The sequence below is a fragment of the Desulfosoma sp. genome, assembly GCF_052743555.1.
This window is the reverse complement of record NZ_JBRAHS010000019.1, coordinates 1-50,636: the sequence shown is the minus strand read 5'-3', so window position 1 is coordinate 50,636 and position 50,636 is coordinate 1. Positions and strand designations below refer to the sequence as shown.

Genomic DNA, 50,636 nt, shown 5'->3' with positions numbered 1-50,636 from the left:
CTGGACCGGCAAGGTCATAGACTGGAGCATGCACAACGAAGCTTTCAAGGTGGAGATGTTCCGGTTCATCGACGTTTTTCCTTACCTCATTCGGCCTGAATCGGTGGCCAAACACCTTCAGGAATATTTTTGTCGTCCCGACCAGTGTTTTCCAGCGGCGCTGCAGTGGGGCCTTCGGCAACTGTCGCCCACATCCTTTGCGGCCAAGATGGTGGCCAAGAGTATGGCCAAGAACATTGAATCCATGGGAGCGCAATTCATTGCCGGGGCCACACCGCAGGAAGCTCTCGGGACCCTGGAAGGCCTTAGAGCTCAGGGTATGGCCTTTACGGTGGACCTTTTGGGCGAAGCGGTCGTGTCGCGCGCGGAAGAAGAGGTGTACCTGTCCAGGTACTTGGAGCTCCTTGATTTTCTAGGGCACGCCTCCTCCCGGTGGACTCCTCTGGGTGGAGACTCAGGAAGTTTGGACTGGGGATTTGCCCCCAAGGTCAACATTTCCTTGAAACCATCGGCCTTGTATTCGCAGATGAACCCCGTGGCCTTTGACTATGGTGTGGAGCGTGCCAAGGAACGTCTGCGTCCCATATTTCGCAAAGCCATGCAGTGGGGCGCTTTTGTGTGTCTGGATATGGAGCACACGGCCCTTAAGAACATGACCTTGGCCCTCTACAGGAGCCTATTGGAAGAGCCCGAATTCCGAGATTACCCGCGCACGGGCCTGGTCATTCAAGCCTACCTTCGAGACAGTGAGGAGGACTTGCGCTCCATTATCGGATGGGCCAGGAAGCGAGGGCGGCGTTGTACCGTGCGGCTTGTGAAAGGGGCCTATTGGGATGCGGAGGTGGTGTGGGCGAGGCAGAATCAGTGGCCGATTCCCGTTTTTACGTGCAAGCCTGAAACGGACGCCCAGTTTGAAAAGTTGGCCCGAATCCTTTTGGAAAACCATGACGTGGTGTCCTGCGCCTGTGCCTCCCACAACATTCGAAGCCTCGCTTACGTTTTGGAACTGTCCAAGGAGCTCAAAGTGCCTTCGGACCGTCTGGAATATCAGATCCTTTACGGCATGGCTGAACCGGTGCGCTCGGCACTCAAAAAGGCGGGACTTCCCTTGCGGCTTTACACCCCCATCGGCGAAATCATTCCCGGCATGGCTTATTTGGTGCGGCGCCTGCTGGAAAACACGAGCAATGAATCCTTCCTGCGGCTGAGCTTTTCCGAAGGCGTGTCTCGAGAGGATTTGCTTCGAAACCCCTTGGATGTCTTGGCCGAGAGGTCGCAGGAGGCTACGGCGACGGACTCGTCCATCGCGAAAGAAGCCGTGGCGCCGTTTGCCAATGAGCCGCCTTGGGACTGGACCCAAGCCCGGGTGCGTCGGGATTTACAGCAGGCCTTGGCCAAGGTGCGCAAGAGTTTCCCCGTTAAAGTTCCTTTGGTGGTGGGTGGTGTGAAGATCACGGGCGACAGCGTGTTTTCGTCGACCAATCCCAATGACACGCGGGAAGTGGTGGGCTTGGTGGCGTCGGCCGGCCGCCGTGAGGCCCAAGAGGCCATTCGAGCGGCCAAGGAGGCCTTTGAGTCCTGGCGGAACACGACGTCTCACGAGCGAGCAGCGTATCTGTTCAAAGCTGCCCAGATCGCGCGGTCTCATCGGTTTGAGCTGGCGGCGCTTCAGGTCTTTGAAGTGGGAAAGAGCTGGAAGGAAGCGGATGCGGATGTGTGTGAAGCCATCGACTTTCTGGAATACTACGGCCGTGAAATGATCCGCCTGGGAACACCTCGGCGCATGGGGCACGTGCCAGGAGAAATCAGCCACCTTTTCTATGAGCCTCGGGGGGTGACGGCTGTCATCGCTCCGTGGAACTTCCCTTTGGCCATTTCCACGGGCATGACATCGGCCGCTTTGGTCACGGGAAACACCGTGGTCTATAAACCGGCTTCCCAGTCCCCCGTGACCGGTTGGCGCATGGTGCGCCTGTTCGAAGAGGCGGGGTTGCCTTCTGGGGTGCTGAATTTTGTGCCTGGGCCCGGCTCGGTGGTCGGCGAGGTTTTGGTCACCCATGCGGATGTGGCTGCCATTGCCTTTACGGGCAGCAGAGACGTTGGCTTAAACATCCTTAGAAAGGCCCATGACACGTCGCCTTCCGCTCAAATGATCAAAAACGTGGTGGCAGAGCTGGGGGGCAAGAACGCCATCATCGTTGATGCGGACGCCGATTTGGACGAAGCCGTGGTGCATGTGCTCCATTCGGCCTTTGGTTATCAGGGCCAGAAGTGTTCCGCGTGTTCGCGGCTGATCGTTCTGGAAGAAAACTACGACAAGTTGCTCGCACGCCTGAAAGCGGCTGCGGAAAGCCTGGAACTGGGCCCTGTGGAGGACCCCAAAAACATGATGGGCGCCGTGATCGACGCCGGGGCCAAAGCAAAGATTCTGGAATACATCGAGATCGGCCGTTCCGAAGGGAAAGTGCTGCTGGAACGACACTTCGGCCACGCCAACGGCCATTATGTTCCGTTGGTCATCTTTACGGACATTCAGCCGCACCATCGCCTGGCTCAGGAAGAAATCTTCGGCCCGGTGCTGAGCATTCTCAAGGTGAGCTCCTTTGACGAGGCGTTGGATGTGGCCAACGGTACACCTTATGCCTTGACGGGCGCCGTTTTCAGCCGCAGTCCCGAAAACATTGACAAGGCCAAAAAAACCTTTCGTGTGGGTAACCTCTACATCAACCGGGGCTGCACGGGAGCCATCGTGGGACGGCATCCTTTTGGAGGGTTCAAAATGTCCGGCATCGGATCCAAAGCCGGCGGTCCGGATTATCTGCTGCAGTTCATGGTCCCGAGAAACGTGGTGGAAAACACGCTGCGGCGAGGGTTCGCACCGAAGGAAGAATGAGTGGGTTTCGTTCCGTTTAACGAAGCCCGCGCCATACGATGCCGAGGACGATACCCAGAACCACGCCCATGATCAGACCCAGCCAGGCCATGGGGCTCAGCGGCCCGCGAAAGCGTGGGAATCCTTTCGCCCCGTCGACGCCCTGTTTTTCCAGATTTTTGTCCGCTTCAAGGTGCACCAGGGTTGCTCCCCAAGATCCCAAAGCCGGCGGGGCGTCATGATAGGCGGTCACGCGAGGGTGCTTTGCCAGAAAGGACCGAACGCGGTGTCGCAGAACCCCCCTGCCCTTTCCGTGAATAATCAGGACACGGGCAAATCCCCTCGAACGGGCTTCCTCCAGATAGTCTTCCAGAAGAGGGATCACTTCCCGAGGGTCAAAGGTGTGAAGGTCCAACACAGGCTCGACCGGAATGGCCACCGCCTCATGCCAGGGGGTTCGTCCTGTGGCATCTTTTTCTACCTGCACATATTTCACCATCACTGCTCCTTCAACACGCATTGTCGCCTTGCGCCGCCGCTCAAAAAACATTCTCGGACGGGTTCCACAGGCTCATGTCGGCATCGCGTGCACGAAAGGGCGCTTTCACAAGATTCGGCATCGTGTCGGAGCGGGCCTTTGCTGATGCATATGGTCCTGAGGATTGACATGGCCCTGAAAGCGTCTTAGTTTGCGTCCGAAATTCAAGGCCAACAGATCTCTCGTTGTCCTGTGCCGTGTGAACAGCCTTGCCGACGGCCGCGGCCTTTTGATGAAGGAAGCTTATCATGAGTTCATTTATCCGCGTGACGTTTCAGCCGGAAAACACCACTGTTTCCGCCCAACCCGGTGACATGCTGTTGGATGTGGCCGGGCGAGCCGGAATCTACATCAACAGCCTCTGCGGTGGGCAAGGCGTGTGCGGCAAATGCCGCTTAAAGGTCGTCAAGGGGTCGGTGGACTTTTCCAGCAAGGGTGTGGGCTTTCTGGATCGCAAGGAAGTGGATGCTGGATATGTCCTGGCTTGCCAGACCAAGCTGCTCCATGACGATGTGGAGGTTTGGATTCCGCCGGAGTCCCGCCAAGAAGAAGAACAGATTCTCATGGTCGACCACATTGTCCACTATACGGCTCCCGAAATTCTTGAAGAGCGCGGCCCCTCCCCTTCCATTCCCTATTTTCATCCTTTGAGCGGCAAGATCTTTCTGGAACTTCCCGAACCGTCCCTCAAAGACAACCTGTCCGATTTGGAAAGAATCTATCGAGAACTTAACAGAAAATTTCCCGACGTCAAATGGGAGGCGGATTTCGGCTGCCTCAAAAACCTGGCAAGACTTCTTCGGGAGAACCATTGGCGGGTAACCGCACTGGCCCATATGTTGGACCCTCATTGCTATCATCTTCGAGCCCTGGAACCCGGGGACACCAGTCGGCGAAGTTTTGGGGTGGCCATCGATGTGGGCACCACCACCATAGTGACGCAGCTGGTGGACCTTCGCACCGGGCAGGTCACCGCCGTGGAAGCCAGCCATAACCAGCAGGCCCGTTACGGTGAGGATGTGATTTCTCGAATGGTTTTTGCCTGTGGTCACGGCGGCATCGACCCTCTGAAAAACGCGGTGGTCACCACCATTAATGCCATGGTTTCCTCACTGGTAGCCGCGGCAGGGATCACCTATAGCGACATCATCGCCTTTGTGGCGGCGGGAAACACCACGATGACTCATCTGTTACTGGGTCTGGAACCCTGCACCATCCGCCTGGAGCCGTATATTCCGACGGCGACGCGTTTTCCCTGGGTTCGAGCCGCCGATGTGGGTCTGATCGGTCATCCGGAAGCCGTGCTGCACTGTATGCCGTGCGTGAGCAGTTATGTGGGTGGCGACATTACGGCAGGGGTTTTGGCCTGCGGCATGAATGACAAGGTGGAGCTGAGCGCGCTCATTGACATCGGTACCAACGGAGAAATTGTCATTGGTAACAACGAATGGCTGGTGTGCTGTTCAGCCTCGGCCGGGCCGGCTTTCGAAGGCGGCGGCACCAAGTGCGGCATGCGGGCCACCAAGGGCGCGATTCAAAAGGTGAAGATTCACGGCCACAAGGTCACCTATGAGACGGTTGGGGGCTCGAAAGCCAAAGGGATTTGTGGTTCCGGCCTTATTGATCTGATGGCGGAGTTGGCTGCCGAAGGCATTATCGATCAGAGCGGCAAGTTCATTCGCCTGGATCATCCCCACGTGCAGGTGGTGGATGGAGTCCCCGAATTCGTGGTGGCCTTTCCCCATGAAAGCGAAACGGGCGAAGCTGTGGTCATGACCCAGGACGATATCGGCAACCTCATGAAAAGCAAAGCGGCTGTTCTGGCTGCCATGAAAATCCTGATGGAAAACTTAGGGATGGGCTTTGACGCTCTGGAACGCATCTATGTAGCCGGGGGGTTTGGTGCGCACTTGGATATCGAAAAATCCATTCGCATCGGCCTTCTTCCCGATGTCCCTTTGGATCGTGTGCAGTTTGTCGGCAACAGCTCGCTGGCCGGTGCGCGACAGTGCCTTCTTTCGACCCACGCATTTCGCAAGGCCGGGGCCATTGCTCGGCAGATGACCTATTTCGAACTGTCCGTGCATCCCGGTTTCATGAACGAATTCATTGCCGCCCTGTTTCTGCCTCATACGGATATGGATCTGTTTCCCTCGGTCACGAACTATTTGGCCGCGCGCAAAGCTTCCGCCGAAGCGGCAGCGTGAAGGCCGTTCAAGAGACGAAAGGAATTTTCTCATGACCTCGTGCAGATTCCATCCGGATCGAAGAGCTGTCGTTTGGTGTGAAAAGTTCGAATACGGTTACTGCCAAGAATGTGTGAATGCCTGCACGGCGTGCACGGACCCTGCCTTATACTGCAGGCACCGCACGGCGTGCATCATTTGGGAATTGTGTCGTCGGGAAATCAAAAGGCGGCGTCAACATGACGTTAATGCCGACGTCACCGGTGCCTAGCCCTGTTGCCCGCCCTTGGAAGAGCTGTCAGACGACCCTTTCGAAAATCCTCTCGGCACGGCGGCTCGATCCGTGCAAAGCCTTTAGCGGCTTGCGGGCACCTTGACGATGATGGGTTTTTCCTTTTCCACGCCGGCGATTTTTTCCGCCGCCTTCTGGGCTTCTGCCTGGGTGGTAAAGGGAGCGATGCGCACGGCATAGAGGGTTCCCAGCTTGGGGTGGCTGAAGGGACTGATCTGGGAAGAGAGCCCCATCTTTTTCAGTCGCCCTACGGCCCCTTGAGCATTTTCTTTCTTGGAATAGGCGCCGACTTGAACGGCATAGACCCATGAAGACGTGGATTCCTGCAAAGGGGACTGTTTTGGAGGCACGAAGGCCGTATTCTGTGGCGGGCTCACTGTTTTTAAGGACCCCGCGGGTGCCGAAGTGCTGCTGTCGGCTTTGGGCGCGGTATTTCCCACGACGGCCTGAGGGGGCGTTTCCGCGGATGGCGTTGGTTCTGAAGGCGTCGGCCCGGTCGAAGCTTTGGGCTTAGGCTCTGGCGCAGCCTGCTTGACGGTGCGTGCCGAGGGTTCGAGGGCCGGGGCCTTGTCCAGGCTCAAAACCTGAGGCTCCGGCACGGTGGTTTTGGGAATCTCTCGAAAAACTTTCGGCTTTCCGGCGTCCTGTTCGTCACCGATGGGCGGTTGCGCGTTTTGCCGCCAGATCAAAGTCAGCACCACTAAAAAGAGCACACCGATGGAAAGGGCGATGAAAATCCGCCCAAGCAATGGCTTGGGCAGACCACTCCTTTTGTGCTGGGCGCCGGGTTTGGGCACGAAAACATTTTTCTCTGACATGGAATCACCTCATGGAGCGGGCCTTGTCCATGGCCCTGGCCAGACCCGGCAGGGCTCCTTCGATGGTTGGATCGTCCACACAGTAGGCAAGGCGAAAGTATCCCGGCCCTCCAAAACCACTGCCGGGAACAGCAAGAATCTTTTCCTCCACCAGAAGCCGCACAAAGGCGACATCATCCTGGAGAGGGCTCTGGGGGAAAAGGTAAAAGGCCCCCGGAGGTTCAAAACAGCAATAGCCTGCGCGCTTCAGGCCGCTCAGCAGCTTATCCCGTTTCGCACGATAAACGGAAACGTCCACCGATTCTTCAAGGAGGTCGGGAAGGATCCATTGCATAAGGGCCGGGGCGTTGACGAAGCCCAAAATACGGTTGGCCAAAATGAGTGCGCCTTGCAGGGCCGCTTGATCCTCGGCCTGAGGATGGATGGCGATGTAACCGATACGCTCCCCCGGCAGGGACAAGTCCTTGGAAAAGGACGTGGCGATCAAGGCGTTCTCGTAATGCTGAAAGATGGACGGTGGTTTTTCCGCTGTGTAAACGATTTTTCGATAGGGCTCATCGGAGACGAGGAAAATAGGGCGCCCGGCCGCTCGACTCTTTCGGCGAAGCAAATCCCCCAGTTCCCTCAGCGCCTCCGCACCGTAGATCTGCCCCGTGGGATTGTTCGGGGAATTGATCAGGACCACCTTGGTCTTCAGCCCTACGGCGGCCTCCATAGCGTTGAGGTCCAGGGAAAAATCGGGTCCCGTGGGAACGGTTTTCAGAGTGCCGCCATGATTTTCCGCGTAAAAGCCGTATTCCACAAAGAACGGTGCCGGCACCACCACTTCGTCTCCGGGATCGAAAAGGGCTTTGAAAATCACATTGAGAGCGCCTGCGGCGCCGCAGGTCATGATTACATGGTCCGCGCGCAGCGGCGTGCCGTGTTCTCGAGCCAAATACGCCGCCAGTCTTTCCCGGGTTTGCGCCAACCCCGCGTTGGGCATGTAACTGTGCAGGGACGTCCCTCCATTGTGAATGATGCGAAGAAGAGCTTCTTTCACCGAAGGGGGCGGGGGCACGTTGGGATTGCCGAGGCTGAAATCAAAAACCTGGTCGGCTCCGTAGATCTGCTTCAGTCTTGCGCCTTCCTCAAACATCTTGCGAATCCACGAGGCTCGATCCATGTAGGTGCGCATCTGATGCGATATGCTCATGAAGTTCCCCTCCTGTGGATGCGATGCGAGCCCGCGGCCTGCAGCTTGAAGCTTGTCCGACACTGGTTTGGCCGCGGCTTTTCGGCTTGAGGTTGTCGGAGCGCGCACGGCGCGACAAGGATTCGCGGCGTGCGCCGCTCCGACAACAAGTGTTCTCGAGCGTGCTCCTAGCAGAATTGCGGAATTTCAGCAAGGATGCACTGGCGTTCATTTACGGGCTTTCAGGATTTTCCGGAAGCCTTTTCCGTTCCACGCGGTTCCGGAAAGGCATAGAGGCTTAGGGTTTCCCTTTCCCAACGAAAAACATCAATGGGTTTCCAATCCTTGGGCGAAAAGTGCGGGCCGTAGACCAGAAGGATACCGTTCCATCCTGAAAGTTTGTGTTCCAGTGCGGTCAAGGGTTGATCGGGATAGATGTAGAGGACGTCAAAGGGATAGAGTCGAAGATGTCGAAAATCCGCGCACAAAAAGGCGGTTCGGTGCGCGAGTCCTAAAGCTCGAGCGTTTTGCTGGGCTTCCGTGCACAGGGAGAGGTCCGCTTCGATACCCACGGCACGGCAAAAAAGGGCCGCGCAACACACCGCGACGCCGTCTCCACACCCAAGGTCTGCAAACCGATGATGCTTTTCCATCCGCACAGCGTCAAAGAAGACCAGAAGCGCCTGAGGCCGAGCCGTGGCCCAGGTCCCCAGCGGAGTCATTTTGTAAGCGCCACCTTTTTTTTCATATGCCCGATGGCGTTCTGAAAAGTGGTCGAGGAATCGCGTCCGAAGGTCGGGTTCATGGAGATCGCTCACTTTTCCCCCCGATGACGCTGCGCTCCTTGTAAATGCCTGCAGGGACCGAGGTGAGCGGAAAAACGAGGCATCTTTTTCCGAGAATTGTTCCGGGGTTGGTGACGGCGTTGCACCCGATCTCGGTGCCGTCTCCGATGATGGCTCCCAGTTTGCGTCGACCCGTGTCCATGAGGCCGCCCTCAGTCCAGATGCGAATAGCGTTGCCTTTGATCTTAAGGTTGGCCAGCTTGGTTCCGGCGCCAAGGTTCACATTCGTGCCCAGAATACTGTCTCCCACATAGGCAAAATGCCCGGCCTTGGCGCCGTTCAAAAAAATGCTTCCCTTGACTTCCGTCGTATGGCCCACCACACACCGATCTCCCACCAGGCAGGTGCCGCGAAGGTAGGCCCCTTGGCGGATTTCCGTGCTGGCGCCGATGATGGTCGGGCCCTTGATCAGGGCTCCCGGTTCCACCACCGTACCTTTTCCCAACTGCACGTTGGGGTCCATGAAGACAGAGCCGGCGTAAAGCACGGTGGCTTCCGTCGTTTCCTGGCCGCGCACGCGCACTCGGAATTTTCCCTTTGTCACGTCCCCACCAAGAATTTCAAATGCGTCATACCAAACGCGTTCTTCAAAGAGGACCACCGTCTGAGGCAGCGGAACGCCGTAGAAGCTGAGCCCGGTGATGGAGGAGGACAAGCGTTGTTCTAAATAGTCTCTGAGGTTTGACAGGGTTTCCCACACTGGTGCTCCGTCGGGAAAAACAGCCCGATGGGAAAACTCCTGTAGGTCAAAAAACGTGGAAGCTTCCAGTCTTTCCATGACTTATTCCTTCTCAGAGGCCAAGAGCCTGGAGTGCTCGATCTTGATGCATTTGTTCATAACCACCTGCATGCCGGCCTGTCGCGCTTTATCGGCAGCGTCATTATGACACAGCCCCAGCTGCATCCAGACCGCCTTGGCCCCCACGGCAATGGCTTCGTCCACGATGCCGGGAATGGCCTCGATATTTCGAAAGATGTCCACAATATCCACCGGCGCCGGCACTGATTTGAGATCCGGATAACAAGGTTCTCCCAGCACTTCCTTGTACTTGGGGTTGACCGGAATCATGGTGTACCCGTGTTCCTTCAGGTAACGGGCCACCTTATGGCTGTCCCGATCTTCCTTATGGGACACACCCACCACTGCAACGGTTCGCGCCCTTTTCAGAAGTTTTTTGATTTCGGGATCGGGCAGATTTTCACGGGGTATCTCACATTCCGCCATGGAGCATCTCCTTTTTTACCGAGTGTTATAAATACATTCTACAAGTCATCGAGAAACCACTCGTTTCGGCTGAGACAGTCACAACCGGTGGCGGTTACTCGAACCATGTTTTCCAAACGCACCCCTCCCAGACCCGTGACATAGATTCCCGGTTCCACGGTGAGCACCATGTTTTCTTGAAGCACCACGGATGTTTTTTTCCCGTACCCTGGTTTTTCATGAACGGCAAGCCCAATGCCGTGCCCGAGGCCGTGGCCGAACGCGGAGCCGTAACCCCCGCCATTGATGATGCGGCGAGCCACACCGTCCACTGCATGGGAATCCACACCGGCTCGAATAGCTTCCATGGCAGCCCGCTGCGCCTCCTGCACTATGCGGTAAATTTCCTTGAGCTTTTGAGGAACCTTAGGCCCAAGCCACGTGCGGGTCATGTCCGAACAATAGAGATTATACCGTGCCCCCAGGTCCACAATGACGGCGTCTTCTTCCCTGATGCGCCGATCCGTAGGGACTGCGTGCGGCAAAGCGCCGTTTGGGCCGGAAGCCACAATGGGCGGAAAAGCGACCCCCTCCGCTCCCGCTTCTCGAAGCCCTTTTTCAATGGCCCAGGCCACTTGCTTTTCCGTGCGCCCCGAACCTAGGTCCTGCCAAACCTGCGCAAAGACCGCTTCCGTGAGACGCAGGGCCTGGCGCATGGTTTCAATTTCCGACGCCGTCTTGATCATGCGCAATTTTTCCACCAGAGCTTCTTCGCCCCACAGTTCCCCTTGAGGGCACACATCCCTCAGGGCCTGTTCCAGTTGCCGAAACCGTTCCAGTGTCAGGTGGTGGGCTTCCACACCCAGACGGCGGGTACGGAATGAACGTAAAAGATCGGGCAGCACCTGGGTCCAGCCTTCTCGGTAGATGACCAGTTCGTAGCCCTGGGCCTCCGAAGCGGCCTGTTCTTCGTAACGAAAATCCGTGAGCAAGGCCTGGCGGTCCATGCCAATAAAAAGTTGGCCGGAACTCTCCGTCAGGTACATGTCCTCGGCGCGAAAGCCGCTGAGGTAGTAGCGATTTTCAGGCACTGTGATGAGCATGGTGTCCAGAGCGAGCGTTTCCATAGTGGTTCGAAGGGCGCGAAGGCGAGTGGCGAAAGGTTCTGGAATCATGATTTTCCTGTCTTTACATTTTTCTTAAAAACGAGTACATGGACAGGATCGCTCCCTGTTTGGGCATCGGTCCCTTTCGGTCACGGAGTCAAAGGGCGGGAAAGCCTTTTTTCCCTGGTATCTTGACTGAATCGTCAGGCTCCATTAAGCAAAATGGCCTACGAGTTTGTCCTCGAATGGTTTGTGGATAGCTGTGCACGCTGCGGCACTCGATGGCCTCGTGCGGCACTTCTGAACAGTGAAGCCGTGAGGGCATTCTCAGATGAGCTCCTATCGTGTTGACCCATTCCAGCCCCCGAAAGGCAAGGGGCACCAGAGGGTGCAACCGTGTATGCACGCATGCTTGTTTTACGTTTTCCTAAAGAGATTGTCGACAAGCCCATTGTCACCAATCTCGTACGCAATTACAACCTTTCCTTCAACATTCTCAAGGCGCAAATCTTTCCGCGTAAAGAAGGCCTCATGGTCATGGAACTGCGTGGCAACCGAAAAGACTACGAACGGGGCCTGCAGTACCTGAGAGATATCGGGGTCATTGTGGAATCCATTGCGCAAGGAATCCGCCGTGACGAGGAAAAGTGTTACCAATGCGGTGTATGTACGGCGGTGTGTCCCACGGGAGCGCTGCATATCAAAAGGCCCGAGATGGAGGTTTTGTTTGATTCCGAACGGTGCAGTGCCTGCGAGCTGTGCGTCAAGACATGCCCGGCGCGAGCGATGATCGTTCTTTTTGACCAGGAGATGAGCCTGGAGGTCTAAGTCTCCAGGAATGAAACCCAAGTCGGCGGCAGAAAGCCCACGTGCAGGAGGGTTCACCCCATGAACTACAGCGACACTGTAATGGACCACTTCATGAACCCGAGAAACGTCGGTGAAGTGGAACGTCCCGATGGCATCGGGCAAATCGGCAACGTGAACTGTGGTGACATCATGCGCATGACTATCAAGGTGGAAGGCAACCGCATCGCCGACGTCAAGTTCAAAACCTTTGGATGCGGTGCGGCCATTGCTGTTAGTTCCATGGTGACTGAGATGGCCAATGGAAAAACCCTGGAAGAAGCTGTTCGCATCAACCGCGATGAGGTGGCTCGAGCCCTTGGCGGACTTTCGGAAAAGAAGCTCCATTGCTCCAACCTCGGCACAGACGCCCTCAAGGCGGCCGTGAACGACTATTGGAGAAAAAAACGGGCACCCGGAAAAGGTGGTGCCATTGGAAGACGAGCACTTGGATCAGGAAGCAGAATCGGAGCATGCGCGTTGCTGTAGCCCTGAGCGGGGGGATGGACAGTCTGCGGGCCGCGTGGCTTCTTAAGGAAGCCGGCCATGAGGTTGTGGCCTTTCATATGCGGCTTCCCACCTTCGGCTCGGTGGATGCCTTCGAGGCTGACCCCCAAAGGGAATCCAACCTTTGGGCTCTGGCGCACAGGCTGGATATCCCTCTTTTTGTGGTGGACTGCCGCGAGATTTTTCTTCAGAAGGTCATCGATCCTTTTCTTCAAGCCTACGCCGAGGGGCTCACGCCGAATCCCTGCGTGGTGTGCAATCCTGGCATCAAATTCGGCTATCTTCTTCAGCAGGCTCTTAAAGCCGGCGCCGATAAATTGGCCACCGGCCACTATGTGCGTCTGGGGGTTCCTGAAAGGCCGGGGGGGCGCTATGCTCTGCTCAGCGGCCTGGATGCACGAAAGGATCAATCGTACTTTCTTTACGGGTTGCGCCAAGAGCAGTTGGCTTACGCTCTCTTCCCTCTCGGCAAGGAAACCAAGGAATCCACCCGCCTGTGGGCCCGCACGCACGGATTTGATCCCCTCATTCCCGAAGAAAGCCAGGAAATCTGTTTTATTGCGTCGGGGGACTATCGGCGCTTTGTGCAGGAGCATTGGCCGCAGGCCGCGCTCCATGCCGAAGGGCCCGTTCGAGACGCTTCGGGGGCCTATATTGGTCGCCATAAGGGCCTCTATCTTTACACGGTGGGACAGCGCCGCGGCATTAATATTCCATCCACGGCCCCCTATTACGTCCTGGCGCTGGATCCAAAAACCAACACTCTGTGGGTCGGTCGATCCCAGGATCTGTTGGCCTCGGAGGCTCTTGTGGCTCAAGTGAACTGGGTTTCCGTGGATCCACCGATGGAGCCCGTGCGCGCATTCGTGCGCCTTCGTCATCAGCATCGTCCTGCTCCGGCCTGGATCCATCCGCAGGCAAACGGCACGGTGTGTGTGCGCTTTGATGTGCCGCAACGGGCCGTGACGCCGGGTCAGGCCGCTGTCTTTTACGACGGAAACACCGTCCTGGGTGGCGGTGTGTTGCAGAAAAAGCCGATGGAGCCCTGAAGTTCATGCGTTTTGCTCTGGAGACCTTGGGCTGCAAGGTCAACCAATACGAAAGCTCGGCCTTTTTTGAAAGTCTGACCCGTGCCGGCTGGCAGCCCGTGCCCTTTTCCAACACGGCCGACCTCTACATTGTGCACAGTTGCGCCGTTACCAACAAAGCCTCCTACCAGACGCGGCAGCTGGTGCGCCGTGCCTTTCGCACCAACCCCGAGGCGAAACTTGTCGTCGTGGGCTGTGATGCGCAAATCCACTGGCACCGCTATGTCCAGGAACGACTGGCCACCCATATTGTGGGCACCCAAGAAAAGTTTCAATTGCTCCGCTGGTTGCAGATGCCGGGTTCATTGGACGCTCCGTGCGTCGCCGTCCACGACGCTCGAAGCTACGGCCCTCTGCAACCCCTTGCCGTGACCACCATGCTGGGTGATCGCAGCCGCGCTTTTCTTAAGATTCAGGATGGATGCGACGCCTTTTGTACGTATTGCCTAGTGCCCTTCAGCCGAGGCCGTAGCCGAAGCCTCGAACCCGCGGAAGTGCTGCGACAATTGGAACGGCTGATTGGCGCCGGCTACGGAGAAGTGGTCTTGACGGGAATTCATCTGGGCCAATGGGGCATGGACTTGGGTTTGGGGGGCCTGAGCGAACTTCTGAACGCCGTGGACAAAGTGCGGCATCCCGCAAGGATTCGCCTCACTTCTTTGGAATCCAAAGAAATCACCGAAGACCTTCTTCGAGCGCTCACCGCGTATTCCTGGATCTGCCCTCATTTTCACGTGCCGTTACAGAGCGGCGATCGAGAGATTCTTGGCGCCATGGGCCGGCCTTACGATCCCGAGCAATATGCCGACACGGTGCAGACCCTGCGCAAATTGTTTCCCCGTGCTGCTTTGGGAGCCGATGTCATTGTGGGGTTTCCCGGGGAGACAGACGCGCATTTTTCCCGCACGGTGCGGCTTCTGGAATCCTTGCCGGTGACTTACCTGCATGTGTTCCCCTACTCCCCGCGTCCCGGAACGCAAGCGGCTGGGATGAAGGGGCGAGCCGTGGGCCACGTTCTCAAGGCGCGCGCCCGCGTGGTGCGGGATCTTGGCCGGCGCAAGAAAAGGATCTTTCAGGACCGTTTTGTGGGGGCGGTGCTGGAGGTCCTGGTGGAAGCCGCTCTGCAATCCGATCTCTGGAAAGGCACCTCAGAAAACTACCTCACGGTCAACTTTTCGGCAAAACCCCCTGTGCCCTTGGGAAGTCTCGTGCGGGTTCGGGTGCATCGGTCCACCGATGCCGGCCTGTTCGGCATCGCCCTGGATTGAATAAAAAGCCCTCGCGCCCCGCCAGGGCGGCGGCGCACCGATTGAGATTAAAAAAGTCCCAGCTCCTTGTTTTCGTCGGTGCGGCCTTCACGGGTCCCGACAAAAACGCGGAAACCCACGAGCCGCGTTGTTGCCGAAACGGATCATGGACGTGGTCCCTTGGAAAAGCAAATCGCCCGCAAGGCGTCCTTTCGGGTGCCTTGCAGCGTGTTCGAGAACTCCTTTTCGTCCATTTCCGGTCTAGCAATCTCAGGTCGTTACGAAGCCTAAAATGGCCAAAATGGGCATTCTCGGACAGGCTCCTAGACCATGGACGTACTCCGGGGATCGAAGGGACGCGCTTCTGCGCGTCCGCAAATGGGCACACCGGTAAGAGCCGGTCTTTACGTTAGAGACGATCGAGTATGCCCTTTCTGGTCGAATGCGGCCTTTTGGCCCATGGAAATTGTTGAATCGTAAGTTAACAAAATTTTAATTATAACCATTGCCATCCTTGCAATTTCAATGAGTTGCAAGGCTCCATTGGCTCAAGATCAGCATTGTCGGACAGGCGCGAAGGCTTCTGTCTAAGAACACCTTCAGTAGGACCGGCGCAAGGAGCGATGCCTGAACGCGCCTTAAGAGGTTCCGACGAGATCAAGCCGAAAGGACGCGGCCAAACCTTTCCCATACCTCTTCTTTGCAGTTCCAGATCTCAACAGGGCGTGCGTGACGATTTTTTTCTCCGTCCCAAATGGCCCTCTCAGGCGGGTTCGAAGAGAAAGAAGCTCATGAGCCGCGCCTCGGGCGGGTTGTTGGGACTGAAGGCTTCCGTTTCTTCCTTGTACCTCCGGAGCAGCGCGTCCACGTAGATCCATGCCAAGCGTCGTTTTGTGGGGTCTTGGATTTGGGCGTGCACGAATGCTTGGAGCATGGTTTCCATGCGTTCGGGAGTGGCTCGGGCAAAGAGCCCAGGCCAATGGGCCAGGGGAATGGGTTTCAAGGTCCACTGTTCCGTCAGCAAGGCGGTGCCGGCGGCGGTAAAAAGCAAAACCCCCAAGGTCACCTCTTCCAAAACACGCACCTGGCCTTCGAGCCACAGTTTGCCTCGAAGGTCGTCTGCGGCAACCCCGACAGCGTCAAACAAGGGTCCGACCGATGCCACGACGTCGACCCAGGTTTTGGCGTCGTGCAGATCACGGCGATCCAGAATGAACACATCCGTGACGCGATACCGTTCGGCGCCCTGGATTCGAAAGACTTTTGGGGTTTTGTGCAATAGGGCCGCGACCCTGTCGGCCCATGGAGCGTCCAAGATGGTCTGTCCTAGCGGCCATCGGGCGATCCAGCCGTTGCGAAGCAGGGCTTTCAGCTTTTTTTGCACCCCGTAGACCTTGGCCTGAGCCACTCGAAAAAGGTGTTCCAGGTACACTTCTTGGACAACTCTGCGTGCGAGGGATTCGTTTCCCGAGCTCAGCAGATCCAGGCCCAGGTTCACCATGGCTGCCGCTTTTTCGGCCGCTTCGTGGAGATGGTGTGGAAGGTCGGGAGCGAGTCCGTCAGCCACCACGATCTTGTTGGCAAGGGCAGCCATTTCCCAACGCAGAGTGTCCACAAGGCGCGCATCGTCCACTTGTGTGAGCACCCGTTGCAGCAAGGTTCCTTCCGCCATGGGCATGAGGGCGAATCCCGGTGAGGAAGAACCCTCATCCTGCTCGGGCTCGCTCAAAAGAATTTTTTCAAAGGGGATACTTTGCAGGTCCAAAGGCCTGTAGATTTCCAGCGCATCGTAGTAGTCGGGAATGGCGCGGTCTTCCAAGCGACCGCGGTGAAAACGATAGGCCGCCTCTTCCATTTCAGGCTCCAGAGCCCACAGCAGATGGTCCATGAGTTCCTTGTAAAAACCGTAATGTGTCTCAAAGAGGTAGCTCAGGAGCTGACGGATGAGGTCCTCAAACTGAGGGTAGAATGTTTCCCAAAAGTATTGGTCGTCCAGAGTATTTTTGGGCAGAAAGTCCATGGCTTCCAAAGGATCGATCTCGTCGGGCCTTTGAGCCACGCGAATCCATTTCTTAAAGAGGGAAACCAGAAGTTCAAAATCCGCTGCATAGAACCAGGCCAGGAGGCGTCTGGGGTCCGCGCGAAACAGGCGATCCAGCCATTCCAATGCCGGGCCGGGCACGATGCGATCCTTACGCCACATTTCCAGATCAAAAACGTGGGTGATTTGATCCAGGGAGGCTACGGCCAGCAAGGGCAAGGCATCTTCCGCTCCGATTTCCTTAACAGTCAGGTAGAAGTCCTGGTCGGATAAGGCGGCCGCCACGGCCTCCGCGTCGGGCCTGGAAATAATGGTTTCCATACGTTCTTTGGCGGAAAGGGTCATGAGGTGCCGAGCCAGAAGGCGCGGCGGCCATTTGGTCCATCGTTTGGATTCCAGATCAATGACGTTTTTTGTCATGGTATCCCATCACATTCTGCATTTTGGGGATTGTCGCTCGGTGGCGATTCGGCACAGACTCTTATTCGCCCTCAGAGGGTAAAGTCAAGGCCTGGCAAAAGATCTCGCTTGCTTGCAAACTTCTCAATGCTTAGGGTATGGGCCGTAGGAGATGACAAAAGGACGACGAGACAAAGGAGTTCATCCATGTTGGTGATTGAAGACCTGGAAGTGGAAGTGGCCGGAAAGAAAATCCTCAAACATATCGACCTTGAGATCAAGCCGGGTGAAACCCATATCCTTTTCGGCCCCAACGGCTCGGGAAAGACGTCCCTGCTGATGACCATCATGGGCTACCCACAGTATAACGTCACGGGGGGCAAAATCTTTTTCAAGGGGGTGGACATTACGCACCTACCGATCAATGAGCGGGCCAAGTTGGGCATTGGTATGGCGTACCAAAGACCGCCAAGTATTCATGGGGTCAAGACCCATCAGATGGTCAAGATTTGCGCCGCGGATCGTGAAGTGAACGTGAAGGATTTGGCGCGCAAGGTGAATTTTGAGGACTTCTTGGATCGAGATGTGAACGTGGGGTTTTCTGGAGGAGAAATCAAGCGATCCGAACTTCTGCAGCTCATGGCGCAAGACCCGGACCTACTGCTCTTTGACGAACCGGAATCCGGCGTGGATATGGAAAACATCTCCCTGGTGGGCCATACCATCGCCAAGTTACTGCAAAAAGAATGCGCTCCCACGGACATTAAATCCATGCTGCAGGTGAAGCGTGAGCGCACCAAGATGGGATTGATTATTACCCACACAGGCTACATTTTGGAATACCTCATCGCGGACAAAGGCCAGGTGCTCTTTGACGGAGTGCTCAGTTGTTCCGACAATCCCCGTGAAATTCTGCAGTGTATCAGCGAAATGGGCTACGAGGAGTGTGTACGATGCACAATCGCGAGGAATTAAGACAAAGAGCCCTTCGGGCAGCGAACAAACCGGCGGCCATCGGAGCGGATATCGACCTGGGTCAGTTTGATCAAAGTCCGGTGGAACACCGCCCCATGGATAAAGACGATCTTCTGTCCCTCCCGGCCATTGAAAAGCAGCGGCTGCTTATGGCCGGCATCGATGTGACGGAATCGGAACGCAGCGGCACCTATATTCAGAAAGACACGTCTGTGGTGCGCTGCGGCACAAAACAGGCAGGGATTGAGGTTCTTCCCATCAAAAAGGCCTTGGAAAAATATGATTGGATTTGGGATTACTACTGGAAACTCGTGGCGGTGGATGCGGACAAATACACCGCCGCCGTGGAACTGAACCTTCATGACGGCTATGTGATTCGAGCGCTGCCGGGCGCCAAATCCATTTACCCCGTTCAGGCGTGTCTGTACCTCGACAAACAAAACTTTCAACAAAACGTGCACAATATCATCATCGCTGAAGAGGATTCCGAACTCCACATCATCACAGGATGCTCCACGTCGCCTCACATGACACGCGGCGCGCACTTGGGTATTTCGGAATTTTTCGTCAAAAAGAATGCCAAACTGAGCTTCACCATGATCCACAACTGGGCGGAAGACATGGCCGTGCGCCCCAGGTCCGTGGCCCGAGTGGAAGAAGGCGGATTGTTTCTCAACAATTATGTATGCATGAAGCCCGTGCGTTCCCTGCAAATGTACCCCACCACGCACCTCGTGGGCGACAATGCCACAGCTCGGTTCTATACCATCATTATGGGCAGCCCGGGATCGGAATACGATGTGGGGGGGCGCGTGTATTTGAAAAAACCGGGGACTCGTGCGGAAATCGTCGCTCGAACCATCAGCAACGGGGGAAAAATCACTGCTCGAGGGCACCTTATCGGAGAAGTGCCTGACATCAAGGCGCACTTGGAATGCAAGGGCTTAATCCTCAACGGCGGCATCATTCACGCCATTCCGGAGTTGGAAGGTCACGCGGACGGCGTGGAAATGAGCCATGAGGCAGCAGTGGGAAAAATCGCCGCTGAAGAGATCGCTTACCTCATGTCTCGAGGTCTCAGTGAAGACGAGGCCACCGCCACCATCGTTCGAGGATTTCTCAGCGTGGATATTCCAGGATTGCCGCCGCAGCTCAAGGCGGAAATCGATCGCGCGGTGGAACAAAGCGATAAAGACGTCATGTAGGGCTTTTTGAGAACTTGACCATGCGTTGCCCAGGAACGGAATGTGGTGGCGCTGTGCCCACTGAAAAACATTTACGCGCCTTGCGGCGCTCCTGCGGGAGGAAACGAAAACGGTCCCTAAAAGCCATCTTCGGACACGCTTCCCAGAAGGAGCCGATCCGGGGAAACGAAAGGCGAACCGGCAGGAGTCGGTCGCTTCGAGGCGGATTGGTCAGCGAACCTGTGGTATTGGAGCGACGTTATCTTGGGTGCTCGCCAATGTGTGCACGGCTGGGACGCGGTCTTTTCGTGGGGACAGGGGGGGCTCTGGAACGTAGGGGAAAGGTATTCCCGAACAGGCTATTCAGGGGGGAGACTCATGCAGCGAAGGACAATTTCATTGATTTGTGCCATGGCCTTAGCCCTTTTTTTGACGGCGGCACAACCCGTCAGCGCTGAGGGCCCGGCGTTTGATATAGCGCAGAGGGAAGCCCGGCTGCAGCCGGACGGTGGAATCATGCTGGCGGACGTGCTCATTGCCCGCCCCATCGGCATGGCCGCCTGTGCCGTAGGGCTTGTGGGAACGGTTCTGGCTTTGCCGTTCGCGACCTTTTCAGGCAATATCTATGCCGTGGCCGAAAGGCTTGTAGTCGAACCCTTTGTTTATACGTTCCAGCGGCCGGTGGGCCACTTTCCAGGAGAATTGCCATCGCGCTGAGTCCTTTTCAGCGGGTTTCTTGAGCGGGGCGTGGCGACCGTTATTTCTCGACGCCGCCTTTCAGCAAAGGGTTCCGGGACCCACAGGACCCGGAATGGATTCGTTTATTCGGCAATCACTTTGTGTAGATCAATCTGATAGCGCTTCATGCGGTTCCAGACCGTCACTCGACTGACGCCAAGGATACGAGCGGCTTCGGTCTGATTGCCTCCGGCGCGGCGCAGCGCCTCGATGAGTTCCTGGCGGCGGTCTGGATGCGGCGCTCGAGCGGCGCTGGATGTTTTCAACGCTATGATGTTGTTTAGAGCCGAGTTTGGCGCGCAAAGAACTTCATGGGGTTGTAGCACATGAGGGGGCAAGTGCTCGGGCCGAATGAGCCCGTCGTCGGTGACCACACAGGCATATTCCAGGGTGCTCTTGAGTTCTCGAACGTTTCCGGGCCAGCGGTAAGCCATGAGGGCGGCCATGGCTTGAGGGTGCACGCCGTGCACGTTCTTTCCCTTGCGACGCTGGTGTTCAAGAAAGAAGTCCACCAAAAGGGGCAGGTCTTCTATTCTCTCACGTAAAGGCGGTAGATGGATGGGTATGACGTTGATGCGAAAGAAGAAATCTTCTCGAAAAGTTCCTTCGCGGACCATTTTGGGCAAATCCCGGTTGGTCGCCGTGATGATCCGCACATCCACGCGAATGGGTCGGTGATCCCCTACCCGTTCCACCGTTTTGTTTTCCAACACACGCAACAGCTTGACCTGAATGGACAAGGGGACGTCCCCGATTTCGTCGAGAAAAATATCGCCGCCGTTGGCGGCCTCAAAACGTCCTTCTCGATGACTGGTGGCGCCTGTAAAGGCGCCTTTCACATGACCAAACAGCTCACTTTCCAAAAGGGACTCGTTGAGAGCGGCGCAATTGACTTGAATGTAGGGGCCTTCTCGGTGCGGGCCCAAATCGTGAATGGCTCGAGCGATGAGTTCCTTTCCTGTGCCGCTTTCCCCGTAGATGATCACAGGCGCATCACTTTGGGCCGCCTTTTCCGTAATATCGAAGACCTTCTGTATGGCGGGCGAGGTGCCGATGATACCTCGAAAACCCTTTTCACTGTCCAAAAGGCGGGAGAGGCGAACGATCTGTTGTTCTTTACGGTCCAATTCGGAAATGTCCGTGAGGGTTTCCACAGCGGCGATAATGTCGCCCTTGTCGCCCTTGAGCACGGCGGCATTTTTGAGCACGTGGACATAGCCGCCGTCCTTGCGCACCATCGCACAGCGCCTGTGGTGTATGGTGCCGAGGGTGAAAAGGTTGCACCAGAGAGCGCCGCCTTCACGGCGCACGCCTTCGCAGCTGTCGCAATGAAAGATGGTGCAGGACCGGCTGAGGAGCTCTTCTCGTTGGTAACCCGTCATGCGGCACAAGGCGTCATTGGCCAAGAGAATGGATCCGTCCGGGCCCACGACCATGAGGCCGTCGTTCATGGTGTTGACGATATCTTCGAGATGACGCCGAATGTCCGACATGGAGTGGTCTTTTCTCTTGTGGCGGCATGCCCGCGTCTTTGACATCAGACTCCCCCGCTCTTATAAACGATTTCCATTGGAGAACCAAGAGGGGATGCGTTCTTCATGCATTCTCGAGGAGAAATTTTTGTGAAACCGACGGCACAGGCGCGATCAAGGCTCCTTGGAAAGGCACCAAGACGGGTTCCTTTTCTGTAACAACCTGATCTGTTTTTGGACAAGGAGCATCCGAAGGGTGTCCCCCTCGGACAGAACACCTGTTTGGGGGCAAGCCTTGTACCAGAAAGGTCTCTTCCGGTCGAGGGCGCCTTCGGTAACGCCGTGCTGAGCTGACGGGAACCTGTGAACCGACGCCACGAGGGGCTCCTTGAGGCCTTGCTCCACTCAGCCTCATCCCCGACCGACCTTGCGCACCCAGCTGGAAAAACAGGCAAGACAGGGCGGTGCCAGAGATTCAGAAGTTAACAGGCGTTGATGTTAATTAACATACGTTCAATGCTTTTGAACACTTTCCTGGCAGGGGCTTTGGGATTCTGAAGACTCAGCGTCTTGAAAGCGCCCGAATGGTCTTGGAGGAAAGCCGAAGGAGGACTCAGGCAGGAATTTTGCACCAAAAAAAATTGACAGGGGACGTGCCGTGTCCATTCAGTGTGGTGGGATTTGGGGTTCCTAAACCCCATGAAGACCCCCAAAACAAAGGAGGAAGACCATGAAGATGTGTTTTGTCATTTCCATTGGGTTTGAGCGATCGGGGAGTGCGACGCGAGCCATGCAGTTTGCGAGTCTTGCGGCTGCCGAAGGGCATGAAGTTGAGGTGTTTTTGATTGACGATGCGATTCACTGGGCGCAGCTCGGCATGGCGGAAGGGATTCGTTCATCCACGGGAGAACACATGAAGGATCTTATCGACAGTCTCGTAGCTAAAAAGGCCCCTATTCACGTGTGCAAAGCGTGCGCGGACAGGCGGTTGATCTCTCCGGACGATCTCATTGAAGGCGCCGTGATCTCGCCGGCTCCCGTCTTGGTGAAAATGATGACTGATCCTGAGTACAGGGTTTTGACATTTTAAAGAGGTGCCATTCCCTCGATCCTCTCGAAGAACGAAGCAGGGCAGTCCGAGATTACCAGCGATGGTGAGGCGAACGGGCTACTCGAGGGGGAGGAGTGTGCCTGATGCTTGAAAGCCGTAATGCAGACGAATGCATCGCGCAGATGGCACCAGACACTGAAGAGCGGTTTGGGGCGCACTCAGGTTTTTCCGCCGGGGGTGGTCGAGTTCTTGCCGGAAACAGCGCCTAAGGAGGGGGTCGTTTTGGCCGCGCTGAGTGGCGCTTTGGGGTTTTTCTTTTTGGCGCCCGGAGTTGCCGTGGCACCGGACGGGCCGACGGTCTTAAGTTCCTTGGGGGATCCTTTGGAGGCGGCGGTCACGGTCTTCTTGCTGGAAACCGGATCGATTTGAACGTTCTTATGCTCTTTTTGGGCCGTGGACGACGCGGAAGCGGATTTCACGGCCGTGGAAGGAGATCTGGTGGCGATTTTGCGTTCTTTATTGGAAGATTCTGCCGTGACGAGCGCAGTGCTCTTGGATGAACCCTTTTCTTTTGGCGAGGTTTTGGATGCGAACGTCCGCATCTGTTGCGGCCCACGGATCGTCCTCGAGCTCTGGGACTCTGCTTTGGCTATCTGAAAGGGGCTGGATTTCCTGGTGTTTTGAAGCCGCCTTCCCCCACTGGCCTTAGGTGGGCCAAGGACCGCAACCGGTGCCGGTTTTGCGGATGTGGTTTTCAGAGTAGGCGTTGAGCCCTTTCTGGCGGTGTTTGTCCTGTGGAAGCCTGCCCTTGTGTCCGCTGCGGCGTCATGCGTGGGCGAGCCGATACCTAAAGAGGCGTAGCCTGCATTGAGCAGTTTGGCCGTTTCGGCCGCCCTTTCACCAGGGGTACGTGCACCAAGGACCACAGCCACCAGGCGGCGGCCATCGCGTAGCGCCGTGGCCGTAATGTTGTAGCCCGACGAACACACAAAACCTGTCTTTAACCCGTCGACGCCGGGGCAGGTGCCGAGCAACCGATTGGCATTGCGGTGCGTGGATCCAGCGTAAGTGTAGGCCTGCATGGAGTGGATGGGTAAAGTGTGGGAAAAGCGCTTTAAATAAGCTGCCGATAACAGGGCCATATCCCTGGCCGTCGTGTATTGGCCCTTGGCGGGAAGTCCATTGGGGTTCACGAAATGGGAATGGCGCATTCCTAGTTCGGCGGCCTTTCGGTTCATCAGGCGCACGAATTGGTCCGCACTGCCGGCCAAATGTTCTGCAACGGCTACGCAAGCGTCGTTGCCGGAAACGACCGCCATACCCTTGATCAGTTCCTCCACGGAAACCAGGTCCCCTGCACGAAGCCCCATTCGAGACCCGCCGGTCGACGCAGCCTCACGGCTCACTCGCACCTTTTCCCAGGGGGTGAGACGGCCCTGCTCAATGGCTTCGTGGACCACGTAAAGGGTCAACACCTTGGTGAGGGAAGCCGGGGCGATGGGCACGTCGGCGTTTTGCTCAAAGAGAACTTGACCGTCCGTGAGGTCCACCAGGATCGCCGAGCGCGCCCGAACCTGCATGGACACAGCGGCGCCCGCTTCAGTCAACCAGAGAACGCATGCCGCCATCACAAGAACCCTGAAGAGTTTTGCCCGAATCCGCGTGTTTTCACTGAAGGTCGGAACCGTACCCATCAAACGCCATGCGGCCATGCTCCCTTCCGCTCCGTCGCTGAGTGTGCCAACATAACGAGCCTGGGCCCTGTTCCCTGAGGCCGTCTAACGACCATGGACCGACTCGGGTCTGCGAACCAGCCCAAGATCCAATATCCAGAGCATGCTGTCAACCGATTGAACAACTGTGGGCCATGGTCTGCGCATTCGTCACGATGGCTCTTGATGCCTTTTCCATGAGGCGGGATACAGACTCCGCTTGACCCAACGTGATGGGCTGCCTAGTGTGCATAAAAATATCGCCTTCACAGTTGAGGTCAGAAGGAAAAGAAGACCGGGAGGGGAAGCGATGCATCGAGGCAGGTTTTTTGGGAAAGGTTTGGTCATTGGGGCTGCGGTCTTCAGTGCCTGTCTTGTGAGCACGGTTTGCGCGGTGCGTGCTGCCGAGGCGGAGGACGTGCGCTCGCTGGTGGCCAAGATCCACTGGCTGGGGCATGATAGCTTTCGCATAGACGGCAAGGATGTCGTCCTCTACATCGATCCCTATCACATCAAGGAAGGCCCCATGGCCGACCTTATTCTCATCACCCATGACCATGGGGACCAGGCCTCCCCAGCCGACGTGGCAAAAATCCGTTCACAAAACACCGTGATCGTGACCATAGCCGCCACTGCCCAGAAATTTTCCGGAGACGTTCGAAGCGTGAAGCCCGGCGATACTCTAACGGTCAAAGGCGTGGACGTTCGAGCCCTTCCGGCTTACAACCTCACCAAGTTTCGCAGTCCTGGCATCCCTTACCATCCCAAAGAAGCCGGCCATGTGGGATTCCTCATTACGGTGGACGGCGTGCGGATCTACCACGCAGGGGATACCGATCATATTCCCGAAATGGAGGGGCTTGCCCCGGATGTGGCGCTGCTGCCGGTGAGCGGCACATATGTGATGACGCCGGAAGAAGCGGTGAAGGCGGCCGCGGCCATCGGCCCCAAAGTCGCCCTTCCCATGCATGTGGGCGAAGGCATTGGATCGCTGGACGATGCCGCCCGCTTCAGGCACATGGCGACGGTTCCGGTCATCGTGCTGCCCATAGAAAAATAAGCGCTCATGCTTTAGAAGGGTTGGCTTCAAGAAGGTCGCGAGGGGCTCTGGTCTTCCCAATGAGGGCAAAGAGCCACGGCTTTGAGACCCCCGAGGGAAAACCGAATAATGTGATCGGCTAGCCGGTCGATGAGCTCATCAGAAAAAGGCCGCCCTAGAAGGTATTCCAGGTCCTCCCGGCGCGCCGTAAAGACGGCCCGACACTGATTAATGACGCTCAGTTCGCTGAACAGAAGCCCTTCGTCGTCCATCGGCAATGACGTCAGTTCGGAAAGCAGGTTGAGAAGAAAGCGGCGACGGGGCTCAAGAAGCTGTTGCAGCGCATCTTGAATAAGCCCGGTGGGATTGGCCAGTTCCTGAAAGTAGAGGCGCGTGAACTGCCCGTGGCGGCTCTTTTTCACAAAGTTGAGCAGGAGATGCCGAATCAGATGGGCAAACCGTTCCCGCGGCGGCAGAAGTTCGGACACCAAGGGACCTTCTTCCAAGTCCTTGCGAAAGGCATACTTCCAGGCTTCCACATACAGGGACGCCTTGTCCCCGAAATGGTAATTGACTGCCGCGATATTGGCGCCCGCGCGACGACAGATGTCCGCAAGGCGCGCCCCGCGGTAGCCCTTTTCCGCAAAAACGTCGCACGCCGCATCCAAGAGGCGCGCACGTGTGGCCAGCCCATCGCGTCGCGGTGCCATGGCTTTTCATCCTCTTCCGTCAAAAATAATAAAGCGGCGCGCTTTTCAAGAACGCGAGCCGAAAGTCCCTTGGACCCAAAAGGACGCTTGCGCTGCCTTTTTCTCCAAACGCCCCGCGTGGGTGTTCCGGTGGATCGTGGATTTCCCGTTCCCTTTTGCAGGTCTTCCAGAGAACCGTTGACTTTTTGAAGTCGAGCTTTTAAACGAAAAAATCAAATGAGCATTTGAAGTACATGTTTGGATTTGTCAACCCTTTCTTGGTTGGGGGGATTGCCTATGTCAAGGGACAGAGTGTCTTGGAGTCGACGGCGGCTGCGGGCTTACGCAAGGCCAAGCCTCGAGGCGGTTTATTTCAAAGGCTTGGCCAAAGCCATCGGGCGATGGTCGGCCCTTTTTCTCACTGTCGGACTTGCCGGGTGGGCCGGGCTCGATCCCGCTTTAGGGGCGCCCTCAGGGCCGGCGGAAGACAGACCTGTGCCGGTGGGCGTGATTCCCGTTCAGGTCAAAGACATCAATCCGGCCACGGAGGATGTGGGCCACGTGGAAGCGATGCAATCGGTGGACATTCGGGCCCGCGTGGAGGGTTTTCTTCAGGAGATGCGTTTTCGCGAAAGGGCTCGCGTGCACGCCGGGGATGTTCTTTATGTCATTGAGCCTGACTTTTATAAGGACCGCGTGGAAGCCTCCAAAGCGCAGGTGGCGCAGGCCGAGGCTGCTTTGGAACGTGCCGAGCGTTATCTCAAAAGGCTTCAAGCGGCCCGTTCGGAGAGTGTTCCCGCCACCGACATGGACAATGCAGTGGCAGCGCGCGCCGAGGCGGCAGCACGCCTGCAGGCGGCTAAGGCGCAGTTGGCCATTGACCAGCTCCAGCTGAGCTACACAGTGGTGACCGCGCCCATTGCCGGGCGTATCGGCCGCTCGGCCTACACGGTAGGTAACTTGGTGGGGCCGAGTTCCGCGGCTCTTGCGCGTATCGTCCAGGAGGATCCCATCCGTGTGGTTTATGCCATGAGCGAAAATGACATCGCTTCGGTTCAGGCGGCTTTGCGGGAGGCCTCTTCGGGAAAACACCATCGGGTCTTGTCGCCTTCCTGAAGGCTTTTGGACGGGACGGAGTATGCGTCCACGGGCACCGTGCAGTTTGTGGACAACCAGGTGGATTCAGCCACAGGAACCATTGCGGTGCGGGCCGTTTTTTTCCAATCCCGACGGGCTGCTGATCCCCGGGCAGTACGTCACGGTGCTGGTGAAGCCTCGAGGGCCGAATCCTTTGCCCGTGGTGCCGCAGTCGGCCGTTCTGGTGGATCAGGAAGGCCATTATGTCCTCATTGTCGACGAAGCCGGCCAAGTGGCGTCTCGACACATCAGCCTCGGGCCGGCCCTGGGCACCGAATGGGCGGTGACCTCCGGCTTGTCCAAAGGCGAAAAGGTGATTGTGCAAGGCCTGCAAAAGGTGCTGCCGGGCCAGAAGGTGCGGCCTGAAGTGCTGACCACAAAGGAAAGGTAGCGGTCATGTTTTCACGGATTTTCATTGAACGACCGCGCCTTGCAGCGGTGGTCTCCATCGTCATCACCATCGGAGGGCTGATTGCCCTGGTGAATATTCCCGTGGCGCAATATCCCCAGATTACGCCCCCGGAAATCTTTGTCACCGCCACCTACCCCGGCGCGGGCGCTGAAGTGATTTCGCAAACAGTGGCGGCTCCCATTGAAAAGGAAGTCAACGGGGTGGAAGACATGCTCTACATGTCTTCCACCTGCTCCGACGACGGCACCTATCAGTTGACGGTGACCTTTGCCGTGGGCACCAACCCCGATATCGATCAGGTGAACCCGCAAAACCGGGTGCAACTGGCCACAGCCAAGCTCCCCACGGAGGTGGTGGCTCAGGGCATTACGGTGCGGCGCCGTTCTTCCGACATTATGGCCGCCGTGAGTTTTTATTCGCCCACGGGCAGTCAGAGTATGCTTTCCCTGAGCAATTACGTGAACAACGTGGTGAAAGACGCTTTGGTGCGCCTGCCTGGGGTGAGCGACGTTTTTATCTTTGGGGAGAAGGAATACAGCATTCGCATTTGGATGCATCCGGATCGGCTTACGGCCATGGGGCTGACCGCCGATGATGTCATCGCCGCCGTCCGGCGCCAAAACATTCAAGCGGCTGTCGGGGCCATCGGTAGCCCCCCCGTGGGGCGGACCAGCAGATCCAGTTCACCATTCGAGCCAAGGGCCGGCTGGACAACGCCGAAGAGTTTCGAAACATCATCGTCGGTGGAAACAATTAAGGCGGCTTGGTGCGCCTAAAGGACATTGCCCGGGTTGAACTGGCCGCCAAGGACTATTCCACCGAATCCGTGCTTAATGGCAATCCTGCCACCACATTGGCTGTTTACCGGGCCACCGGGGCCAATGCTTTGGAAACCATGCAGAATGTCCGAGCCGAATTGGAACGCTTGTGGCGGTCCATGCCCGAAGACATGGCCTACGAGATCATTCTGGACACCACCCGGTATGTGTCTTCCGCCGTTCACGAAATCCAATGGACTTTGGGGCTCACCTTTCTTTTGGTGCTCTTGGTCAATTACGTCTTTCTTCAGGACTGGCGCGCGACCCTGGTCCCGACGGCGACCATTCCCGTATCCTTGATCGGAACCTTCGCCGTCCTTTTGGCCTTGGGCTACAACGCCAACACCATTTCTCTCTTTGCCCTGATCATGGCCATCGGTCTTGTGGTGGACGACGCCTTCGTGGTGGTAGAAAACGTGTTTCGCCTCATGGCCGAGGCAAATCTTTCGCCAGAGGACGCAGCGCTCAAGAGCATGGAGCAGGTGACGGGTCCGGTCATCGGCACTACCTTGGTGCTTTTGGCCATTTTCATTCCCGTTGGCTTTATGCCGGGCATTACGGGGCAGCTCTACAAGCAGTTTGCCGTGACGATTTGCACGTCGGTGCTTATTTCCACGCTGTGCGCTCTGCCCCTGAGCCCTGCCATGTGCGCCACCCTGCTTCGGCCGCATCGACCGCCCCAGCGAGGGCCTTTTGCCTGGTTCAATGGCCTGTTGGCCACTGCACGTCGCGGTTATGTGGCGGGATCCGGGCTGCTGATTCGCAAGGGGTTTCTCGGAGCACTTCTTGTGGTGGGTGTCCTTTTGAGCAACGTGTTCCTCTTTCAGCGAAGCCCCACCAGTTTTCTTCCGGAGGAGGATCAGGGCTATTTCTTTGTCAACACTCAGCTTCCGGAAGGAACGTCCTTGGGACGAACCTATAATGTCATGAAGCACATCACGGCCGAGATTCGTTCCGTTGCCGGAGTGAAGGATGTCATTGGGGTGAGCGGATTCAGCCTATTGAGCGGCCGCGCGGCCAACGTCGGATTCGGTATTGCCATAATGAGGCCGTGGAATGAAAGGCCCGGCGCCCGCCTGCACGTGGATGCCATCGTGAAACAGGTTCAGGGGCGACTGGCCGCCATTGCGGAGGCCAACTCCTTTGCGTTTGCGCCGCCAGCCATTATCGGACTGGGTACCACCGGCGGTTTTGATTTCAGGCTTTTGGCGAAAGAAGGCCAAAGCCCTCAGGAGCTCTATGGCGTGGCCCTATCCCTCATGATGGCGGCCAATCAGGATCCTGTGTTATCCCGTGTCTTTACCACCTACACGGCCAATACACCTCAGATCTTTCTTGATGTGGATCGCACCCGCGCCGAATCCGTGAAGGTTCCCATAGGCCGCGTTTTTTCAACAATGCAAGCCCACTTGGGCTCGGCCTACGTCAATGACTTCAATCTGCAGGATCGCACGTACCAGGTGAAGGTTCAGGCCAAAGCGGCATATCGGGACGATCTATCGGACATTCTTAGACTCTACGTGCGCAGTGATGCGGGTACCCTTGTGTCTTTGAGCAGCTTGGCCACCCTTTCCATCACCCTGGGACCTCAGCTGATTAAACGTTACAATCAGTTTCCCAGCGCGGATTTCAGTGGGCAAGCCGTCCCGGGCTACGCCTCTGGCCAGGCCATGGACGCCATGGAGCGGTTGGCATCGAAGGTGTTGCCGCCGAGATACGGTTTTGAATGGTCGTCGGTGTCTTTTCAGGAAAAACAAGCTGCGGGCCAGGTGGTCTGGCTCTTCTTTCTCGCGGTCCTCTTTGGTTATCTGTTCCTGGTCGGCCAATACGAAAGCTGGAACATTCCGCTGGCCATTATCTTTTATGTTCCGGTAGCGTCCCTTGGCGCGATGTTCGGACTGGCCGTGTTGCGCATGCCTCTAAGCATCTATGCCCAGATCGGTTTGGTGCTCTTGGTGGGCTTGTCGGTCAAGAACGCCATTCTCATCGTGGAATTCGCTCGAGAGAGTCGAGAGCACGGCTTGTCTGTTTCCGAAGCCGCGCTGGCCGGTGCCGGCATCCGGTTTCGTCCGGTGCTCATGACCGCATTCACCTTTATTCTCGGGATGGCGCCCATGGTGATCGCCACCGGAGCAGGAGCGGGCAGCCGCCGGGCCATCGGCACCACGGTGTTTTCGGGCATGCTTGTGGGCACGGTCATGGGTATTTTTCTCATTCCCTACCTTTTCTATGTTTTTCAGATGGCGCGGGAAAGAGGTCAGGCGTGGCGCGAAAAACTTCGTGGCGCGCAGGGACACGGCGGAAGGAGGGAGAGGGCCTGATGGGGTCTCGTGGATGCACATTGGGAAAAACAGTTGTGTGGCTCTTCGTTCCGTTGTCGCTCAAGTGGCCTCCTGCGCTCCCGTGGGCCCTCCATACACCGCGCCGGAAATCCATGTCTCCGGGCGCTGGCAGGCTCAGGATGCCGGGCCTTGGGATGCCGGGACCCCAGATGCGGCGACATTGGCACGCTGGTGGAACACTCTGGACGCCCCCGTTCTGACCGATGTGGAAAGCCGGGTCCTTGAGGCCAACAAAGATCTCAAGGTGGCCGTGGCTCGAGTGCGAGAAGCTCGGGTGGTTCTCGGCGCGCAATGATCCGGGCTTTTTCCTACTTTGAATGCAGCCGGGCAGGCTTTTCGGCAGCGCAGCAGTGCCCACGGCACCATGGGCCGTGCGGTGGACACGGAATTTTACCAAGCTGGTTTTGACGCCGGATGGGAACTGGACCTCTTTGGAGGGACTCGGCGGGCCGTGGAAGCGGCCCGTGCCGACTGGCAAGCGGCCGAGGCGGCCCGTGATGCCGTGCAGGCCAGCCTCATGGCCGAAGCGGCTCTGGCCTATGTGGAACTGCGCACCTATCAGGAACGCCTGAATTTGACGCATCAAAACATCGCTGTGCAGGAAGAGACCTACGCTTTGAATCTTTCGCGATACCAGGCGGGCCTCATTGATGAACTGGCCGTCCAGCAGTCGCTTTACAATCTGGAACACACCCGGGCCGCCGTTGCCCCTTGGAAGCGGGCTTGGAGGCGGCCAAGAACCGGCTGGCCGTGCTCCAGGCAACGAACCGGGCGCTTTGGAATCCCTCCTGGGCGAACCCCGTCCCATTCCCACCGTGCCGCCGCGCGTGGCCGTGGGCATTCTCGCCGAAGCGCTTCACAACCGCCCGGATATTCGACAAGCCGAACGGAACCTGGCGGCGGCGACAGCCCGCATCGGTCAGGCCACAGCAGACTTCTACCCCACCTTTCGACTTGTGGGAACCATCGGCCTAGAGTCCCTGAGGGCGGCGGATTTGTGGGAATGGGCCAGCCGTTTTTGGACGATCGGCCCAGCCCTGCAATGGCGACTCTTTGATGCCGGAAAGATTCGCTGGACCATCGAGATTCGCACCGCACAGCACGAGCAGGCCTTTGTGCGTTACGAGTCGGCCCTGTTGCAAGCTCTGGAAGAGGTGAAAAATGCTCTGGTGGCTTTTGCCAAGGAGCAACGGCGCCTGGAACAGATGGAAAAAGCGGTCGCTGCCGCTCAAAGAGCCGCATTTCGGGCCAGAGACCGTTACCAGGCGGGCCTTGTGGATTTTACCGACGTTCTGGATGCGCAGCGCACCCTTCAGAATTTTCAGGATGAACGTGCCCAGAGTCGCGGCGCAGTCACGGCCCACCTCGTTCGGCTCTACAAGGCTCTGGGAGGGGGCTGGCAACCGAGCCCTGTGGAGAATCCATGAGCGTTGCCTGGAAGCACGCCGGCCCGCTGTCAGGGAGGATAGTCGGCAAAGATTTGGCCGCGCTCTTTTAGCCGAAACTGTTGAAGCGCCGCAAGGCCGATAAGCCATCGCGCCTTGTGCCGCTCCTACGGAAGGTGTTCTCGAACATGCAACCGGGCGCGGCGAGCCGCCAGCGTGTTGTTCGGCCCTATTCCATCGACGAGGCTGTCGGAGCGGCACAGCGCCCGACCGATCGCGCCGTGCGCCGCCCCTTCCCATGGAGCCCACCGACTTTTTAAAGACGCCTCTAAGCTTTGGCCAAAAGGTCCGTTAAGCGTTTCTTTTCTCGAGCCGCCCCGTCCCAGTGGGCCACAGCCCCGTCAAAAAAGAGTTTGGCCCATTCCTGGTAGACGGCATCCAGGTTTTTGGGGAAAGGCGCACCGTCGGCGGCCATAAGGCGGCTGATGCCCTCCCAGTCCGGCACGCTTTCTCCGTGTTGCCCCAAAGCCTTTTGGAGGGTGAGCAGGCGTCCTTCTTGGTTGACCACGATGCCGTCTTGTTCCCCAAAGGCGGCCGCTGGCAGTACAACGTGCGCCCATTGGGCTGCGGGACCGAGAATATTTTCTTGAATCACGAGGAATTCCAGACGCCGGATGGATTCCCAGTCTTGCGGCGGGATTTCTTCAAGAAGTGCGCTGTGCTGAAGGTACAAGGCTCGAAGACGGCCTGCCCGCACAACCTCCAGCACGCCGCCTGCGGAAGTTGAAGGAATCGGAGCATCGTCCCAGAGTTCACGAACCCGAGCCACGGCCGAATTATCGTCAAAAGATATACCTCCGGGAAGCAACGTTGGGCTCATCCCCACAAGACACGCCCCAATGGCATTGGCGTAGGGGGCGGCAAGAAACACACCCGCCCTATCTTGTCCGGTCCGCTCGTGCATCGTTGACACCAGGGCCTTGGCGGCCTTGATGGCCAAATGGATTTCCGGCTCACTGAGCTGTTCCAGAGGAGCCAGATCCAGAACCACAGCCACACCGTTCACGGCACTGATGCCATGAACGATGCTTTCCAAGGCGTTTTTGTCCGAGACCTCCACAGTGATGGATTGAAGGGACTCAAGAGCCTCTCGACCGAGAATCTCCTTCAGGCGTTCCATGGCCTTTTCGCCGGTTTTTTCAGCATACTGCACCGCAAGACCCGCCAGCAGATGAGGCCATTTTTTAACATCGGCACTGCAGGCGACAGCGCTCATGCCTCGAAGGGACTCGGGCAGGCGGCCGATACTCCACAGCGGCACCCGCCCGCCGCGGACCGCGCGGCGCACAGACGTTTCCGTCACCGGATTGGTCTCTTCCAATCGGTCTCCAACAATGAGAAAGGCCTGCGCACGCGCCAGCTCAGCCATGGCCGGCACCAACGGCGGCTCGGAACCGGGAATCAGCGTGAGCTGCAGGGCCGCTTGAGCGCTCTTGCGGCCTAAGGTATCCACAAAGGGGGTGGCGAACCGTGTGCGCATCCATTTTTGGAGCAGGTAGAGTCCTTCGCAAGTGGATTGGGGGGATCCCAGGGCACCGACCGATGCAGGGCCGTGCTTCTGGGCCACCGCTCGAAGCCCGTGCACCGCGGCTTCCACCGCTCGGCCCCACGAGACTTCCTTGAGTTCGCCGTTTTCCCGCACCATGGGACGAGCCACCCTTTGGCCGCGCCAATGGTCATCATAGGCCTTAAATCGGCCCTTTCGGCATGTGGAAGCCCGATTGGGGGGCGTGTCCCGCCCGTCGGCGATCCACACAAGCCGTTGCCCCTTGACCTTGAGGTCCACATGGCAGCCATATCCGCAGTGAATGCAGTGGGTGGGAACGGATGTCCAGTCGAGGCGTTCCACGGGACGGCCCTGGCGCCTTTCCATGAGAGCCCCTGTGGGACACAGGTCCACGCACAGACCGCAGGAGACACATCGAGCGTTGAACTTCGGCCAGTCTTTGAAGTCAATGGCGTCGCTGCATTGAACACTCTGGCAGGCCACATAGCAGCGTTCGCAGCGAATGCACTTGTTGGGATCAAGGGCTATGGTGGGATGGGTGTCAATGGCCGCCACGCGCTGAAAGTGGATCTTTTTGCTGGGTTGTTCCCGCCAATCCACCTCAAACTCGTTCATGAGTTCCCGCAGGCGGCAATCAAAGGCGGCGCTGCAACCGCACGCCAGGCACCTTTCGGCTTCCCTGTGGGCCTGGGCTTCATCAAAACCCAGTTCCACTTCCATGAAGGTTTTGAGCCTTCGAGACACTTCCACTTCCGGCATGCGTTCCCGCGGAATGACTTTGTAGACTCCAAAAGGTTCCTTGTCGATCTGATCCAGGGTTCCTTTGCTGATGTTGAAGTGCAGGGGTTCGGGTTCCACGCGCCCTGCCTGGAAAAACCGATTGATGGAATAGGCGGCTTTTCGGCCGTCGGCCAGGGCGGCCACAACGGTCATGGGCCCTCGGAACAAATCGCCCCCGACGAAAACCATTTCTGCCCCGGTGTGCATGCTCCGAGGATCCCCTCCGATGGTGCCCCAGCGGGTGATGGGAATCTGATCCATGCCGGGGTCTTGGTCGGGGGTGAGCAACACCGGGTACTGACCGATGGCACTGATGACCTGGTCCGCCTCCAGAAGGGTTTCCGATCCTTCCACGGGCACGGGACGTCGCCGCCCGCTGGCGTCGGGTTCTCCCAGTTCCATGCGAATGAATTCCAGTTGCCGCACATGGCCGTTGTCGCCGATCACCCGCGTGGGGGCGGCCAGAAGATGGATTTCCACGCCTTCCGCTTCCGCCGCTTCGATTTCCTCATGGCTCGCAGGCATTTCCTTTCGGGATCGGCGATAGAGAATGGTCACCTTTTCAGCTCCCAGCCGCAGGGCGGAGCGCGCGGCATCGATGGCCACGTTGCCTCCACCGATGACCACCACGCGTCGACCCACCTTGATCGGCCTGCCGGCCCCGATGTTTTCCAGAAAATCCACGCCGCTTTCCACGCCCTGGAGTTCCTCGCCGACGATGCCCAGTTTACGACTGGCCCAGGCGCCGATGGCGAGAAAAATGGCCCCGAAGCCCTCCTTTTTCACATCGTCGAGCGTGAAGTCTCGGCCCCAGACGACCCCGGTGCGCACCTTGACCCCCAGGCTCAAAATGCCCTCGATTTCCCAGTCCAGGATTTTCTTGGGCAACCGATATTCGGGGATGCCGTAACGCAGCATACCCCCCAGTTTCTCTCGCGCCTCAAAAATGGTGACGCCATGCCCCATGGCTCTCAGATAGTAGGCGGCACTCAATCCCGCCGGACCACCTCCGATGACGGCCACATGATGTCCCGTATCCGGGGGTACCTGAGGCAGAATGCGCACTCCGGATTTCATTTCAAAATCCGCCAAGAACCGCTTGCAGTGATTAATGTTGACCGGTTCATCGACCAGATGGCGTCGGCAGGCGCCTTCGCACGGATGGGGGCACACACGGCCGATGGTGGCCGGCATGGGAAGCTTTTCTTTGATGAGCCGCACGGCTTCCAGGTATTCCCCGTGGCGAAGAAGCGCCAGATAGCCTTGGATATCCACATTGGCCGGACAGGTCACCGAACACGGGGCGACGCAGTCGCCGTAGTGGGTGTCCAAGAGCAATTCGAGAAGAAGTTTTCTTGTCTGAGCCAGGTCATTGCCCGAGGTGCGAATGACCATGCCGTCGCGCACGGGGGTGCTACAAGCCGCTTTGAACTGTTTTTCTCCTTCCACGGCCACGACGCAGAGCCGGCAGTTTTCTAAAGGGCGCAGCAGGTGGGTGTAGCACAGCGTGGGGATGTAGACCCCTTCCCGCTTGGCCACCTCTAAAATCGTGCTCCCTTCTTGAGCCTGCACCGTCTTTCCATCCAATGTCACCGTCACCGTCTTCGCCATAGAAGCCCTCCGCAGCACAGTGGAATCAATGTTCTTTCACTTCTTTTGTTTTCGGGGCCATGCCCCCCGATACCGAGACGGCACCGGCTTTGAACGCCACGCACAGGGATGCAAAAGCAGCCATCGAACATGGAAGCCGGAGCATAGAAAAGTTCAGCGGGAGCGTAATGGAGAACGAGGCACGGTGCCGAGCACATTTCGCCATGGAAACGCGGTTAGGGTTCCCTTTTCAGCAGCAGTTCAATATTGTGGCGTAGGCCTGGGGATCGACCGGCTTTTCCATGAAAATGTCGCGGCGATCCAATCCAGATCCTCGTCGACGGATCTCGTGTAGCCCTTTTCCGACTCCGGCTGCGCCGAAACGATGATAATAGGGAGCTTGCGCAGCGCCTCATCTTGCCGCAGTTTCACAGCAAAGCGCAGCCCTTCATCCACGGTGGCCATCATAATGTCCAAAACCAGCAGATCCGGCTGTTCTTCTTCGATGAGCCGAAGGCCGTCCTGGGTGTTGCTCGCCGTCAGAACCTTATAACCGAACCGGCGGAGAATGGCCCACGTGATCTATAGAAAACTCGGATCGTCATCGATGATCACTATACGTTTTCCGCTCATTCATTCACCCTCCCCTTCCGACAGCGACTTTGCGTGGTCCTCCAGCCCCGGCGGCACCTCCACGATAAAGGTGACGCCTTTGCCCGGCCCGCTCTCCGCCCAGATCCTTCCTCCATACCGTTCCACCACGGTTTTGGTGATAAACAGTCCAAGACCGGTCCCTCGTGTGGCCGAGCGGCGTGCAGACGGCAATCTTTGGAACTTGCGAAACAGCCGCCCCAGCTCCTCTTCGGAAAGACCCGGTCCCGAATTCCAGACTTTGAGGCGCAGCCACCCTGTGGTCGTGACAGCCGCGTCGACGAGGGCGCGTCCCTGCAGTTCGCCGTATTTGACGGCGTTGCTCAAGAGATTCGTCATTACGCCACGAAAGAGTTCCGGATCCAAAATCCAGGCCAGCCCCTGAGGGACATTGACTTCCACGCGCAGCCCCTTTTCCTGCATACTGGGTTCCAAGGCCGAGAGCACCGGAGTCATGATTTCTTGAACCAGGGGCGTCTTTCTGGGCCGCACGGGCAATTCATCTTTTTCGATGCGGGAAAGATCCAAATAGTGCCGAATCATTTCCATGGACTGATTCAGATTGGCGCAAATCGCCTCCAACATCTTTTTCTTGTCTTCGCTCAGAGGCCCGAAGATTTCCTGCCTAAGGGCATTGGCGCTCATGTAGCCGTTGGCAATGGGCGATTTCAATTCGTGGGTGACGAAACTGAGCATTTCCAAATAGTATCGGTTGAGGCGTTCCAGTTGGCGATTTGCAGCGTTCAAGTCTTCGTTCGTCTGCATCAGGGCGTCCATGTGAGCTTTGAGTTCACTGAGATCGTGAAAAAAGCCCACGATGGAGTAGGCGTCTCCTTGCTCAGGAAGAAGGGTGGCCGAAAGCCGAATGGGCAACATCCGCCCGTCTTTGGTGCGCACGGTCGTGTTGTAATCCGCGAGAACGCCTGGGCCGCCATAATCGTCGCTCAGAAGCGCCTTTTTGGTGACTGCAGTTTCTCCCTTAGCATAGAAGTCACGGACGTTCAATCGGAAAAGGGCTTCCGAGACTTTATAGCCCAGCAGACGTTCGCCCCCGGAGTTGAACAAAATGACACGACCAGTCGCGTCATTGGCCACAATGCCGTCGGGACAGGCCGCCAAAAGGCGCTCTTCAAATTCATACCGTTTCTTAAGCCGCTCCTGATACGAACGAATCTCGCTGGCCATAAAGTGAAAGCTGTGGAGCAACTGAAGGAGTTCGTTCTCTCCCACCTCATTGGGAAGGCGGCACTGCGCGCACATGGGATGGGGCTGCTGGGACGAACCTTCTTCAGCGCCCTTGCGCCATGGGAAAAAATGATCGCTGCTGGATTATGTCAGGTACGGGCACGTCCCCGGCGTGAGCACTTCGCGACCCCAAGTGCCGGCCGCCGAAGCAGCTCGGCATAAAGGGCTGACCTCGACGCTTTTCAACACGTCCTGCATGCGCCCTTGAGCGATCAAATGGGTCATTTCCAGCAACCGCTGGACGGGGTGGGTGATGCGCGCGGTGAACCAACGGCTGATGAAGTAGCCAACGGTAAGGATCAAAGCCGTTATAAGGAGCAGGGTCTGCAGCAACCGCTCACGCAGCGGCTTGATGAGCGGGTATTGTATGGCCGTCCGCACCACGAAAAGAATTTTGGCATCAGGGGACGCCGATCTCGGCACCAGCTCATAGAAGGGATCGCCATGCCCTGTGGACCGGGTCAGTTCCAAGCCTTTTCCCAGACGTCGAACTTCCCAGCGCAGGGAATGGTCCTCCAAGGGCTGTCCCGAAAAAAACAGGACCGTGCCTTCCGCGTCTTCCAAACGCAGGGTGCGAAATCCTGGATAAAAGATGAGCCGCTCGTGCAGCCGGGCCCCTAAGGCCTTTGGATCGGCACGGCGCGGGGCGGTCTCCAACCATTGCTGGAGGTTTTCACCGAGAGCCTGGAGCTGATCTTCCACCTGTTCTTCCATGGCCGGAAGGTTGGACATGCGAATACCCATCCAGGCAGCGAGAGCCACAGAAAAGATTATGGTGAGCGAAACCACGCTGATGGTCGTCTTGAACTTCAGCCTTTCGAGAAACTCCATAGACACCCGTTCCGCAGAGAAGGTTCACGTCGCGCTTCAGCCTATCGTGCACTGCAGGACGGATCAGTATGTTCAACGTATCACAAACCAAGCTCTCTGTCACACACCTTTTGGCCTGTGAGCCATACCGGCTAACGGTGCAGCAGCGAAGGGATCCACAGAGTCAGGGGCGACCACAGGGAGATGAGGACCAGATCCACCAGAAGAACCGCAAGAAAAGGCCCGATGCGGGCGATCACCCTTTCCAGGCGGCATTGGGCAAGGGTGCAGGACACCACAAGACAAATGCCCAGGGGCGGTGTCAGCATGCCGATGGCCAGATTGACCACCACGATGGCTCCCAATTGGGTGATTTCCACCCCCAGCGTAGGCACTAAAGGGAGCAGGACGGGTGCGAGCAAAATGAGGGCGGCGGTGGTTTCCACGAAGGTGCCTGCGGCGAGAAGCACGCCATTAATAAGCATCAAAAGGGCCATGGGGTGGGTCGTGACCGCAAGAAGGCCTCGAGCCACTCGAGCCGGAATGTCTTCGATGGCCATAAACCAACTGAAGATGGAGGCGGTGGCAATGATGAAAAGCACAAGGCTGGCCGTGACGGCCGATCGCACGAAAAGCTCGGGAAGATTCCTCCAGCGCAATTCCCGATGCACCCACAACCCGACAAAAAGCGCATAAAAGGTTGCAGCCGCCGCCGATTCCGTCGCCGTAAAAACGCCGCTCAGAATACCGCCGAGAATCACCACAGGGGCCCCCATGGCCCATTTGGCTTCCCAAGCGCATTGAGCCAACCGGCGCCAGGAAAATGCCACCACGGTGCTGTAGCGGTTTTTCCAGGAAAGGGCCGTGGCCACGCCGATGAGGCTGACTCCCATGAGAAGGCCCGGCAGAATGCCGGCGGCAAACAGCTTTCCGACAGAGGCTCCGGTGAGAAACCCGAAAATAATCATGGGAATGCTCGGCGGAATCACCACACCGATGGAGCCTCCCGCCGCCTGGACCGCCGCGGCAAACCCTCTATCGTAGCCGCGGCGAATCATGGATGGAATGAGAATGGCACCCACGGCGGCCGTATCTGCCGCCGCCGAACCCGAAATACCTGCAAAGAACATGGCGGAAACGACAGCTACGGCGGCGAGGCCGCCGGGAAGCCATCCCACGATGGATTCGGCCAGTTGCACCACCCGCCTGGAGATTCCTCCCGCTTCCATGAGCGCTCCCGCACACATAAAGAGCGGGACCGCCATGAGTGGAAAGGAATCCACGCCGGCGTACAGTCTCTGAATGACCATCATCAGCGGCAGATCTCCGTGAAGCCAGAGCGCCAGTAGGGATGCCATGCCGATGGCCAGAGCGATGGGCATATTGAGTAAAAAGAGGAGCATAAGGGTCATAAAAAGGACCAAAGGCAGCATGGCTTGGCTCCGCGTTTGTTTCTTTTGGCGGAAAGCTCAGAAACCGACGATCCTCCAACCCCCGGGTTCCAGGACTGTGGCAGAGGCCTTGTTCAGTGGACGCAGGTGTCGTGCGCTGTTGATGTGGAGCTCAACGGCACGCTTTTTCAGAGGCGCGCTTTGGATCCGCGGTCAAGGCACCTCTGTGTCTTCTAAGCCATAGCTTGAGGGACGAGCCGACCGTGCCGGGCTATCCAAGCCAAGGCTTGCCGCATGGACGCAAAAGACCAGCCCGCTCAGGGGGATCACCCCGTAAGGAAGCCCCATGGGAAGGCCCAAAGCGGCGGTCTTTTGATGGGCAACAAACCGAATGAATTGCACCCCGAAGAGAATGAGAACCAGGAAAAAGAGGCAGGAAACAGCCAGCAGAAAGCGTTCCAATGTTCGATGTCTTTCAGGAGCCATGCGACGCACCACCACATCGATGCCCACGTGGGCCTTTCTTCGGTAGGCGACCGTGGCCCCTAAAAAGGTGATCCACACCAAAAGGATTCGCCCTAACTCTTCAGACCAAAACAAAGAATGGTTCAACACATATCGAAAGAAAACCTGCAGGCCCGTGACCAGGGCCATGAGCATGGCCAGGACCCCGATGGCGATTTCTACCCCGCGGTTGAGTTTTTCACTGAAAGTGTGCACCCACCCCATTGGCCTTTGGGCTCCTATAGGCCGCGAATCTTGGCCACGGCGTTCAGGAAAAGCTGCAGCATCTCCTGAACCTTTGGGTCCTTGTAAATGTCTAGGTCTTTCAGGCCCGCCGCTTTGGCTCGAAAGGAAGCGAGATCCGGCGCTTCGTCCACCATCATCCCTGCGGCTTTGACCTTGGCCAGAAAGTCGGCTTCGTTGTCTCGGTTCCATTGCCTTTGAAAGATCGCCGCCTCCTTCATGGCCTGGGCGATCATGTCCCGGTCTTGGGCAGGAAGAGCGTTGAACCATTCAAGGTTGGCCACATCGATGTGCGCCGAATAGACGTGTCCTGTGAGGGTCATGTATTTTTGCACTTCATAAAGCTTGTAATTCCAGATGACCCACAGAGGGTTTTCCTGAGCGTCAATGGTTCCCTGTTGCAATTCCGTATAGATGGGCCAGCCCATGGGGGTCGGATTGGCCCCCAGCTCCCGCCACAGTTCCTTGTGCAGGATGGATTCCATGACGCGAATCTTCAGTCCCTTGACGTCGTCGACGCCATGAACGGGTCGTACGTTGTTGGTGAGATGGCGAAAGCCGTTTTCGGAAAAAGCCAGTCCTTTGAAGCGGGCCCTTTCCAGAGCTTTGAGGAGCGCTTGGCCGGCGGGTCCGTCCAGAACGGCATCGGCTTCACGACTGTTGGCGAAAAGGAAAGGATAGTCGATCACGCGGGCTTCCGGCACAAAGACATCAAACGGCCCCGAGGTGATAATGCCCATTTGGACGGAATTCATTTGGACCTGTTGCAGAATTTCGGTTTCCGTACCCAGGGAGGCGCTGTGAAAGATCTTGACTTCATAATCGGATCGCGCCTCCACTATTTCCTTGAATTTTTCTGCGCACACATTCTGTGCCGACCCGGGTTTCGTGACCACACCCAGCTTGATCACACCACTGGCCCAAACATGGGCGGCGGCCATTCCCAAAAACGCCGCGACCATGAAAGCCACCACCCTCACCTGTCTTCTCGTCATGGTGCACCTCCTTTGTGGGAAACCCTACAAGTTTCTAATCCGGCAGATAGCCATTGCGTCGCAGATAATCTCGGCTTGCCGCCACCACTTCTTGCGGCGGCAGATCTCCGCCGTGCACCGAAATGATCACAATTCCCTGGTACCCGCATTCTTCGAGACAATGCAAGAAAGAAACGAGAGGAAACCGACCTTCGCCCAGTTGCACATGCCGATGGGCCTCGGGATCCTGGATGTCGGAGAGGCGCACGATCGCCACGGCGTCCTTGATCCGTTGCAGTGTCTCACATGGGTCTTCTCCCACCACAAGAGCGTGCACGGGATCGTAATCAACACCCAGAGTCGTCGGTTCGCCCACTTCATGGATGAGCTCCACCACTTGATCTGCCGTGCGAATGAGTTGATCCGGGTCGGGTTGAATGCACAGGCGCACACCGAGCTTCTTGGCCACCGGCGTGACACGATGCATGTTGGCGACAAAGAGGCGCCAGGCTTCCCGCTGATTCATGGACTCGGGAATGGGTCCGCCGCCGTTGGTGGAGACTGTCCCGATGCCCAAAGCCGCCGCGAGGCGCAAACAATCCAGGGTGTAACGGATGCGCAGTTCCCGCTCTTTCCAATCCTCTTCCAGCCAGCTGGGATGGGTTCCATCCCCCAAAGCACTGACTCGGCAGGCGTTCAGGTTCACAGGCTTGACATTTCTTTCCGTCAGGCATTGCAAGAGCTCCGACAATCGAGCCGCTCCAAAATCCTCAGGAAACAGATGAGGCCGATCAGCCAGGAGTTCCAGGCGGCGAAATCCTTCCTTAGCCACGGCCTCCACGGATTCCTTTAAGCTTTTCACACGAAAGCACGACGTACTGTAGGCAAATTTCATGGTTGTCCTCGCCTGAAGATGCTTGCTTGGTGTTCCTGGCTTTCCGGACCTCACCCTGTGCGCGATCCCTTTGCGGACAGGGTCGCACGCCAATCCAAAGCTGCACACCCCGCTTCATAGACCCGCACGGGGTTCATGTCCAGTTCGCGCACTTGAGGAAAATCATATAGGAACCAGGACACGCGTTCCACCATATCCATCAAGGCCGTCTCATCCAGCGCCTTTTGCCCACGCACCCCTCGAAGCACAACCGATCCCCGGCAGTGGTGCACGAGAGCGCGGGCCTGGGCCGTATTCAACGGGCCGATGCCCAGCGCCGATTCCTTGAGCACTTCCACGTAAATGCCGCCAAGTCCCACGAGTATCACCGGGCCGAAGTTGTCGTCCTGACGGCCTCCCACAATCCACTCCATACCGGGGTCGGCCATTCTTTGCACCAGAACCCGACGGCCCAAGGGCAAAAGGCTCGCATAAGCATCGCGCACTTCGGCATCGTCGGCCACATGCAACCGCACGCCTTCCACGTCGGTCTTGTGCACGACGTTTGGTGCCGCTGTCTTCATGACCACGGGAAACCCCAAACGCGCCGCCGCCGCAACCGCTTCCTCAGCGCTTTCCGCCACAGCCCAGGGGACGAGGGGAATCCCGTAACAGGCCAGAGCGGAAGCTAAAAGGTCTGGAGCCAGGGGACCTTGGGGAGCGGATGCCAAAAGCCGCCGAGCCCCTTCTGTGTCCATGCCACCAGGCCTCTGTGTGCCAAAGACGTGTTGGGGCCGAGAGGAAAAATCACGATTCCAGGCCAAAGCGCGCACAGCGTCTCGTGGATCCGTAAAGATGGGATAATCAACGCTTCGACGGTTGTATTCCAGTTCCCTTTGCATGGTGAAGAGGCACACGGCAATGGGTTTTCCCGAAGTGAGCATCAAATGCCCTAGACGCGTCACAAGCTTTCGGGAACCTTCCGCATCAAAAATGCCCTGGTAGTTGTGAATAAAAAGCAGCCCGTCGATGTCGGCACGGCTTAGGGTCTCCTGAGCCAGTTTTTCGTAAAGTTCCAGGTCAAATACGTCCCCCAAATCCATGGGATTGTGGAACTGAATGACACCCGCACGGGCGTGCGCTTCGGCCATTTGCACCAGTTCCTTGGGGAACGGGGGCAGTTGGAATCCAAATTCGTCGGCGGCATCGGCCGCCATGACCGCATGGCCGCCGGAACGAGAAATGACGGCGAGCCGGCGGCCGCGCATTTTGGGCAGCAGCAAACCCTTGATAGCCGTCAGAGCCTCGTTTTGATCCACGACTCGAAGAATGCCGCATTGGCGAAAGGCGGCCTCTGTTACGGCATCGTCCGTGGAAAGGGAGGCGGAATGGGATCGCGCGATGACGGCTCCGGCGCCCCCGTGATTGGACTTGTGCAGCACAATGGGCTTGCTGGATCGTGCCGCCACTTCCATGAGTTCTCTGCCCTTGGCGATACCTTCCAGGTACACAAAGATCATGCGGGTTTTCGAGTCATCGGCGAAGTAGGCGATAAGGTCGTTTTCATGGACATCCAGCTTGTTGCCGATGCTGGCGAACTTGGAAAAACCGATCCCTTCCGCGGCGCAATGGTTGATGATGGTGGCTCCCACACCGCCACTCTGGGAGACAATGGCCACGTGCCCTGGATGCGCCTCAGCCTTCATGGGCATGAACGGCACCGCCAGCCCGTTGTATCGATTGATGATTCCGATGCAGTTGGGTCCAATCATGCGCATGCCATAGCGCGACAGCGCTTCACGGATTTCCCTTTCAAGCTCCAGACGGTCCTCCCCCAGTTCCCGAAACCCTGCCGATTCCACAATGATTCTTGGAATACCTTTTTCCCCGCACTGGCGCACCACCTCAGGAACCGCTCGAGCCGGCACAAGCACGGCGGCCAAGTCCACCGACTCAGGAAGCTCCGCCACAGAGCGGTAAATCTTGTGACCGGCGAAAACCCCTCCCTTGAGCCCTACAAGATAAATGAGTCCCTGGTACTGGAACTCCATGAGGTTGAAAACGATGGCGCGTCCAAGATTCGTCGGCGAACTGGAAACCCCGATGACAGCCACACTTTTTGCCTCAAAAAACCGCTCCATAGCTTCTCCCTCCTCCATTCAGCGCCCTCTGCCGTCCCCTCAACGAGTCCCCCTACATGAAGCACTTCCCGCCGGCACACAGCCACCATCACCCCCACCATGCCATAATGAATTCTAATCGGAAAATCCCGGATTAATCACGCGCTGCAAGAAAAAATTTTGCGATGTAAAAGAACTCCTGAACCTTGATGCCGAAAAACCACCGCTACGGGTTGAAGCGACCATGGGGCACACGAGGCCTTTGTTATCCATACGCCGCTTAACCACCTGCTTTCGCACCACGGCCGGAACGGCCACCGCCGTGGACGAAGTTTCCCTCGACGTGCAGCCGGGCCAAGTGCTGGGGATTGAGGGCGAATCCGGATGTGGCAAAACGGTTTTATCCCTGTCCATTCTACGGCTTTTGCCCATACCGCCGGCTTTTTTTCGACAAGGGCAGGTTTTTTTTCAGGGCCGGAATCTTTTGACCCTGAGTTGCCAAGAGCTGCGCCGTTGTTTCCGGGACGGGACGGCGTCCATTTGGTTTGTACCGGAAAAGCTGCAGGGGGAGGGCGGCGGTCTGCAACTCGGGAGCCGCCTCCGCCCTCGATGTGGATGACGCCATCGTGCAGCGGCAGGGCATCCGGAATCGGCGTTGATTCCCGCAGCCTTAGCCGTGGCCGAAGAAACAGGCACCTCAGCGGAAGACTTTCTTACCGCCGTTGTCCTGGGCTACGAGATCGGGGTGCGTGTGGCGGCGGCCCGTGAGTTTGCCGTATTGGACACTTTGTCCATAGGACGCTGGGCTGCTTACGGCGTGGCTGCGGCAGTCTGGCGGCTGTTGGGTCTGACCTCCTCACAAACGGCCGAGGCCTTGGCCATATCCGGCGTCCTTTCTCCGGGGCTTTCCGCCGCCGGCTACAGTGCCTTTATGGGTAACCACGTTAAGGAAGGCATTCCTTGGGCGGTCCTCACGGGCTTGCTCGCTGTCAGCTTGGCCGCCGAAGGGTTTTCGGGTCCAACGGACATTTTGGACCATCCAGCCTATTTCAAGGCTTCACGAATTCACCAGGATCTGGGCGTGACTTTTGCCATTGAACGAACCTACTTCAAGCCTTACGCGTGTTGCCGATGGATTCACAGTGCCCTGGATGCCCTGCTGGCGCTCATGGACGATCACCAACTGAGCGGCCAAAGTATTGCACGAGTCGATATCCACACTTTTTCTCGTGCCCTGAAGCTCAATAATGACACAGCCCCACCTACGATGGAATCCGCACAGTACAGCGTCCCCTTTTGTTTGGCTGTCGCGGCGATGCGAGGCAAAGACGCACTGTTGCCCATGAAGGCGGCTCTACTGAAGGATTCCGAGCTGCATGCGTGGGCTTCTCGGGTCGCGCTGCATCGGGGTGAAGCCATGGAGGCCTTGTTTCCCGAGCGTGCAGCGGCCCGCGTGTGCGTGAGCACCGCGATGGGATCCTCTGAGAAAGAGGACCTTGTGCGCACTCTGGAGCTTTTGCCATCGGTTCACCCCCTGACGACACGGCTTTCGCGCGCTGGCGCCCTTGCTTAAGCAACCTTTTGCACCTCTGATGAAAATAGGCATAGTCCGGCATGAGAGACCCGCATCGGACAGTGAGCGCCGGCTGCAAGGGTCGGGAAAGCCGATTCACGGCGTCCGGTTCTTCCAGGTCGATGCGGCATAGGTGCGGAAGATAGGGCATCAGGGCCTCAGCGAAGGCTTCAGAGGATTTGCGAGGAAACTCGCACGGAAGGTTGTCCACGGCCATGATGACGGGACCGTGCCCCAGGGTGATGTCGTCCAAGAGGGCATCGGTCCGCGTGTCGTAAACTTAGCAAGGGTGTGAGGGATTGGTGGCCTTACGAGTCACGGCGATGGAACCTTCCAAATCACAAGTGATGTCCCCGATCACCTTAAGTTTGGGTTCCGGTGATCGGTAAAGCTTTCGAAGCTCTTCCGCCGTGACCAGCACCGGGTGGTGCGGATTCCAATAGATGGCATTGATGAGCACCGTAACGTGCGGAAGCCAGCGGGCAAAGGCGGCTTCGTATTTCTCCGGATGATTCCAGTAATCCTGAAGGTCGAAAGGAGCACCGTCCCGGTGTCGTCCGGTATCCTTTTCCTCAAAAACGACGACGTGGACAACCCGCGCCGTCTCCGACCGCATTCTGTGAACAAGCAGATCTTCGGGTCGAAGATACTATACAGGAAAGCATTTCTCCAGAACTTCAAGGGCGCCTCGTGCCACGTTGCCATAGCCGAGAACTCCGATGACAAGGGGGGACCAGATGAGGGGGGAGGCCTTTTTGGGCAATATGGCGACCGGCTGTGGCTTGGATCGCCTGCAAAGCCTCTGTCACCGTGCCGTAGGTGTACGGCTGCTTGACATCGAAAAAGGAGTTGTCTTGAAGGGTATAACCTTACGAAGCCAACCGCCGTCCAAAAGCGTGCAGCGATTCCACCATGCCGGCAAGCTCTGCGAAAAGGCCGAATAAGACAAGGCGCCGCCCATTTGGGTCAACAATCCGTTCGTAGTCCAAAAGGTGCGCTTGAGCGTCCATGAGGGCTCGAAGCCTGGCCATGTTGTGGGGCTGCCCTTTAATGGTGTGGGAGAAAAACAAGTACAGGACGCCTTTTTGGAAAAACTCGGAGGGCATTTCCTTGACACCCAGCACAATGCGGCATTGGGACAGGTCCTCTTGCACCACGGCTCCCGCAGCCCGATAGAGATTATCTGAAAAAACACCAATGGTGAAAGGTTGCACTTAGACCGAAATGCCGTGATCCCCCACAATCTTCGCCACGTGCTGGGGCGCCAAAGGAACCCTTCGCTCCCATTCGTTCTTGTCTTCTCTACGAATGCCGATGGCATGGACCATAACCGTTTTTCCTGCCCACTCTGTGTCCATCGGCCACCTGGAAGGCCGCCCGAGAACTTGGTTTCGCCCGTTCACCGCCCGGCCGCTTCTACGAGCGAAGGGCCGCATTGAGCTGAAATGGGCTTTGCCGGAAAAGCTCTTGGGGCCTCCTGCTCTTCGGTGTCCGGGCGCCCTAGAAGACGGCACGGCCACCTTACAGAATGGACACCGGCCGCGACAGGAACTTTTCCCGGCCGTGTGCTTTGTCAGGTATCGCCTGCACTTTGTGTGCGGATGGATGACGTTCGTGATATGGACTTCCAGGAGCGCAATGCTTCGTTAATGCCGACATTGGCGTAGAAAAGCAGCGAAAAGTGGTGGAAGTATCGAGCCGGTTCGATTATAAAAACAGACATCGATGCGTTCCGCAGGTGTGTCTTTCACCAAGGAGGGGAACCATGTCCCGAACCATCAAAGTCATGGCCGTTATGGGTGTTTTACTGCTTGGGTTGTGTTGGAATGCTCAGGCTCAGGTCATGCCTGTGCCCGCGGCGGAGCAATCATTTGATTATCCTCCTGTGGCGGATCTCGTGGTGGCTGCGGATCCCGCTTCGGCTCGGCCCATCGGCGTGGGTCCTGTGGCCGCGGGAGGCGACACGATTCGTTTGCGCGTAAGCCTTGCCGCTTTCAGTGCCCCCGTGGATCTTTACGTGGGCATTGTGGCTCCCGCCATAGATCCAGGGCACCTTTATCTGGTCACGCCCGATGGACACCTTACCATCTTTAGCACCGAACTTGTGGCCTGGAAATCGGGTCATGCGCACGCCGTGGATGAATTTTTGTTTGGAAATATTCCGGTTTCGGCTCTACCTCCGGGGCAATATCATTGCTATCTCCTGGCGACGCCTGCGGGAATTCTTTCGGCCTATTATCTTTGGCACACCTCTTTTGGGGTTCGGGATCCTTCGGGGGTTGCGGAAGCTATGCCGGGCCTCGATCTTTTTCCATGACGCTGAACCATACGGCTGTGTTCAATATGTACGGATATGAACAGGAATTCCGCATCGAAGGCGTCGTTCCGTTCGCTCTTTTGGACGACAATACCGTTTCCGGCAGCGGAACATTACAGGTGAGCACTCAAGGAGCGTGGCCCTACAACCCTGGAGGAAGCTTTAGTGGATCGGGCACGGCGGACGAAAGTTTGAGCGGCCGAATGTATCTGGACGCCAACTGTCAGGCAATGTCGGAAATCGTTTTCGACGAACAATTCCACCCTTTTCCCGTAACCTATCTCGTTGGCGCAATGACTTTTGTTGTGACGTTCCCAATCACCCAGCACAATACCTACACGCTCGTTTTTCCCGTCATTGACGGGGCCGCCGTTTCGGGTCCGCCGGCATTTGGCGGTATACAGGGAAGCTTCAATTGTATTTTGCACGTGGGCCGTTAGCGCTAAAGTGTGCCGTCGGTCGGGGTCAAGCCCGAAAGATCACCACATCACTGAAAGGGGCAGGTGTGCCTTTATGGGAAAGTGTGGGCCAGGAGCAGGAACGGGGAATCATGTGGTTCTTTGCGGTGCTTGACAACAGGGGGGGCTTCTCGATAAAAGCGGCGCACGAAAGAGAGAACTACCTCTACACGTACACGAAAGAGCCGGTGCCATGAGAAAGTGGGTCTTCTTGTTTCCGGGTCAGGGTTCGCAATATGTGGGCATGGGAAAGGATTTCTACGAAAACTATTCGAAAGTGCGGGAGCTGTTTGACCAGGCCGAGGCCATTCTCGGCATGGACGTCAAGAGGCTGTGCTTTGAAGGCCCAGAAGAAGTGCTCACGCAGACGCACAATGTGCAGCCGGCCATCACCGTAACCAACCTGGCGTGCCTCACCGTGCTGGCCCACCACGAAATTTTTCCTGCGGCGGCCGCCGGTCACAGCTTGGGCGAATACAGTGCCCTATACGCCGCGGGGGTCTTAACCCTTCAGGACACCCTGAACCTCGTTCGGTGGCGCGGGCAATTCATGCACGAAGCGTCTTTGGAAACGCCAGGGGCTATGGCGGCCGTCATGGATATGCCGGAAGAGAAGCTCCAGGACATCTGCCGACTGTGCGATGTGGAGATCGCCAACATCAACTGCCCGGACCAGCTCGTTATTACGGGCCCCGTGGAGGCCGTGAACAAGGCTCTGGAAGCCAGCGTCGCCAAAGGCGCCAAGAAATGCGTCAAACTTAACGTCAGTGGTCCATGGCACAGTCGATGCATGGAGTCGGCCCGGGAAAAATTTGAACCCCACGTGCGGGGCATTTCCTTTTCGCACCCGAAGATTCCTGTGGTGAACAATATCGATGCCAAGCCGTTGCAGAACGCCGATGAGGCTCCGGAAAAGCTTGTCAGACAGCTTTGTGGCGCGGTTTTGTGGAAGCAATCCATCGAGTGGTTTTTGGCCAACGGCTATGATCACTTTGTGGAGGTAGGGCCCAAGAAGACACTGAGAGGGTTGGTGCGACGTATCGACCGCAAGGTGGTCATTCATAACGTGGAAGATTCGGCGACACTGGCGACGTTTTTGCTCGCCAACGAAACCTGAAACCATGTGGTTTCAACAAGTTTTTTTATCTGAGCGGCAGCGCACGGCGCCGTGCGTTGCTCTGGTGCTTTGAGATTCTTTGCTTTGATCTGTTAACCTGCTTTGATGCATACGCCTATGTTTTTGCACGGGATAAGTTGAATTATCATGAATTCTTTCCCATAGGCTCTCCTCTCACTTTTTCACATTTCTGGTGATCTTCTGAAGAAAATCTAAATCCCACACGCATCCCAAGACTTCGATAGCGTTTTTAGCCCAAGTTCGTCACCTTTTTGCTTAAGGTATTGATATTGTTAGAAGTGCAT

General features: G+C 57.3%; 46 protein-coding genes and 3 pseudogenes. 25 read left to right on the top strand and 24 right to left on the bottom strand.

What is annotated here, in order from left to right:
* On the top strand, positions 1–2,893 hold a 2,893-nt coding region (locus ACUVSA_RS12270), incomplete at its 5' end, for a proline dehydrogenase family protein (RefSeq protein ID WP_445895040.1).
* Between the two features lie 16 nt (positions 2,894–2,909).
* Here the strand turns inward: ACUVSA_RS12270 and ACUVSA_RS12265 are convergent.
* Positions 2,910–3,371, bottom strand: a complete 462-nt coding sequence (locus ACUVSA_RS12265; RefSeq protein ID WP_445895039.1) for a Smr/MutS family protein — start codon at positions 3,369–3,371, stop codon at positions 2,910–2,912.
* Positions 3,372–3,658: 287 nt separating this feature from the next.
* Here ACUVSA_RS12265 and ACUVSA_RS12260 point away from each other — a divergent pair, with 287 nt between their 5' ends.
* Together ACUVSA_RS12260 and ACUVSA_RS12255 are read left to right on the top strand one after the other, a co-directional pair.
* A complete protein-coding gene (locus tag ACUVSA_RS12260) occupies positions 3,659–5,617 on the top strand; it encodes an ASKHA domain-containing protein (RefSeq protein ID WP_445895038.1) in 1,959 nt (652 codons plus the stop codon).
* Between the two features lie 31 nt (positions 5,618–5,648).
* Entirely contained in the window at positions 5,649–5,867 is a 219-nt protein-coding gene (locus ACUVSA_RS12255; protein ID WP_445895037.1) for a hypothetical protein, read from the top strand.
* Between the two features lie 83 nt (positions 5,868–5,950).
* Here the strand turns inward: ACUVSA_RS12255 and ACUVSA_RS12250 are convergent, their stop codons facing one another.
* The 6 genes from ACUVSA_RS12250 to ACUVSA_RS12225 all read right to left on the bottom strand — a co-directional run bounded on the left by ACUVSA_RS12250 (position 5,951) and on the right by ACUVSA_RS12225 (position 11,104).
* Positions 5,951–6,706: an SPOR domain-containing protein gene (locus ACUVSA_RS12250; protein ID WP_445895036.1), complete on the bottom strand. Its 756-nt coding sequence runs from the start codon at positions 6,704–6,706 to the stop codon at positions 5,951–5,953.
* Between the two features lie 4 nt (positions 6,707–6,710).
* Complete coding sequence (locus tag ACUVSA_RS12245; RefSeq protein ID WP_445895035.1) at positions 6,711–7,901, bottom strand: pyridoxal phosphate-dependent aminotransferase; 1,191 nt, start codon at positions 7,899–7,901, stop codon at positions 6,711–6,713.
* Positions 7,902–8,122: 221 nt separating this feature from the next.
* Positions 8,123–8,602 (bottom strand): SAM-dependent methyltransferase, encoded by a 480-nt coding sequence (locus tag ACUVSA_RS12240; RefSeq protein WP_445895034.1) that lies wholly within the window; start codon positions 8,600–8,602, stop codon positions 8,123–8,125.
* 79 nt (positions 8,603–8,681) lie between these two features.
* The gene (locus ACUVSA_RS12235; protein ID WP_445892815.1) at positions 8,682–9,503 is read right to left on the bottom strand and encodes a hypothetical protein; all 822 of its coding nucleotides are present in this window, start codon (positions 9,501–9,503) and stop codon (positions 8,682–8,684) included.
* 3 nt (positions 9,504–9,506) lie between these two features.
* On the bottom strand, positions 9,507–9,950 hold the full coding sequence (locus ACUVSA_RS12230; protein ID WP_445895033.1) for a CoA-binding protein: 444 nt from the start codon (positions 9,948–9,950) through the stop codon (positions 9,507–9,509).
* Positions 9,951–9,988: 38 nt separating this feature from the next.
* Positions 9,989–11,104: a M24 family metallopeptidase gene (locus ACUVSA_RS12225; RefSeq protein ID WP_445892813.1), complete on the bottom strand. Its 1,116-nt coding sequence runs from the start codon at positions 11,102–11,104 to the stop codon at positions 9,989–9,991.
* 327 nt (positions 11,105–11,431) lie between these two features.
* On the opposite strand from ACUVSA_RS12225, the gene ACUVSA_RS12220 reads away from it, so the two are divergent.
* The 4 genes from ACUVSA_RS12220 to mtaB are packed head-to-tail and all read left to right on the top strand — an operon-like array spanning position 11,432 to position 14,744.
* On the top strand, positions 11,432–11,863 hold the full coding sequence (locus ACUVSA_RS12220; RefSeq protein WP_445895032.1) for an NIL domain-containing protein: 432 nt from the start codon (positions 11,432–11,434) through the stop codon (positions 11,861–11,863).
* Between the two features lie 60 nt (positions 11,864–11,923).
* Positions 11,924–12,370 (top strand): iron-sulfur cluster assembly scaffold protein, encoded by a 447-nt coding sequence (locus ACUVSA_RS12215; protein ID WP_445895031.1) that lies wholly within the window; start codon positions 11,924–11,926, stop codon positions 12,368–12,370.
* A complete protein-coding gene (gene mnmA / locus ACUVSA_RS12210) occupies positions 12,355–13,437 on the top strand; it encodes a tRNA 2-thiouridine(34) synthase MnmA (protein ID WP_445895030.1) in 1,083 nt (360 codons plus the stop codon). Before ACUVSA_RS12215 ends, mnmA begins: the two co-directional genes overlap by 16 nt.
* 5 nt (positions 13,438–13,442) lie before the next feature.
* Positions 13,443–14,744: a tRNA (N(6)-L-threonylcarbamoyladenosine(37)-C(2))-methylthiotransferase MtaB gene (mtaB, locus tag ACUVSA_RS12205; RefSeq protein ID WP_445895029.1), complete on the top strand. Its 1,302-nt coding sequence runs from the start codon at positions 13,443–13,445 to the stop codon at positions 14,742–14,744.
* 742 nt (positions 14,745–15,486) lie between these two features.
* Here mtaB and ACUVSA_RS12200 read toward each other — a convergent pair.
* Positions 15,487–17,184: a DUF6178 family protein gene (locus tag ACUVSA_RS12200; RefSeq protein WP_445895028.1), complete on the bottom strand. Its 1,698-nt coding sequence runs from the start codon at positions 17,182–17,184 to the stop codon at positions 15,487–15,489.
* Positions 17,185–17,370: 186 nt separating this feature from the next.
* Here ACUVSA_RS12200 and ACUVSA_RS12195 point away from each other — a divergent pair, with 186 nt between their 5' ends.
* The 3 genes from ACUVSA_RS12195 (at position 17,371) to ACUVSA_RS12185 (ending at position 20,039) form a co-directional block, all read left to right on the top strand.
* Complete coding sequence (locus tag ACUVSA_RS12195; RefSeq protein ID WP_445895027.1) at positions 17,371–18,138, top strand: ABC transporter ATP-binding protein; 768 nt, start codon at positions 17,371–17,373, stop codon at positions 18,136–18,138.
* Entirely contained in the window at positions 18,117–19,343 is a 1,227-nt protein-coding gene (locus ACUVSA_RS12190; RefSeq protein ID WP_445895026.1) for a SufB/SufD family protein, read from the top strand. Before ACUVSA_RS12195 ends, ACUVSA_RS12190 begins: the two co-directional genes overlap by 22 nt.
* A gap of 357 nt (positions 19,344–19,700) precedes the next feature.
* Positions 19,701–20,039, top strand: coding sequence for a hypothetical protein (locus ACUVSA_RS12185; RefSeq protein ID WP_445895025.1), 339 nt, complete (start codon positions 19,701–19,703; stop codon positions 20,037–20,039).
* 104 nt (positions 20,040–20,143) lie between these two features.
* On the opposite strand, the gene ACUVSA_RS12180 is transcribed toward ACUVSA_RS12185, so the two are convergent.
* Positions 20,144–21,553, bottom strand: coding sequence for a sigma-54 interaction domain-containing protein (locus tag ACUVSA_RS12180; RefSeq protein WP_445895024.1), 1,410 nt, complete (start codon positions 21,551–21,553; stop codon positions 20,144–20,146).
* A gap of 709 nt (positions 21,554–22,262) precedes the next feature.
* On the opposite strand from ACUVSA_RS12180, the gene ACUVSA_RS12175 reads away from it, so the two are divergent.
* A complete protein-coding gene (locus ACUVSA_RS12175) occupies positions 22,263–22,622 on the top strand; it encodes a DsrE family protein (RefSeq protein WP_445895023.1) in 360 nt (119 codons plus the stop codon).
* 179 nt (positions 22,623–22,801) lie between these two features.
* Here the strand turns inward: ACUVSA_RS12175 and ACUVSA_RS12170 are convergent, their stop codons facing one another.
* On the bottom strand, positions 22,802–24,295 hold the full coding sequence (locus ACUVSA_RS12170; protein ID WP_445895022.1) for a serine hydrolase: 1,494 nt from the start codon (positions 24,293–24,295) through the stop codon (positions 22,802–22,804).
* 310 nt (positions 24,296–24,605) lie between these two features.
* On the opposite strand from ACUVSA_RS12170, the gene ACUVSA_RS12165 reads away from it, so the two are divergent.
* Positions 24,606–25,355: an MBL fold metallo-hydrolase gene (locus tag ACUVSA_RS12165; RefSeq protein WP_445895021.1), complete on the top strand. Its 750-nt coding sequence runs from the start codon at positions 24,606–24,608 to the stop codon at positions 25,353–25,355.
* Positions 25,356–25,381: 26 nt separating this feature from the next.
* Here ACUVSA_RS12165 and ACUVSA_RS12160 read toward each other — a convergent pair whose 3' ends face one another.
* Positions 25,382–26,044 carry a TetR/AcrR family transcriptional regulator gene (locus tag ACUVSA_RS12160; RefSeq protein WP_445895020.1) on the bottom strand — a complete coding sequence of 221 codons (663 nt, stop codon included), beginning with the start codon at positions 26,042–26,044 and terminating at the stop codon, positions 25,382–25,384.
* Positions 26,045–26,320: 276 nt separating this feature from the next.
* On the opposite strand from ACUVSA_RS12160, the gene ACUVSA_RS12155 reads away from it, so the two are divergent.
* From ACUVSA_RS12155 to ACUVSA_RS12125, 7 genes and pseudogenes are all read left to right on the top strand, one after another.
* Positions 26,321–27,139: an efflux RND transporter periplasmic adaptor subunit gene (locus ACUVSA_RS12155; protein WP_445895019.1), complete on the top strand. Its 819-nt coding sequence runs from the start codon at positions 26,321–26,323 to the stop codon at positions 27,137–27,139.
* A gap of 46 nt (positions 27,140–27,185) precedes the next feature.
* Entirely contained in the window at positions 27,186–27,551 is a 366-nt protein-coding gene (locus ACUVSA_RS12150; RefSeq protein ID WP_445895018.1) for an efflux RND transporter periplasmic adaptor subunit, read from the top strand.
* Between the two features lie 5 nt (positions 27,552–27,556).
* The gene (locus ACUVSA_RS12145) at positions 27,557–28,348 is read left to right on the top strand and encodes an efflux RND transporter permease subunit (RefSeq protein WP_445895017.1); all 792 of its coding nucleotides are present in this window, start codon (positions 27,557–27,559) and stop codon (positions 28,346–28,348) included.
* The gene (locus tag ACUVSA_RS12140) at positions 28,339–30,711 is read left to right on the top strand and encodes an efflux RND transporter permease subunit (protein WP_445895047.1); all 2,373 of its coding nucleotides are present in this window, start codon (positions 28,339–28,341) and stop codon (positions 30,709–30,711) included. Before ACUVSA_RS12145 ends, ACUVSA_RS12140 begins: the two co-directional genes overlap by 10 nt.
* Positions 30,712–30,724: 13 nt before the next feature.
* Positions 30,725–31,027 (top strand): hypothetical protein, encoded by a 303-nt coding sequence (locus tag ACUVSA_RS12135; protein WP_445895016.1) that lies wholly within the window; start codon positions 30,725–30,727, stop codon positions 31,025–31,027.
* Between the two features lie 69 nt (positions 31,028–31,096).
* Positions 31,097–31,372: pseudogene (locus tag ACUVSA_RS12130) on the top strand (TolC family protein); the annotation flags it as partial.
* 10 nt (positions 31,373–31,382) lie between these two features.
* A complete protein-coding gene (locus ACUVSA_RS12125; protein WP_445895015.1) occupies positions 31,383–32,159 on the top strand; it encodes a TolC family protein in 777 nt (258 codons plus the stop codon).
* 286 nt (positions 32,160–32,445) lie between these two features.
* Here ACUVSA_RS12125 and ACUVSA_RS12120 read toward each other — a convergent pair whose 3' ends face one another.
* The 9 genes from ACUVSA_RS12120 to ACUVSA_RS12080 form a co-directional block, all read right to left on the bottom strand.
* On the bottom strand, positions 32,446–36,075 hold the full coding sequence (locus ACUVSA_RS12120) for an NAD(P)-binding protein (RefSeq protein WP_445895014.1): 3,630 nt from the start codon (positions 36,073–36,075) through the stop codon (positions 32,446–32,448).
* A 240-nt stretch (positions 36,076–36,315) separates the two neighbouring features.
* A complete protein-coding gene (locus ACUVSA_RS12115; protein ID WP_445895046.1) occupies positions 36,316–36,624 on the bottom strand; it encodes a response regulator in 309 nt (102 codons plus the stop codon).
* Positions 36,625–36,687: 63 nt separating this feature from the next.
* Complete coding sequence (locus tag ACUVSA_RS12110; RefSeq protein ID WP_445895013.1) at positions 36,688–37,965, bottom strand: ATP-binding protein; 1,278 nt, start codon at positions 37,963–37,965, stop codon at positions 36,688–36,690.
* Positions 37,966–38,034: 69 nt separating this feature from the next.
* Positions 38,035–38,781, bottom strand: coding sequence for a hypothetical protein (locus ACUVSA_RS12105; RefSeq protein ID WP_445895012.1), 747 nt, complete (start codon positions 38,779–38,781; stop codon positions 38,035–38,037).
* 131 nt (positions 38,782–38,912) lie between these two features.
* Complete coding sequence (locus tag ACUVSA_RS12100) at positions 38,913–40,193, bottom strand: TRAP transporter large permease (protein WP_445895011.1); 1,281 nt, start codon at positions 40,191–40,193, stop codon at positions 38,913–38,915.
* Positions 40,194–40,364: 171 nt separating this feature from the next.
* Positions 40,365–40,880, bottom strand: coding sequence for a TRAP transporter small permease (locus ACUVSA_RS12095; protein WP_445895010.1), 516 nt, complete (start codon positions 40,878–40,880; stop codon positions 40,365–40,367).
* Between the two features lie 14 nt (positions 40,881–40,894).
* Positions 40,895–41,893, bottom strand: a complete 999-nt coding sequence (locus tag ACUVSA_RS12090) for a TRAP transporter substrate-binding protein (protein WP_445895009.1) — start codon at positions 41,891–41,893, stop codon at positions 40,895–40,897.
* 34 nt (positions 41,894–41,927) lie between these two features.
* Positions 41,928–42,767 (bottom strand): sugar phosphate isomerase/epimerase family protein, encoded by an 840-nt coding sequence (locus ACUVSA_RS12085; protein WP_445895008.1) that lies wholly within the window; start codon positions 42,765–42,767, stop codon positions 41,928–41,930.
* Between the two features lie 50 nt (positions 42,768–42,817).
* Positions 42,818–44,887 carry an acetate--CoA ligase family protein gene (locus tag ACUVSA_RS12080; RefSeq protein WP_445895007.1) on the bottom strand — a complete coding sequence of 690 codons (2,070 nt, stop codon included), beginning with the start codon at positions 44,885–44,887 and terminating at the stop codon, positions 42,818–42,820.
* Between the two features lie 223 nt (positions 44,888–45,110).
* Between ACUVSA_RS12080 and ACUVSA_RS12075 the strand changes: the two genes are divergently transcribed.
* The 3 genes and pseudogenes from ACUVSA_RS12075 (at position 45,111) to ACUVSA_RS12065 (ending at position 46,439) form a co-directional block, all read left to right on the top strand.
* Entirely contained in the window at positions 45,111–45,485 is a 375-nt protein-coding gene (locus tag ACUVSA_RS12075; RefSeq protein WP_445895006.1) for an ATP-binding cassette domain-containing protein, read from the top strand.
* Positions 45,486–45,500: 15 nt separating this feature from the next.
* Positions 45,501–45,905 (top strand): annotated as a pseudogene (locus ACUVSA_RS12070) (MmgE/PrpD family protein); the annotation flags it as partial.
* 42 nt (positions 45,906–45,947) lie between these two features.
* Positions 45,948–46,439 carry a hypothetical protein gene (locus ACUVSA_RS12065; RefSeq protein ID WP_445895045.1) on the top strand — a complete coding sequence of 164 codons (492 nt, stop codon included), beginning with the start codon at positions 45,948–45,950 and terminating at the stop codon, positions 46,437–46,439.
* Positions 46,440–46,497: 58 nt separating this feature from the next.
* Here ACUVSA_RS12065 and ACUVSA_RS12060 read toward each other — a convergent pair.
* The 4 genes and pseudogenes from ACUVSA_RS12060 to ACUVSA_RS12045 form a co-directional block, all read right to left on the bottom strand.
* Positions 46,498–46,692, bottom strand: a pseudogene (locus ACUVSA_RS12060) (hypothetical protein); the annotation flags it as partial.
* 27 nt (positions 46,693–46,719) lie between these two features.
* Positions 46,720–47,055, bottom strand: coding sequence for a hypothetical protein (locus ACUVSA_RS12055; RefSeq protein ID WP_445895005.1), 336 nt, complete (start codon positions 47,053–47,055; stop codon positions 46,720–46,722).
* 253 nt (positions 47,056–47,308) lie between these two features.
* Positions 47,309–47,653, bottom strand: coding sequence for a hypothetical protein (locus tag ACUVSA_RS12050; RefSeq protein ID WP_445895004.1), 345 nt, complete (start codon positions 47,651–47,653; stop codon positions 47,309–47,311).
* Positions 47,654–47,797 carry a hypothetical protein gene (locus tag ACUVSA_RS12045; RefSeq protein ID WP_445892848.1) on the bottom strand — a complete coding sequence of 48 codons (144 nt, stop codon included), beginning with the start codon at positions 47,795–47,797 and terminating at the stop codon, positions 47,654–47,656.
* Positions 47,798–48,204: 407 nt separating this feature from the next.
* Here ACUVSA_RS12045 and ACUVSA_RS12040 point away from each other — a divergent pair, with 407 nt between their 5' ends.
* The 3 genes from ACUVSA_RS12040 (at position 48,205) to fabD (ending at position 50,331) form a co-directional block, all read left to right on the top strand.
* A complete protein-coding gene (locus ACUVSA_RS12040; RefSeq protein ID WP_445895003.1) occupies positions 48,205–48,756 on the top strand; it encodes a hypothetical protein in 552 nt (183 codons plus the stop codon).
* Positions 48,753–49,196: a hypothetical protein gene (locus tag ACUVSA_RS12035; RefSeq protein WP_445895002.1), complete on the top strand. Its 444-nt coding sequence runs from the start codon at positions 48,753–48,755 to the stop codon at positions 49,194–49,196. The genes ACUVSA_RS12040 and ACUVSA_RS12035 overlap by 4 nt, the downstream gene beginning before the upstream one ends.
* Positions 49,197–49,407: 211 nt before the next feature.
* Complete coding sequence (fabD, locus tag ACUVSA_RS12030) at positions 49,408–50,331, top strand: ACP S-malonyltransferase (protein ID WP_445895001.1); 924 nt, start codon at positions 49,408–49,410, stop codon at positions 50,329–50,331.
* Positions 50,332–50,636: the final 305 nt, after the last annotated feature.

What these genes read in the sequence shown, in the direction of transcription:
- mnmA (WP_445895030.1), top strand. Translation starts at nt 12,355, where the DNA reads ATGCGCGTTGCTGTAGCCCTGAGCGGGGGGATGGACAGTCTGCGGGCC.
- fabD (WP_445895001.1), top strand. Translation starts at nt 49,408, where the DNA reads ATGAGAAAGTGGGTCTTCTTGTTTCCGGGTCAGGGTTCGCAATATGTG.
- ACUVSA_RS12260 (WP_445895038.1), top strand. Translation starts at nt 3,659, where the DNA reads ATGAGTTCATTTATCCGCGTGACGTTTCAGCCGGAAAACACCACTGTT.
- ACUVSA_RS12135 (WP_445895016.1), top strand. Translation starts at nt 30,725, where the DNA reads ATGCACATTGGGAAAAACAGTTGTGTGGCTCTTCGTTCCGTTGTCGCT.
- ACUVSA_RS12195 (WP_445895027.1), top strand. Translation starts at nt 17,371, where the DNA reads ATGTTGGTGATTGAAGACCTGGAAGTGGAAGTGGCCGGAAAGAAAATC.
- ACUVSA_RS12230 (WP_445895033.1), bottom strand. Translation starts at nt 9,950, where the DNA reads ATGGCGGAATGTGAGATACCCCGTGAAAATCTGCCCGATCCCGAAATC.
- ACUVSA_RS12165 (WP_445895021.1), top strand. Translation starts at nt 24,606, where the DNA reads ATGCATCGAGGCAGGTTTTTTGGGAAAGGTTTGGTCATTGGGGCTGCG.
- mtaB (WP_445895029.1), top strand. Translation starts at nt 13,443, where the DNA reads ATGCGTTTTGCTCTGGAGACCTTGGGCTGCAAGGTCAACCAATACGAA.
- ACUVSA_RS12235 (WP_445892815.1), bottom strand. Translation starts at nt 9,503, where the DNA reads ATGGAAAGACTGGAAGCTTCCACGTTTTTTGACCTACAGGAGTTTTCC.
- ACUVSA_RS12045 (WP_445892848.1), bottom strand. Translation starts at nt 47,797, where the DNA reads ATGGACACAGAGTGGGCAGGAAAAACGGTTATGGTCCATGCCATCGGC.
- ACUVSA_RS12250 (WP_445895036.1), bottom strand. Translation starts at nt 6,706, where the DNA reads ATGTCAGAGAAAAATGTTTTCGTGCCCAAACCCGGCGCCCAGCACAAA.
- ACUVSA_RS12145 (WP_445895017.1), top strand. Translation starts at nt 27,557, where the DNA reads ATGTTTTCACGGATTTTCATTGAACGACCGCGCCTTGCAGCGGTGGTC.
- ACUVSA_RS12035 (WP_445895002.1), top strand. Translation starts at nt 48,753, where the DNA reads ATGACGCTGAACCATACGGCTGTGTTCAATATGTACGGATATGAACAG.
- ACUVSA_RS12185 (WP_445895025.1), top strand. Translation starts at nt 19,701, where the DNA reads ATGCAGCGAAGGACAATTTCATTGATTTGTGCCATGGCCTTAGCCCTT.
- ACUVSA_RS12125 (WP_445895015.1), top strand. Translation starts at nt 31,383, where the DNA reads ATGAACTGGCCGTCCAGCAGTCGCTTTACAATCTGGAACACACCCGGG.
- ACUVSA_RS12055 (WP_445895005.1), bottom strand. Translation starts at nt 47,055, where the DNA reads ATGCGGTCGGAGACGGCGCGGGTTGTCCACGTCGTCGTTTTTGAGGAA.
- ACUVSA_RS12225 (WP_445892813.1), bottom strand. Translation starts at nt 11,104, where the DNA reads ATGATTCCAGAACCTTTCGCCACTCGCCTTCGCGCCCTTCGAACCACT.
- ACUVSA_RS12240 (WP_445895034.1), bottom strand. Translation starts at nt 8,602, where the DNA reads ATGACTCCGCTGGGGACCTGGGCCACGGCTCGGCCTCAGGCGCTTCTG.
- ACUVSA_RS12170 (WP_445895022.1), bottom strand. Translation starts at nt 24,295, where the DNA reads ATGGCCGCATGGCGTTTGATGGGTACGGTTCCGACCTTCAGTGAAAAC.
- ACUVSA_RS12100 (WP_445895011.1), bottom strand. Translation starts at nt 40,193, where the DNA reads ATGCTGCCTTTGGTCCTTTTTATGACCCTTATGCTCCTCTTTTTACTC.
- ACUVSA_RS12255 (WP_445895037.1), top strand. Translation starts at nt 5,649, where the DNA reads ATGACCTCGTGCAGATTCCATCCGGATCGAAGAGCTGTCGTTTGGTGT.
- ACUVSA_RS12090 (WP_445895009.1), bottom strand. Translation starts at nt 41,893, where the DNA reads ATGACGAGAAGACAGGTGAGGGTGGTGGCTTTCATGGTCGCGGCGTTT.
- ACUVSA_RS12190 (WP_445895026.1), top strand. Translation starts at nt 18,117, where the DNA reads ATGCACAATCGCGAGGAATTAAGACAAAGAGCCCTTCGGGCAGCGAAC.
- ACUVSA_RS12080 (WP_445895007.1), bottom strand. Translation starts at nt 44,887, where the DNA reads ATGGAGCGGTTTTTTGAGGCAAAAAGTGTGGCTGTCATCGGGGTTTCC.
- ACUVSA_RS12085 (WP_445895008.1), bottom strand. Translation starts at nt 42,767, where the DNA reads ATGAAATTTGCCTACAGTACGTCGTGCTTTCGTGTGAAAAGCTTAAAG.
- ACUVSA_RS12105 (WP_445895012.1), bottom strand. Translation starts at nt 38,781, where the DNA reads ATGGAGTTTCTCGAAAGGCTGAAGTTCAAGACGACCATCAGCGTGGTT.
- ACUVSA_RS12040 (WP_445895003.1), top strand. Translation starts at nt 48,205, where the DNA reads ATGTCCCGAACCATCAAAGTCATGGCCGTTATGGGTGTTTTACTGCTT.
- ACUVSA_RS12075 (WP_445895006.1), top strand. Translation starts at nt 45,111, where the DNA reads ATGGGGCACACGAGGCCTTTGTTATCCATACGCCGCTTAACCACCTGC.
- ACUVSA_RS12120 (WP_445895014.1), bottom strand. Translation starts at nt 36,075, where the DNA reads ATGGCGAAGACGGTGACGGTGACATTGGATGGAAAGACGGTGCAGGCT.
- ACUVSA_RS12215 (WP_445895031.1), top strand. Translation starts at nt 11,924, where the DNA reads ATGAACTACAGCGACACTGTAATGGACCACTTCATGAACCCGAGAAAC.
- ACUVSA_RS12095 (WP_445895010.1), bottom strand. Translation starts at nt 40,880, where the DNA reads ATGGGGTGGGTGCACACTTTCAGTGAAAAACTCAACCGCGGGGTAGAA.
- ACUVSA_RS12200 (WP_445895028.1), bottom strand. Translation starts at nt 17,184, where the DNA reads ATGACAAAAAACGTCATTGATCTGGAATCCAAACGATGGACCAAATGG.
- ACUVSA_RS12180 (WP_445895024.1), bottom strand. Translation starts at nt 21,553, where the DNA reads ATGTCGGACATTCGGCGTCATCTCGAAGATATCGTCAACACCATGAAC.
- ACUVSA_RS12155 (WP_445895019.1), top strand. Translation starts at nt 26,321, where the DNA reads ATGTCAAGGGACAGAGTGTCTTGGAGTCGACGGCGGCTGCGGGCTTAC.
- ACUVSA_RS12245 (WP_445895035.1), bottom strand. Translation starts at nt 7,901, where the DNA reads ATGAGCATATCGCATCAGATGCGCACCTACATGGATCGAGCCTCGTGG.
- ACUVSA_RS12265 (WP_445895039.1), bottom strand. Translation starts at nt 3,371, where the DNA reads ATGGTGAAATATGTGCAGGTAGAAAAAGATGCCACAGGACGAACCCCC.
- ACUVSA_RS12110 (WP_445895013.1), bottom strand. Translation starts at nt 37,965, where the DNA reads ATGTGCGCGCAGTGCCGCCTTCCCAATGAGGTGGGAGAGAACGAACTC.
- ACUVSA_RS12175 (WP_445895023.1), top strand. Translation starts at nt 22,263, where the DNA reads ATGAAGATGTGTTTTGTCATTTCCATTGGGTTTGAGCGATCGGGGAGT.
- ACUVSA_RS12160 (WP_445895020.1), bottom strand. Translation starts at nt 26,044, where the DNA reads ATGGCACCGCGACGCGATGGGCTGGCCACACGTGCGCGCCTCTTGGAT.